60 protein-coding genes (1 of these 60 only partly in view) are annotated in these 54150 nt (G+C 74.5%); 34 read left to right on the top strand and 26 right to left on the bottom strand.

The window, feature by feature from the left end:
* Positions 1-88: 88 nt before the first annotated feature.
* The 6 genes from ACFPBZ_RS08055 to glpX form a co-directional block, all read right to left on the bottom strand.
* A complete protein-coding gene (locus ACFPBZ_RS08055; RefSeq protein WP_378035502.1) occupies positions 89-1258 on the bottom strand; it encodes a sigma factor-like helix-turn-helix DNA-binding protein in 1170 nt (389 codons plus the stop codon).
* A complete protein-coding gene (locus ACFPBZ_RS08050) occupies positions 1251-1616 on the bottom strand; it encodes a hypothetical protein (RefSeq protein ID WP_378035501.1) in 366 nt (121 codons plus the stop codon). The genes ACFPBZ_RS08055 and ACFPBZ_RS08050 overlap by 8 nt, the downstream gene beginning before the upstream one ends.
* Before the next feature lie 14 nt (positions 1617-1630).
* Entirely contained in the window at positions 1631-1897 is a 267-nt protein-coding gene (locus ACFPBZ_RS08045; RefSeq protein ID WP_378035500.1) for a hypothetical protein, read from the bottom strand.
* A 632-nt stretch (positions 1898-2529) separates the two neighbouring features.
* On the bottom strand, positions 2530-4029 hold the full coding sequence (locus ACFPBZ_RS08040) for an ATP-dependent DNA ligase (RefSeq protein ID WP_378035499.1): 1500 nt from the start codon (positions 4027-4029) through the stop codon (positions 2530-2532).
* Between the two features lie 33 nt (positions 4030-4062).
* Positions 4063-5472, bottom strand: a complete 1410-nt coding sequence (locus ACFPBZ_RS08035; protein ID WP_378035498.1) for a class II fumarate hydratase — start codon at positions 5470-5472, stop codon at positions 4063-4065.
* Between the two features lie 47 nt (positions 5473-5519).
* Positions 5520-6605: a class II fructose-bisphosphatase gene (gene glpX, locus ACFPBZ_RS08030; RefSeq protein WP_378035497.1), complete on the bottom strand. Its 1086-nt coding sequence runs from the start codon at positions 6603-6605 to the stop codon at positions 5520-5522.
* Positions 6606-6695: 90 nt separating this feature from the next.
* On the opposite strand from glpX, the gene ACFPBZ_RS08025 reads away from it, so the two are divergent.
* Complete coding sequence (locus tag ACFPBZ_RS08025) at positions 6696-7259, top strand: DUF4245 domain-containing protein (RefSeq protein WP_378035496.1); 564 nt, start codon at positions 6696-6698, stop codon at positions 7257-7259.
* Between the two features lie 3 nt (positions 7260-7262).
* Here ACFPBZ_RS08025 and ACFPBZ_RS08020 read toward each other — a convergent pair whose 3' ends face one another.
* The 4 genes from ACFPBZ_RS08020 to ACFPBZ_RS08005 form a co-directional block, all read right to left on the bottom strand.
* A complete protein-coding gene (locus ACFPBZ_RS08020; RefSeq protein ID WP_378035495.1) occupies positions 7263-8186 on the bottom strand; it encodes a hypothetical protein in 924 nt (307 codons plus the stop codon).
* A gap of 4 nt (positions 8187-8190) precedes the next feature.
* Positions 8191-8418: an exodeoxyribonuclease VII small subunit gene (locus ACFPBZ_RS08015; protein ID WP_378035494.1), complete on the bottom strand. Its 228-nt coding sequence runs from the start codon at positions 8416-8418 to the stop codon at positions 8191-8193.
* Between the two features lie 66 nt (positions 8419-8484).
* Positions 8485-9702 (bottom strand): exodeoxyribonuclease VII large subunit, encoded by a 1218-nt coding sequence (gene xseA / locus ACFPBZ_RS08010; protein WP_378035493.1) that lies wholly within the window; start codon positions 9700-9702, stop codon positions 8485-8487.
* Positions 9703-9736: 34 nt separating this feature from the next.
* Entirely contained in the window at positions 9737-10246 is a 510-nt protein-coding gene (locus ACFPBZ_RS08005; RefSeq protein ID WP_378035492.1) for a lipid droplet-associated protein, read from the bottom strand.
* A 111-nt stretch (positions 10247-10357) separates the two neighbouring features.
* Here ACFPBZ_RS08005 and ACFPBZ_RS08000 point away from each other — a divergent pair, with 111 nt between their 5' ends.
* A complete protein-coding gene (locus ACFPBZ_RS08000) occupies positions 10358-11341 on the top strand; it encodes a 4-hydroxy-3-methylbut-2-enyl diphosphate reductase (protein ID WP_378035491.1) in 984 nt (327 codons plus the stop codon).
* Between the two features lie 6 nt (positions 11342-11347).
* Here ACFPBZ_RS08000 and ACFPBZ_RS07995 read toward each other — a convergent pair whose 3' ends face one another.
* The 3 genes from ACFPBZ_RS07995 to ACFPBZ_RS07985 form a co-directional block, all read right to left on the bottom strand.
* Positions 11348-12565, bottom strand: coding sequence for a DUF6542 domain-containing protein (locus ACFPBZ_RS07995; protein ID WP_378035490.1), 1218 nt, complete (start codon positions 12563-12565; stop codon positions 11348-11350).
* Between the two features lie 97 nt (positions 12566-12662).
* Complete coding sequence (locus tag ACFPBZ_RS07990; RefSeq protein ID WP_378035489.1) at positions 12663-14072, bottom strand: DNA recombination protein RmuC; 1410 nt, start codon at positions 14070-14072, stop codon at positions 12663-12665.
* A gap of 30 nt (positions 14073-14102) precedes the next feature.
* Positions 14103-14657 carry a methylated-DNA--[protein]-cysteine S-methyltransferase gene (locus ACFPBZ_RS07985; RefSeq protein ID WP_378035488.1) on the bottom strand — a complete coding sequence of 185 codons (555 nt, stop codon included), beginning with the start codon at positions 14655-14657 and terminating at the stop codon, positions 14103-14105.
* A 126-nt stretch (positions 14658-14783) separates the two neighbouring features.
* Here ACFPBZ_RS07985 and ychF point away from each other — a divergent pair, with 126 nt between their 5' ends.
* Genes ychF through ACFPBZ_RS07970 form a run of 3 tightly spaced genes read left to right on the top strand, consistent with a single transcriptional unit; the run spans position 14784 to position 16567 of the window.
* Positions 14784-15857, top strand: coding sequence for a redox-regulated ATPase YchF (gene ychF, locus ACFPBZ_RS07980; RefSeq protein ID WP_378035487.1), 1074 nt, complete (start codon positions 14784-14786; stop codon positions 15855-15857).
* 27 nt (positions 15858-15884) lie between these two features.
* Positions 15885-16238: a cupin domain-containing protein gene (locus ACFPBZ_RS07975; RefSeq protein ID WP_378035486.1), complete on the top strand. Its 354-nt coding sequence runs from the start codon at positions 15885-15887 to the stop codon at positions 16236-16238.
* Positions 16239-16297: 59 nt separating this feature from the next.
* On the top strand, positions 16298-16567 hold the full coding sequence (locus tag ACFPBZ_RS07970) for a hypothetical protein (protein WP_378035485.1): 270 nt from the start codon (positions 16298-16300) through the stop codon (positions 16565-16567).
* A 9-nt stretch (positions 16568-16576) separates the two neighbouring features.
* Here the strand turns inward: ACFPBZ_RS07970 and ACFPBZ_RS07965 are convergent, their stop codons facing one another.
* The gene (locus ACFPBZ_RS07965) at positions 16577-19057 is read right to left on the bottom strand and encodes an excinuclease ABC subunit UvrA (protein WP_378035484.1); all 2481 of its coding nucleotides are present in this window, start codon (positions 19055-19057) and stop codon (positions 16577-16579) included.
* Positions 19058-19112: 55 nt separating this feature from the next.
* The gene (locus ACFPBZ_RS07960) at positions 19113-20132 is read right to left on the bottom strand and encodes an LLM class flavin-dependent oxidoreductase (protein WP_378035483.1); all 1020 of its coding nucleotides are present in this window, start codon (positions 20130-20132) and stop codon (positions 19113-19115) included.
* Between the two features lie 81 nt (positions 20133-20213).
* On the opposite strand from ACFPBZ_RS07960, the gene ACFPBZ_RS07955 reads away from it, so the two are divergent.
* The gene (locus ACFPBZ_RS07955; protein ID WP_378035482.1) at positions 20214-20846 is read left to right on the top strand and encodes a maleylpyruvate isomerase family mycothiol-dependent enzyme; all 633 of its coding nucleotides are present in this window, start codon (positions 20214-20216) and stop codon (positions 20844-20846) included.
* A 62-nt stretch (positions 20847-20908) separates the two neighbouring features.
* On the opposite strand, the gene ACFPBZ_RS07950 is transcribed toward ACFPBZ_RS07955, so the two are convergent.
* From ACFPBZ_RS07950 to ACFPBZ_RS07940, 3 genes are all read right to left on the bottom strand, one after another.
* Positions 20909-22204, bottom strand: a complete 1296-nt coding sequence (locus tag ACFPBZ_RS07950; RefSeq protein ID WP_378035481.1) for a DUF222 domain-containing protein — start codon at positions 22202-22204, stop codon at positions 20909-20911.
* Positions 22205-22282: 78 nt separating this feature from the next.
* Positions 22283-22729 (bottom strand): DUF4440 domain-containing protein, encoded by a 447-nt coding sequence (locus ACFPBZ_RS07945; protein ID WP_378035480.1) that lies wholly within the window; start codon positions 22727-22729, stop codon positions 22283-22285.
* 119 nt (positions 22730-22848) lie between these two features.
* Positions 22849-23625, bottom strand: a complete 777-nt coding sequence (locus ACFPBZ_RS07940) for an isocitrate lyase/PEP mutase family protein (protein ID WP_378035479.1) — start codon at positions 23623-23625, stop codon at positions 22849-22851.
* Positions 23626-23707: 82 nt separating this feature from the next.
* On the opposite strand from ACFPBZ_RS07940, the gene bla reads away from it, so the two are divergent.
* From bla to ACFPBZ_RS07925, 3 genes are all read left to right on the top strand, one after another.
* Positions 23708-24589: a class A beta-lactamase gene (gene bla / locus ACFPBZ_RS07935; RefSeq protein ID WP_378035478.1), complete on the top strand. Its 882-nt coding sequence runs from the start codon at positions 23708-23710 to the stop codon at positions 24587-24589.
* Positions 24590-24754: 165 nt separating this feature from the next.
* Positions 24755-25462: a GOLPH3/VPS74 family protein gene (locus ACFPBZ_RS07930; RefSeq protein ID WP_378035477.1), complete on the top strand. Its 708-nt coding sequence runs from the start codon at positions 24755-24757 to the stop codon at positions 25460-25462.
* A gap of 90 nt (positions 25463-25552) precedes the next feature.
* Complete coding sequence (locus ACFPBZ_RS07925) at positions 25553-26161, top strand: hypothetical protein (protein ID WP_378035476.1); 609 nt, start codon at positions 25553-25555, stop codon at positions 26159-26161.
* On the opposite strand, the gene ACFPBZ_RS07920 is transcribed toward ACFPBZ_RS07925, so the two are convergent.
* Both ACFPBZ_RS07920 and ACFPBZ_RS07915 read right to left on the bottom strand, forming a co-directional pair.
* On the bottom strand, positions 26130-27266 hold the full coding sequence (locus tag ACFPBZ_RS07920; RefSeq protein ID WP_378035577.1) for an MFS transporter: 1137 nt from the start codon (positions 27264-27266) through the stop codon (positions 26130-26132). The genes ACFPBZ_RS07925 and ACFPBZ_RS07920 overlap by 32 nt on opposite strands.
* 4 nt (positions 27267-27270) lie before the next feature.
* Entirely contained in the window at positions 27271-27564 is a 294-nt protein-coding gene (locus ACFPBZ_RS07915; RefSeq protein WP_378035475.1) for a 4a-hydroxytetrahydrobiopterin dehydratase, read from the bottom strand.
* 50 nt (positions 27565-27614) lie between these two features.
* On the opposite strand from ACFPBZ_RS07915, the gene ACFPBZ_RS07910 reads away from it, so the two are divergent.
* Positions 27615-28019: a (deoxy)nucleoside triphosphate pyrophosphohydrolase gene (locus ACFPBZ_RS07910; protein ID WP_378035474.1), complete on the top strand. Its 405-nt coding sequence runs from the start codon at positions 27615-27617 to the stop codon at positions 28017-28019.
* Between the two features lie 21 nt (positions 28020-28040).
* On the opposite strand, the gene ACFPBZ_RS07905 is transcribed toward ACFPBZ_RS07910, so the two are convergent.
* Positions 28041-28358, bottom strand: coding sequence for a hypothetical protein (locus ACFPBZ_RS07905; protein ID WP_378035473.1), 318 nt, complete (start codon positions 28356-28358; stop codon positions 28041-28043).
* Positions 28359-28490: 132 nt separating this feature from the next.
* Here ACFPBZ_RS07905 and ACFPBZ_RS07900 point away from each other — a divergent pair, with 132 nt between their 5' ends.
* From ACFPBZ_RS07900 to ACFPBZ_RS07875, 6 genes are all read left to right on the top strand, one after another.
* On the top strand, positions 28491-30578 hold the full coding sequence (locus ACFPBZ_RS07900) for an ABC transporter substrate-binding protein (RefSeq protein WP_378035472.1): 2088 nt from the start codon (positions 28491-28493) through the stop codon (positions 30576-30578).
* A gap of 115 nt (positions 30579-30693) precedes the next feature.
* Positions 30694-32472, top strand: a complete 1779-nt coding sequence (locus tag ACFPBZ_RS07895; protein ID WP_378035471.1) for an ABC transporter family substrate-binding protein — start codon at positions 30694-30696, stop codon at positions 32470-32472.
* Positions 32473-32550: 78 nt separating this feature from the next.
* The gene (locus ACFPBZ_RS07890; protein ID WP_378035470.1) at positions 32551-33549 is read left to right on the top strand and encodes an ABC transporter permease; all 999 of its coding nucleotides are present in this window, start codon (positions 32551-32553) and stop codon (positions 33547-33549) included.
* Positions 33550-33637: 88 nt separating this feature from the next.
* Positions 33638-34477 (top strand): ABC transporter permease, encoded by an 840-nt coding sequence (locus tag ACFPBZ_RS07885; protein WP_378035576.1) that lies wholly within the window; start codon positions 33638-33640, stop codon positions 34475-34477.
* A gap of 10 nt (positions 34478-34487) precedes the next feature.
* A complete protein-coding gene (locus ACFPBZ_RS07880; RefSeq protein ID WP_378035469.1) occupies positions 34488-35498 on the top strand; it encodes an ABC transporter ATP-binding protein in 1011 nt (336 codons plus the stop codon).
* The gene (locus tag ACFPBZ_RS07875) at positions 35495-36544 is read left to right on the top strand and encodes an ABC transporter ATP-binding protein (RefSeq protein WP_378035468.1); all 1050 of its coding nucleotides are present in this window, start codon (positions 35495-35497) and stop codon (positions 36542-36544) included. Before ACFPBZ_RS07880 ends, ACFPBZ_RS07875 begins: the two co-directional genes overlap by 4 nt.
* A gap of 151 nt (positions 36545-36695) precedes the next feature.
* Here the strand turns inward: ACFPBZ_RS07875 and ACFPBZ_RS07870 are convergent, their stop codons facing one another.
* The gene (locus ACFPBZ_RS07870) at positions 36696-37547 is read right to left on the bottom strand and encodes an aminoglycoside phosphotransferase family protein (RefSeq protein ID WP_378035467.1); all 852 of its coding nucleotides are present in this window, start codon (positions 37545-37547) and stop codon (positions 36696-36698) included.
* A gap of 115 nt (positions 37548-37662) precedes the next feature.
* On the opposite strand from ACFPBZ_RS07870, the gene ACFPBZ_RS07865 reads away from it, so the two are divergent.
* The 3 genes from ACFPBZ_RS07865 to ACFPBZ_RS07855 are packed head-to-tail and all read left to right on the top strand — an operon-like array spanning position 37663 to position 39555.
* Positions 37663-38331 carry a maleylpyruvate isomerase family mycothiol-dependent enzyme gene (locus ACFPBZ_RS07865; RefSeq protein ID WP_378035466.1) on the top strand — a complete coding sequence of 223 codons (669 nt, stop codon included), beginning with the start codon at positions 37663-37665 and terminating at the stop codon, positions 38329-38331.
* Positions 38328-39179 carry an N-acetyl-1-D-myo-inositol-2-amino-2-deoxy-alpha-D-glucopyranoside deacetylase gene (gene mshB, locus ACFPBZ_RS07860; protein WP_378035465.1) on the top strand — a complete coding sequence of 284 codons (852 nt, stop codon included), beginning with the start codon at positions 38328-38330 and terminating at the stop codon, positions 39177-39179. Before ACFPBZ_RS07865 ends, mshB begins: the two co-directional genes overlap by 4 nt.
* Before the next feature lie 10 nt (positions 39180-39189).
* On the top strand, positions 39190-39555 hold the full coding sequence (locus ACFPBZ_RS07855; protein WP_378035464.1) for a hypothetical protein: 366 nt from the start codon (positions 39190-39192) through the stop codon (positions 39553-39555).
* A 38-nt stretch (positions 39556-39593) separates the two neighbouring features.
* On the opposite strand, the gene ACFPBZ_RS07850 is transcribed toward ACFPBZ_RS07855, so the two are convergent.
* Positions 39594-40208 (bottom strand): hypothetical protein, encoded by a 615-nt coding sequence (locus ACFPBZ_RS07850; protein ID WP_378035463.1) that lies wholly within the window; start codon positions 40206-40208, stop codon positions 39594-39596.
* A gap of 61 nt (positions 40209-40269) precedes the next feature.
* Between ACFPBZ_RS07850 and ACFPBZ_RS07845 the strand changes: the two genes are divergently transcribed.
* From ACFPBZ_RS07845 to ACFPBZ_RS07830, 4 genes are all read left to right on the top strand, one after another.
* Positions 40270-41085 carry a hypothetical protein gene (locus tag ACFPBZ_RS07845; RefSeq protein WP_378035462.1) on the top strand — a complete coding sequence of 272 codons (816 nt, stop codon included), beginning with the start codon at positions 40270-40272 and terminating at the stop codon, positions 41083-41085.
* Between the two features lie 146 nt (positions 41086-41231).
* Positions 41232-41552 carry a ferredoxin gene (gene fdxA, locus ACFPBZ_RS07840; RefSeq protein WP_378035461.1) on the top strand — a complete coding sequence of 107 codons (321 nt, stop codon included), beginning with the start codon at positions 41232-41234 and terminating at the stop codon, positions 41550-41552.
* Positions 41549-42667, top strand: a complete 1119-nt coding sequence (gene dapC, locus ACFPBZ_RS07835; RefSeq protein WP_378035460.1) for a succinyldiaminopimelate transaminase — start codon at positions 41549-41551, stop codon at positions 42665-42667. Before fdxA ends, dapC begins: the two co-directional genes overlap by 4 nt.
* Positions 42664-43881, top strand: coding sequence for an MFS transporter (locus tag ACFPBZ_RS07830; RefSeq protein WP_378035459.1), 1218 nt, complete (start codon positions 42664-42666; stop codon positions 43879-43881). The genes dapC and ACFPBZ_RS07830 overlap by 4 nt, the downstream gene beginning before the upstream one ends.
* Here ACFPBZ_RS07830 and dapD read toward each other — a convergent pair.
* Positions 43856-44833 (bottom strand): 2,3,4,5-tetrahydropyridine-2,6-dicarboxylate N-succinyltransferase, encoded by a 978-nt coding sequence (gene dapD, locus ACFPBZ_RS07825; protein WP_378035458.1) that lies wholly within the window; start codon positions 44831-44833, stop codon positions 43856-43858. The genes ACFPBZ_RS07830 and dapD overlap by 26 nt on opposite strands.
* A gap of 89 nt (positions 44834-44922) precedes the next feature.
* On the opposite strand from dapD, the gene dapE reads away from it, so the two are divergent.
* Positions 44923-45978 (top strand): succinyl-diaminopimelate desuccinylase, encoded by a 1056-nt coding sequence (dapE, locus tag ACFPBZ_RS07820; RefSeq protein ID WP_378035457.1) that lies wholly within the window; start codon positions 44923-44925, stop codon positions 45976-45978.
* 72 nt (positions 45979-46050) lie between these two features.
* On the opposite strand, the gene wrbA is transcribed toward dapE, so the two are convergent.
* Positions 46051-46677 carry an NAD(P)H:quinone oxidoreductase gene (gene wrbA, locus ACFPBZ_RS07815; protein WP_378035456.1) on the bottom strand — a complete coding sequence of 209 codons (627 nt, stop codon included), beginning with the start codon at positions 46675-46677 and terminating at the stop codon, positions 46051-46053.
* Between the two features lie 137 nt (positions 46678-46814).
* On the opposite strand from wrbA, the gene ACFPBZ_RS07810 reads away from it, so the two are divergent.
* From ACFPBZ_RS07810 to ACFPBZ_RS07780, 7 genes are all read left to right on the top strand, one after another.
* Complete coding sequence (locus ACFPBZ_RS07810) at positions 46815-47588, top strand: LOG family protein (protein WP_378035455.1); 774 nt, start codon at positions 46815-46817, stop codon at positions 47586-47588.
* Positions 47588-48121 (top strand): LOG family protein, encoded by a 534-nt coding sequence (locus ACFPBZ_RS07805; RefSeq protein ID WP_378035454.1) that lies wholly within the window; start codon positions 47588-47590, stop codon positions 48119-48121. Before ACFPBZ_RS07810 ends, ACFPBZ_RS07805 begins: the two co-directional genes overlap by 1 nt.
* A gap of 53 nt (positions 48122-48174) precedes the next feature.
* The gene (locus ACFPBZ_RS07800; RefSeq protein WP_378035453.1) at positions 48175-48588 is read left to right on the top strand and encodes a DivIVA domain-containing protein; all 414 of its coding nucleotides are present in this window, start codon (positions 48175-48177) and stop codon (positions 48586-48588) included.
* 2 nt (positions 48589-48590) lie between these two features.
* A complete protein-coding gene (locus ACFPBZ_RS07795) occupies positions 48591-49043 on the top strand; it encodes an SRPBCC family protein (RefSeq protein WP_378035452.1) in 453 nt (150 codons plus the stop codon).
* 25 nt (positions 49044-49068) lie between these two features.
* A complete protein-coding gene (locus tag ACFPBZ_RS07790) occupies positions 49069-49671 on the top strand; it encodes a DNA-3-methyladenine glycosylase I (protein WP_378035575.1) in 603 nt (200 codons plus the stop codon).
* 120 nt (positions 49672-49791) lie between these two features.
* The gene (locus tag ACFPBZ_RS07785; protein ID WP_018335229.1) at positions 49792-49959 is read left to right on the top strand and encodes a DUF3117 domain-containing protein; all 168 of its coding nucleotides are present in this window, start codon (positions 49792-49794) and stop codon (positions 49957-49959) included.
* Between the two features lie 2 nt (positions 49960-49961).
* Positions 49962-51446: a leucyl aminopeptidase family protein gene (locus ACFPBZ_RS07780; RefSeq protein ID WP_378035451.1), complete on the top strand. Its 1485-nt coding sequence runs from the start codon at positions 49962-49964 to the stop codon at positions 51444-51446.
* A 68-nt stretch (positions 51447-51514) separates the two neighbouring features.
* Here the strand turns inward: ACFPBZ_RS07780 and ACFPBZ_RS07775 are convergent, their stop codons facing one another.
* The gene (locus tag ACFPBZ_RS07775; protein WP_378035450.1) at positions 51515-52537 is read right to left on the bottom strand and encodes an O-methyltransferase; all 1023 of its coding nucleotides are present in this window, start codon (positions 52535-52537) and stop codon (positions 51515-51517) included.
* A gap of 198 nt (positions 52538-52735) precedes the next feature.
* On the opposite strand from ACFPBZ_RS07775, the gene sigE reads away from it, so the two are divergent.
* From sigE to ACFPBZ_RS07760, 3 genes are all read left to right on the top strand, one after another.
* Complete coding sequence (gene sigE / locus ACFPBZ_RS07770; RefSeq protein WP_378035449.1) at positions 52736-53320, top strand: RNA polymerase sigma factor SigE; 585 nt, start codon at positions 52736-52738, stop codon at positions 53318-53320.
* Entirely contained in the window at positions 53317-53967 is a 651-nt protein-coding gene (locus ACFPBZ_RS07765) for a hypothetical protein (RefSeq protein ID WP_378035448.1), read from the top strand. Before sigE ends, ACFPBZ_RS07765 begins: the two co-directional genes overlap by 4 nt.
* A 108-nt stretch (positions 53968-54075) precedes the next feature.
* On the top strand, positions 54076-54150 hold the start of the coding sequence (locus tag ACFPBZ_RS07760; RefSeq protein WP_378035447.1) for a S1C family serine protease. Its footprint extends 1500 nt past the window's final position; 75 of the gene's 1575 nt are visible here — the first part of the coding sequence; the start codon lies at positions 54076-54078; its stop codon lies off the right edge, out of view.

Below are 54150 nucleotides of genomic sequence, written 5' to 3'. Positions count from 1 at the left end.
AGCCCGCTCCAGCGGGGACCTCGCTCGGCGAGGGCCCCGCACAGAGCGTCACTCAAGGTGACTGTCTCGCAAGGACGAGATCATGCAGCTAAGAGGACACGCCGCGGCGAGACACCCTTGAGTCGCTAACGATCTTCAGCGACTGGTACAGCTCCCGCATGGCGGCGCTGCTTCCTTTTCCGCTTCCTGGTCGACTCACTGAGGGGACGACTTCCTGAACTCTTTTCAGCACCTCGCGACAAACCCTAGCGGAGTCGGCAGTCCACTTCTTCTGGTTATCGATATGCACGTCTGAGCGCATGCCGTCCAAGACTATGTCCAATTGATTTCGGTCGTCGCCGGGGATAGGGCGATACAGCGCGAAGCGCTCCGGATTCTCATATACTTTACGCTGCGCGTCGATTAGTTCTTTCACGCGAACTGCCTCGGCAGCATCGTTGATGCCCCAAGTCGATAGACGTCTCCATAACACAGAAGAGGCGGCTGGGTTCGCGGCTTCAGATACAGATCGATCAGCCCGCTCCCCCTCGCGCCTGAGGCTAAGCCTGTCCCGAAGCCTTTCCAAAGTCGAACGCACCTTACGATTCGAGATGCCGAGTTCGCGACTAACCTCCTGCCGCGACCAGCCCTGGCCCACCAAAAGCACTATCTCCCGCTCGAGAGGGTACATCTGGTCGAGGATGTGCTCGAGCTCCATTCGGTCCAGAACCGTGAGTGCCGGGTCCTCGGCGGCGACTGCGCGCGACCACCCGCGAGCACCGCCATCTTTCTCGAGGAGATCCAGATTATCTCCGATGAGCTCGTCCCTGGTGCGCCTCTGCGCCCTAAAGCGCCGGTACTCGTTGGCGAATTGATCAAGGCAGGCGCCTACGAACCAGGTCTGGACAGATGCGCCCTTGGTCGGGCTCCAGCCACACCCGTAGATCTCCTGGTTCATGAACCTCTGCACCGCGACTCCGACGCTCATGAAGATCAAGCTCTGTTCCTCGTCGAAGTACTCGCTCGGAGGTCGCTCCAAACCACGGCCACGCTGGCTGAGGACCCCGAAGAGACGCCCGTTGCGCGCCATCGACGACAGCGCACCCACACCGAGCTCGCCGAGCGCCTGAGCGAGGTCACGCGCGGCTCGACCGTTCGGGTCCCCTTCCTTCCGGAGCATCGCGACGAGCTCGGCGTCCGCCTCTAGGCGCCGATCGGCTTCCGCGCCTCGCGCACCTGCGCCGTCGCCTGCTCCCGTGTTCCTGTCTTGATCACTCATCGCGTCGGGCCTCGTCGTCCGCGGCCGACCACAACGACTCCCAGTCAAGATCGAGGAGACGAGAAGCGTAGATCTTGACATCGAATGGACGGCCCTCGCGGAGTTCTCCCTGCGGCCCGACGGGGGCGTCCTGCGCGAGTCGACGACGGATCTCCCGTCGACAGGTCGCCACGAAGGCTTTCGTCACACTTCGCGTCGGCACACGACGGCCACGGGCTGCATGCCACAGAACCGTGTGATCGAAATGCGCCGACACTCCCAGCTTGCGCCAGGTCAGACCCGCGCAGCGACGCAGCTCGCCGAGATGATCGGCGAGCTGCGCCAGCGCGTGACCCTGACCCGCGTTCACCGCGGTCACGGTCAGACCCCAGATCAGGCGGGCTGGTGGCCCGGCCCGAAGAGCCGGGAGAGGATCTCGACCGCCACGAGGCCGGCCGAGAGCACGGCGGCCCCGGCGACCTCGGGGGTGATGCCGGCGATCACCAGCTTCACCACCGCCCACAGCACCACGACGAAGATCGTGATGCGGATGAACGGCTGGACCCACGGGACGCAGCAGCTCCGCCGCGGCACCACGACCTCGGGCAGCTGGACGATCATCTGAAGACAGGCGCGCAACGGCGCCGGGACGTGCTCCATGGACTACTCCAGGACGTTGATCTTGCGATGCTCGGATAGGGACCTCGAGAGCGGAGACCATCGACCGTCGCCCCGGGAGTACCCGCGGCGCTGGCATCGGCCGAACTGCAGGTCGTGCCGCCCTCATCAGGCAGCTTGACAGACAAGAGGCACTCCTGTCGCGGCCTCGCTGTTGTTTTCGGCGCCGCCGCTCGGAGGCACGATGGACGGGTTGAACGCTGCGCCGACCGGTCCTCAGGCGGCCCAGGCCAGAGATCCCGTCCCCGTGGGACACGGCTCCCCGACGATCTTCCGGGCTCGTGATGTCCGTGGTTGCCAGCATCGTCGGGATCGGGCGGCCCGACGCTCCCCGCGGTGGCGGCGGCGAGGGCCGGACCCACCGACGCGGCCGCCGTCGCCATGGTCGGCATGACGGTCTCCACGCGCAGCCCGCTGCCGGTGAACACCCCCGCGACCTCGGGCGAGCAGGCGAGGAGGACATCGTGGCCCCCGACAACGAGCGCCCGGGCGAACGGGAGCATCGCGCGGGCGTGGGAGGGGGAACCGGTCACGGTCGTGAGCACGCGCACACATCCGGAGTGCCCGCGCCGCCCGCCCGGGACCGGGCCCGACGAGCCGTGTGGGTCACCCGCTCAGCGGCGCAGCGCCTGCAGCGTCTCGAGGGTGTCGGCCTCGGACACCGGCTTGTCGTCGCGGTAGCGCACCACCCGCGCGAACCGCAGCGCCACGCCGCCCGGGTAGCGGGTGGAGGTCTGCACCCCGTCGAGCTCGATCTCCACGACGATCTCCGGGCGCAGGTACACGGCCCAGTCGTCACGGTGCGTCTCGTACCGCGGGAACGTCTCGGTCTGCCAGCGCAGCGTCTCGTCGGTCATGCCCTTGAAGGTCTTCCCGACCATGACGAAGCCGTCCGCCGTGCGCGCCCCGAGGTGGATGTTCGACAGCCACCCGCGCCGGCGCCCCGAGCCCCACTCGCAGGCCAGCACCACCAGGTCGAACGTGTGCGCCGGCTTGATCTTCTGCCAGGCCTTCCCGCGGCGCCCCGCGGTGTAGGTCGAGTCGAGGGCCTTGACCATCGAGCCCTCCTGGCCCGCGGCCAGCGCCTCGTCGATCGCCGCGGCCGCCCGCTCGGGGTTGGGTCGCACCACCGAGGGGATCACCCGGTCCCCGACCACCTCCGCGAGCTCCCGACGACGGACCTCCAGCGGCTCGTCGACCAGGTCGCGGCCGTCGCGGTGCAGACAGTCGAAGAACCACGGCTGCATCGCGCCGGAGCCGAGACCCTTCATCGAGTCCTGGAACGGCCGGGGCCGACCGTCCTCGGCGACGGCCAGGGTCTCGCCGTCGAGCACCACCGAGTCGGCCGGCAGGGCGCGGGTGAGCGCGACGATCTCCGGGACGGCGTCGGTGATGTCGTGCAGGGTGCGCGACCACACCCGCACCTCGTCGCCGCGGCGGTGGACCTGGATGCGGGCGCCGTCGAGCTTGTGCTCCACGACAATCTCCGTGCCCAGGTCGGCGAGCGTCGCCTCCAGCGAGTCGCCGGGGGAGGCGAGCATCGGGCGCACGGGGCGCATCACCTCGAGGCCCACCGCGGTCAGGGCGGCCACCGGGTCGTCGGACGTCAGCGCCGTGCGGGCCGTCTCCGGCAGCTGCCCGGAGAACATGAAGGCCCGCCGCAGGACGTCGGTGGGCACCTCGGCAGCCGTCGCCACGGCCTCGACCATGAGGCCCTCGAGCGCGCCCTGGCGCAGCTCCCCGCCGAGCAGGCGGACCAGGAACCGGGCCTCGTCCGCGGTGGCCGCCCCGAGCAGGGCGCCGAGCTCCTCCGAGCGGCGCGCCCCCACCCCGGTGCCCGAGCCGGCCATCGCCGCCAGCCGCTCCAGGGACGCCTCGACGTCGACGACGGCCAGCGACGGCTCCGTCGCGGGCTCGGCCTCCAGCCCGGAGAGGGTGCGCCACCCGATGCCGGTCCGCCCCTGGAGCATGAACCCGGCCAGCCACGCCGTGACCGGCGCGACCTCGTCGGGGCCCGCGTCGGCCAGGACCGCGGCGAGCGCCGCGGTCTTGGCCTTGCGCGAGCGGGTCGCCCCGACCTCCGCAGAGGTCTCGACGACCCGCGAGAACAACATCGTCCGGCTCCTGCCCCCGTCGGTCCGCTCGCCCTAGGAGTCCACCCGCGTCATGGCGAGCACGTCGAGCGCGGAGTCGAGCTGCTCCTGGGTGAGCTTGCCGTCGGCGACGTAGCCGTCGGCCTCGATCACCTCGCGGATCGTCTTCCGCTCCTTCATCGCCTTCTTGGCGATCTTCGCCGCCTCCTCGTAGCCGATGAGGCGGTTGAGCGGGGTGACGATCGCCGACGACGACTCCGCGTACCGGCGGCAGGCCTCCTCGTTCGCCTCCGTGCCCTCGAGCACGCGGTCGGCGAGCAGGCGGGCGGCGTTGGCGAGCAGGCGGGCCGACTCGAGGACGTTGCGCGCCATCACCGGCATCATGACGTTGAGCTCGAGGTTGCCCTGGGTGCCGGAGAAGGCGACCGTCGCGTCGTTGCCGATGACCTGGGCGCAGACCATCATCGTGGCCTCGCAGATCACCGGGTTGACCTTGCCCGGCATGATCGAGCTGCCCGGCTGCAGGTCGGGGATGTGGATCTCGGCGAGGCCGGCCGCCGGGCCCGACGACATCCAGCGGACGTCGTTGGCGATCTTGTAGAGGCTGACGGCGACCGTGCGCAGCGCGCCGGAGATCTCGACGAGCCCGTCGCGGGCGCCCTGGGCCTCGATGTGGTCGCGGGCCTCGGTGAGCTCGGGGATGCCGGTGGACTGGCGCAGCTGCTCGACGACCTGGCCGCCGAAGCCCTCCGGGGTGTTGATTCCGGTGCCTACCGCGGTGCCGCCGATCGGCAGCTCGCCGAGGCGGGGGAGCGTGGAGCGCAGCCGCTCGGTGGCGTGGCTGCACTGGGTGGCCCAGCCGCCCGCCTCCTGGCCGAGGGTGATCGGCACCGCGTCCATGAGGTGGGTACGGCCGGCCTTCACGACGTGCTTCCAGTCCTGGGCCCGGCGGTTGAGCACCGAGGCGAGGTGGTCGATCCCGGGGATCGTGTCGCGGACGACGGCCTCGGTGGCGGCCAGGTGGATCGTCGTCGGGAAGACGTCGTTGCTCGACTGCGAGGCGTTGACGTGGTCGTTCGGGTGGATCTTCTGGCCGCTGGCGCGGCTCGCGAGGGTGGCGATGACCTCGTTGGCGTTCATGTTCGAGCTGGTGCCCGAGCCGGTCTGGAAGACGTCGATGGGGAACTCGCCGTCGTGCGCGCCCGAGGCCACCTCGTCGGCGGCGGCCGCGACCGCGTCGGCGATGTCGGCGTCGAGCACCCCGAGGGACTTGTTGACCCGGGCGCACGCGCCCTTGACCAGGCCGAGCGCACGGATCTGGGCGGGCTCGATCGGCCGGCCCGAGATCGGGAAGTTCTCCACCGCACGCTGCGTCTGCGCCGCGTAGAGCGCCTGCGCCGGCACCTGGACCTCGCCCATGGTGTCGTGCTCGGTCCGGTACTCCTGTGCGCCGTTGCTGCTCATGGTCGTCATTGTGCCCAAGGCCCCCGACACCGTCGTGGGCAGCGCACCTAGACCCAGGGGGTCTCGGAGAGCCCCTCGTCGTCGGAGCCGAAGTCGACCGACGAGTACTCCCGCAGCTTCGAGAGGCTGTGGTAGCCGTCGATGAGGCGCACGGTGCCCGACTTCGAGCGCATCACCAGCGACTGCGTGGTGGCCCCGCCGTGGCGGTAGTGCACGCCGCGCAGCAGGTCGCCGTCGGTGACGCCGGTGGCGCAGAAGAAGATGTTCTCGCCGCGGACCAGGTCGCCGGTGTGCAGCACGCGCTCGAGGTCGTGCCCCGCGGCGATCGCCTTCTCGCGCTCCTGGTCGTCCTTCGGCCAGAGCCGGCCCTGGAACGAGCCGCCGAGGCACGAGATGGCGGACGCCGCGATGATCCCCTCCGGGGTGCCGCCGATGCCCACGAGCAGGTCGACGCCGCTCTCCTGGCGGGCCGCGGCGATGGCGCCCGCGACGTCGCCGTCGGAGATGAAGCGGATGCGCGCGCCCGCGTCGCGGATGTCCTTCACCAGCTGGTCGTGCCGGGGCCGGTCGAGCACGCAGACCGTCACCTCCGGGATGCCGGTCCCCTTGCGCTTGGCGATGGCGCGGAGGTTCTCCTTGACCGGCGCGGTGATGTCGACGACGTCGGCGTAGTCGGCGCCCACGGCGAGCTTCTCCATGTAGAAGACCGCGGACGGGTCGAACATCGCGCCGCGCTCGGCGACGGCGAGGACCGCGAGGGCGTTGGGCATGCCCTTGGCCATGAGGGTGGTGCCGTCGACGGGGTCGACCGCGACGTCGCACTCCGGCCCCTCGCCGTTGCCCACCTCCTCGCCGTTGTAGAGCATCGGCGCCTCGTCCTTCTCGCCCTCGCCGATGACCACCGTGCCGCGCATCGTCACCGAGCCGATGAGCTTGCGCATCGCGTCGACGGCCGCGCCGTCCCCGCCGTTCTTGTCGCCGCGGCCGACGAAGCGTCCGGCGGCCATCGCGGCCGCCTCGGTGACCCGTACGAGCTCGAGGGCGAGGTTGCGGTCCGGGGCCTCGGTGCTACGGCTGACGGAGGTCACCAGGGATCTCCTCCTGCGGCTCGGGAGTGGGTCGTGGGCCGTCATCCTCGCAGACCAGCGTGGTCCGCGGGGGCGGGCGAGCGGCCGGGGGACGTGATCTGCGTACCCCGCCCACGGCCCTGGGACGATGAGGTCATGACCGCCCCGCGCAGTGACCGCACCGGAGGAATCGGCCCGTTCGCCGTCGGGACGCTCGTGCTCGCGGTCGTCGTCCTCGCCCTCACCGGGCTGACCCGCGCCTGCTCGGTCTCGGCGCCCGGCACCATCGACCGGGGCTCGGTCCAGCGGGTCGACGTGGCGAGCGCCGGGTCCGACGCCGCCCGGACCCTGTCCTTCCCGGTGCGCGCCCCGGCGATGCCGGCCGACTGGATCCCGCAGTCGACGGACACCCGCAGCGTGTCGGGCGGGCGGGCCTTCCGGCTCGGGTGGATCACCCCCGACGACGGCTTCGCCCGGCTCGTGCAGTCCGACGCCTCGGCCGAGGGCCTCGTGGCCTCCGAGGACGCCGCCCCCGCGGCGGGACCGCCGGTCAGCGCCGGCGGGCTGACGTGGGCGACCTACCGCGGCGTGCGCGGGGAGGCGGTCTGGGTGACCGACGTGGGCGGGGTGCGCTGGCTCGTGACCGGGAACGCGACCCCGGCCCGCTTCGTCCAGCTCGCCTCGACCGCGCTGCAGTCCCCGGTGGTGCCGCGCACCTGACCGTCAGGTCCGGGGCGGCGGGCCCCAGCCGCCCTCGTCGCGGGTGACGTACTCCCGCTCGGCCCGCTCGTCGGCCCAGGCGGCGGTCGGGTCGGCAGCGGGCGCGGAGCGGGGGAGCGCCCCGGTGCCGTCGCGGGTGACCGCACCCGGGCGGTCGTCGCGGGCCGGGGCGCGCGGCGCCTCGTCGTCGGGAACGTCCTGCCTCCGCGACCGCAGCTCGTCGACGTGCGCGGCCGCCGCGACGCCCTCCCGGGCGAGGGAGTGCACGCTCTCGCGCATCGCGCGGGTGGACGCGGCGCGCAGCTCCGAGGAGAAGACCGGCAACGGGGTGAAGCGGCCGAAGGTGTCGCGCAGGAAGTGGGCGAGCAGCGTCGCCGTGGAGCGCGACCGCCACATCGTCCAGCCGACGTAGAGGTCGGCGCCGTAGGGCTGCACGAGCAGCAGGGCGCGCTCGCTGCGCTGGCGGAACAGCAGCACCGGGACCCCGCCCACCGAGCTCGGCGCGACCTCGGCCGGGGTGCGGCGGGCGCGGGCCGCACGGGTCACCCAGTCGTAGGCGCCCTTCGCGGCCCCGGCGCGGCCCTCGAGCAGGCGGGAGTACTCCGCGATGGGCTCCTTCGCCGGCGCGAAGAACGACGCGACCCCCGCCAGGTAGAGCACGACGACCACGGCGAGCAGCACGTTCATCACCAGCCGCCCGGTGATCGACGGGCTGGAGCTCGCCGCGAGGTAGTCGAGCAGCAGCCAGACCAGCAGCAGGATGCTCGGCGCGACCAGGAACAGCAGCGCGCGGATCAGGTGCGGCGAGACCATCCGCCAGGTGACGACGTCGTCGACGAGGACGTCGGGATCGCGGGAGAGGCGGGTCTCGGCGTGGTAGCCGTCGTGGGCGTCGCGGATCGCGCGTTCCCAGTCGGGGCTGCTCATGGGGTCACAGTGTTCCCGACGAGGCCGTCCCGTCGCCCTCCGCCGTGCGCAGCACCGTCTCAACCCGTTCGCGGGCGCCGGCCAGGTGCCGCTCGCACGTACGGGCCAGGGACTCGCCGCGTTCCCACAGCGCGAGCGAGTCCTCGAGGGACAGGCCCCCGGCCTCGAGCTTCGCGACCACGCGGGCCAGCTCGTCGCGGGCCTGCTCGTAGCCGGGCTCGTCGTCGGTCACGGAGTCTGCCTCCTCGGCGTGGTGGCGGCGTTTGTGACGTCGAGTGTCAGCATGGCCGCAGTGCTGTCACTCCGGGGCCTCCACGCGGGCGGTGACCGCACCGTCGGCGAGCCGCACGCGCAGGACGTCGCCCGGGGCCGCGCCGTCGACCGAGCGCAGGACCGGGGAGCCGACGTCGGGCCCGGCCTGCACGATCGCGTAGCCCCGGGCCAGCGTCGCGGCGGGCCCGAGGGCGGTGAGCGAGGCCCGCAGGTGCCGGACGTCGGACTCGCGCTGCTCCAGGCCCCGGGCGACGGTGCGGCGGCCGCGCTCGGCGAGCACCGCGACCTCCTCGGCGCGGACCTCGACGGTGCGCAGCGGGTCGGCGAGCACGGGCCGCGCCCGCAGCCGGGCGATCAGCGCGTCCTCGCGCTCCACCCAGGCGTGCAGGGCCCGGCGGGCGCGGGTGCGCAGCTGCGCGAGGTGCGCGGTCTCCTCGGCGACGTCGGGGACGAGGCGCTTCGCCGCGTCGGTGGGGGTGGCCGCGCGGACGTCGGCGACGTGGTCGACCAGAGGGGTGTCGGGCTCGTGCCCGATGGCCGAGACGACGGGGGTGCGGCACCGCGCGACGCCGCGGCACAGGGCCTCGTCGGAGAACGGCAGCAGGTCCTCCACGCTGCCCCCGCCGCGGGCGATGACGATGACGTCGACGGCCGGGTCGCGGTCGAGCGCGTCCAGGGCGTCGAGAATCTGCGGGACGGCCTGCACGCCCTGGGTGGCGGTGTTCTCCACCCGGAACCGCACCGCCGGCCACCGGGTGGCCGCGACCGTGACGACGTCGTGCTCCGCGGCGCTCGCCCGGCCCGTGATGAGGCCGACGCAGCGCGGCAGGCGGGGCGGACGGCGCTTGCGGGCCGGGTCGAACAGGCCCTCGGCGGCGAGCAGGGCGCGCAGCCGCTCGATCCGGGCGAGCAGCTCGCCGACGCCGACCGCGCGCACCTCGTCGACCCGCAGCGAGAGCGTGCCGCGGCCGAAGAAGAACGAGAACTTGCCGTGCACGACGACGCGCTGGCCCTCGGTCAGCGCGGCGGAGCGCACGAGCTGGGCCGGCGCGGTCAGCGAGAGCGAGACGTCGGCGGCCGGGTCGCGCAGCGTCAGGAACGCGGTGCCGGTGCGGGCCGTGACCTGGGTCAGCTGCCCCTCGACCCACACCGGGCCCAGCCGGTCGATCCACTTGGAGACCTTCAGCGCGACCGTGCGGACCGGCCAGGGGGCCTCGGCGCTGGTGGACGGGTCGGAGGTCATCCTCGAGCTCCTCGGCGCCGCGTCTCCGTGCGGGTCACGTCTCCGCGGTGAGCGTGGCGATGCGGTTGGTCAGCATCGTCACGAAGGCGGGCCGGTCGGCGTGCGACGACTCCCACGCGAGCAGCTCGGTGAGCTGGTCGACCGAGAGGGTGCGCAGCCGGGCGCGCAGCTGCGCGGTGGTCATCGACGCGTACCCGGGCAGGGCCTCGGGCGCCTCGGGGATCTCGTCGGCCGGCGCGGGCACGGCGACGGGCCGGGCGTGCCCGTTGGTGGCCGGGCGCGGGAGGGCCGGGGTGTCGGAGGAGTCGTCGTCGAAGCGGGCCCAGGACGGCGCGTCCTCGACCGGGCGACCACCCTCGAGCGCGGTGTCGCCCTTGATGGCGAGCTCGGTGACGACCTGCTGGGCGCGCATCGACAGCTGCAGGACCTGGCTGACGGCGGTGATCGGCAGACCCACGATCGTGCGGGGGAGGGCCTGCACCTCCTCGACCGCGGTGACGACCAGGCCGGCGGCGACGCGCACCGGGAACGGGAGGGAACTCATGTCCCCACCCTGCCAGGGCCCGGGCGCCCACGCCGAATCGCCACCGCGAGTGTGCCCAGGGCCGCTCCGCCACCGGCTCGCGCCAGGGCCTGCGGCCCGTACCGTGGAGGTATGTCCGTCTCCCCGGGACCCGTCTCCGACCGCCGCAAGGTCCTCCTCGCGAAGCCGCGTGGGTACTGCGCCGGGGTCGACCGCGCCGTCGTCGCCGTCGAGAAGGCCCTCGAGACCTACGGGCCTCCCGTGTACGTGCGGAAGGAGATCGTCCACAACCGCCACGTCGTGACCACGCTCGCCTCGCGCGGCGCCGTCTTCGTCGACGAGACCGACGAGGTGCCCGAGGGCGCCACCGTCGTGTTCTCCGCCCACGGCGTCTCGCCGGCCGTGCACGCCGAGGCCGCCGTCCGCCAGCTCAAGACGATCGACGCGACCTGCCCGCTCGTGACCAAGGTCCACCAGGAGGCGAAGCGCTTCGCCCGCGAGGACTACGACATCCTGCTGATCGGGCACGAGGGCCACGAGGAGGTCGAGGGCACCTCCGGCGAGGCGCCCGAGAACATCCAGGTGGTCGACGGGCCCGAGTCGGTCGCCGACGTCGAGGTGCGCGACCCCGAGAAGGTCATCTGGCTCTCGCAGACCACGCTGTCGGTCGACGAGACCATGCAGACGGTGTCCGCGCTGCGCGAGCGCTTCCCCTCGCTGGCCGACCCGCCCTCCGACGACATCTGCTACGCCACCCAGAACCGCCAGGTCGCGGTGAAGGCCATGGCCCCGCAGTGCGACCTGGTCGTGGTGGTGGGCTCGCAGAACTCGTCGAACTCGGTCCGGCTGGTCGAGGTCGCGCTGCAGGCCGGCGCCCGGGACTCGCACCTGGTCGACCACGCGGGCGAGATCGACGAGGCCTGGCTCGAGGGCGTCGAGACCGTCGGCGTCACCAGCGGCGCCTCGGTGCCGGAGATCCTCGTCGGGGACGTCCTGCACTGGCTGGCCGACCGCGGCTACGCCGAGGTCGAGGAGATCACCACTGCCAACGAGAAGCTGACCTTCTCGCTGCCGCGGGAGCTCAAGCGCGACATGGCGCCCGGCGCGGTGCGCTAGCCACCGTCACCGGCGCGGGCCCTCGGGCGGGTGGTCCCGCACCGGGTGGACCCCCGGTGGCGGCCGGCCCGGGCCGCGGCGCTCCTCCCGGAGCCGCTCCTCGCGCATGCGGTCCTCGCGACTGCGCTGGTCGCGGTCGGGCGGCGGCACGGGCCGGGGCGGGAGGTCGTCGCGCGGCGGGCGTGGCGGCAGGTCGTCACGCCCGGCGCCCTTGAGCGGGGACCGGCGGGCCGGGGGCTGCGCCGGGTCGGGCGCGGCGCGACCGATGCGGTCGCGGTCGTCCTCGGCGCGGGCGCGCTTCTCGCGGGCCCGCTCCTCCTTCTCGCGCGCCCGGGCCTCCTTCTCACGGGCGCGGGCCTCCCTCGCCCGGACCCGGTCGCCCTTGGTGCTCGGCCGGTCGGGATCCCGCCCGGGCCGGTTGGGCCGGTCGCGGTCGGGCCGCTCGGGTCGGTCGGGGCGCTCTGGCCGGTCAGATCGGTCGGCCCGGATGCGCTCGGTCTTGCGGCGGTCGGGCGGGGGCTCGTCGCGGTCGGACCGCTCCCGCCGCGCACGCTCGCGCTCGGTCAGCTCCCGCTCGCGGCGCTCCCGTTCGATGCGGTCGCGCTCCGCCCGCTCGCGGTCCCGCTCGGCGCGCGCCCGCTCCTGCACGCGGCGCCGCTCGCGCTCCGCCTGCTCGCCCTCGCGGGCCGGGTCGGGCGTCGCCGGCTCGCGGCGGGCCGAGCTGGGCGACGGGCCGGAGCGCACCGGCTCGCGGCGGGTCTCGGCGCGCGCGGAGCGGTAGGGCTGGGCCCGCATCCGCACGACGCCGATCAGCACGCAGACGGCCGTGGTGATCGCCATGGCGGGGAAGCCGTTGATCAGGGGAGCGCCCACCGCGAGCGCCGTGGACACCAGGCCGCCCGACGTGGGCAGGCTCCCCGTCGCCGCGACCGCCACCGGGACCGACACGGCGAGCAGCAGCGGCGGCTGCACCATCGGGACGAAGAGGTCGCGACGCTGGGCCAGCAGGGCCGCGAGGATGCAGCCGGCCGGGTAGGCCGCGAGGAAGACGAACCCGAGGCTGCCCGCGCGCACCACGTCGGCCGCGACCCCGCCTGCGGTGAGCAGGAGGGCGAGAACCAGGACCGCCCACCAGCGCAACCCCCGCACGCCCGGGAACGCGGACGCCTCCCCGACCTCGGCGGGACCCGACGCCGCCGCCGCGTCGTCCCGCGTGGTGGTCACACGATCACGGTAGCGGGCGTGGCCGGGTGACCTCGGCCCCCTCGCGTGCCCGGGCCCGCGGGCAGGGGTGACGTCGCCCGGTCGACGTATCCCGGGGTCAGCCCGTCAGCCGCCGCACCTCCCCGTCGTCGTCGGCCCAGCGGTCGCCGTCGAACCCGTCGCGGTCGTCGGACGGGGCGTCGCCGCCCGACCCGTCCCCGACCAGTTCCGGGGCCCCGGGCACCCGCGCCCGCCGGTCGACCTGCTCCACCTCGTCGATCGACGACCGCGTGACCGACAGCTCGGAGAACCGCCGCGCCGTGACCAGGACCCGCGACTCGAGCGACCCGACCGTCTCGTTGTAGGCCCGCACCCCCGCGTCGAGCGAACGCCCGAGCTTGCCGAGGTGCCCGCCGAGCGTGGCCAGCCGGGCGTGCAGCTCCCGCCCGAGCGCGTGGATCTCCGCGGCATCACGAGCGAGCGACTCCTGCCGCCATGCGTACGCGACCGTGCGCAGCAGGGCGATCAGCGTGGTGGGGGTGGCGACCACGACGTCGGCGCCGAAGGCGTGCTCGAGCAGCCCCGGGTCGGCCTCGAGCGCGGCGGAGAGGAACACCTCGCCGGGCACGAACATCACCGTGAACTCCGGCGTCGTCTCGAAGCTGCGCCAGTAGGCCTTGCCCGAGAGCTGGTCGACGTGGGCGCGCAGCTGCCGGGCGTGCGCGCCCGCCCGCTCGCGCCGCACGGTGTCGTCGGGGGCCTCCAGCGACTGCAGGTAGGCCTCGCACGGCACCTTCGCGTCGACCACCACCTGCTTGCCGCCCGCGAGGTGCACCACGAGGTCGGGCCGCTGGCCGCTGCCCTCCGCCCCGGCCGTGGACTGCCGGGTGAAGTCGCAGTGCTCCACCATCCCCGCGAGGTGCACGACCCGCTCGAGCTGCATCTCGCCCCACCGGCCCCGCACGTGCGGCGTGCGCAGCGCCGTGGTGAGCGCCCGGGTCTCCCCGGCCACGCCGCGCGCGGACTCCGCGACCGCCCCGACCTGCTCGCGCAGCCCCGCGAACGCGGCCTCCCGCTCGGTCTCCGCGCTGCGCAGCTGGCCCTCGAGGCGGGCGAGCGTGGACGCGACCGGGTCGAGCAGCGAGGACACGGCCCGGGCACGGACCGCCGCGTCCTCCCGGGCCGACGCCGTCATCGTCCCCGCGACCTCCCGCATCCGGGACTCAGCCAGCCGCGTGAACGCCTCCGAGTTCGCCGCCAGGGCGTCGGCCGACAGCGCCGCGAACGACTCCCGGACCGCCGCGTCGCGCCGGGCCTCGTGCGTCTCCCGGGCCGCGGCGGCCCGGAGCTCGGCGACCAGCTCGGCGCGGGCCGCCGACGCGGCCGCCCCGGCCCGCCGCGTCGCCTCGGCGACCGCCGCCTCCTGACGCGCCGCGGCGAACCGGCTCGCCACCAGCGCGCCGCCGAGCCCGCCCAGGAGCGCCCCGAGCATCAGCCCCAGCAGCACGCCCTCGCCGGTGATCGTCATGCCCGGGACGCTGGCACAGGGGTCCGACAGTCACGCCTCGACGCGCGCGGGGGCCGCCTCCTCCGGCTCGACCAGCGGGGTGGCCCACGCGGCCTCGGCGTCGCGCAGCCGGTCCTTGAGCTCGAGCCCCCAGCGGTACCCGCCGCCCGAGCCGTCGCCGCGGCGCACGCGGTGGTCGGGCACGAAGAGGCCGATCGCGTTGCGCCGGCACGCGTCCCCGGCCGTCCGCGGGGCCTGCGGACGTCCCGCCCGGGCCGCGAGCTCCGCGTAGCTGATCCAGGTACCCGCGGGGATCTCCCGCATCCGCGCCCACAGCTCCTGGATGCCGGCGCCGCCGTACTGGCGGACCGGCACCGTCGCGGCCGGCCCCGGGTCGCCCTCGAGCCAGGCGAGCACGGCGGCCGTCGCCGGCCCGAGGTCGTCGCGCTCGACGATCTCGTCGGGCACCAGCGTGGGGTGGACGAGGGGCAGCACCTCGCCGTCGGGGTCGGCCGTCCAACCGGCGGCGAGGACCACGCCCTCGGCGTCAGCGACGGTGGTGAACGGGCCGAAGGGGGTGTCCAGGGTGGACCGTGAGCCGGTCATGCGAGCCTCCGCGGGCATCGTCGGGAAGAAGCCTTCACCCCCTTCGACGCACGCCCGCCCGCTCCGGATCCATGGAATTCGCCCGTCGCTCCGCTCACCCGGGTCCGGTCCCTAGACTGGACCGTCGTGAGCTTGACCCTCGGCATCGTCGGACTGCCCAACGTCGGTAAATCGACGATGTTCAACGCCCTGACCAACAACGACGTCCTCGCCGCGAACTACCCGTTCGCCACGATCGAGCCGAACGTCGGTGTCGTCCCGCTGCGCGATCCACGTCTGGACCGGCTCGCGGAGATGTTCTCCTCGGAGAAGGTCGTGCCGGCCACGGTGTCCTTCGTCGACATCGCCGGCATCGTCGCGGGCGCCTCGGAGGGCGCCGGCCTCGGCAACAAGTTCCTCGCGAACATCCGCGAGGCCGACGCGATCTGCCAGGTCGTGCGCGTGTTCACCGACGACGACGTGGTGCACGTCGACGGCCGGGTCGACGCGGCCGCCGACATCGAGACGATCGCGACCGAGCTCGTCCTCGCCGACCTGCAGACCGTCGACCGGGCGGTGCCGCGCCTCGAGAAGGAGTCGCGGATGCAGAAGGACCGCCGGGCGGTGCTCGAGGAGGTCCAGAAGGCCGCGGAGGTGCTCAACGAGGGCCGCACCCTGTTCTCCGCCGGCATGAACTCGCCCGCCCTGCGCGAGCTCAACCTGCTGACGGTCAAGCCGTTCCTCTACGTCTTCAACGCCGACGAGGGCATCCTCACCGACGACGCGAGGCGCAAGGAGCTCGCCGAGCTCGTCGCCCCCGCCGAGGCGGTGTTCCTCGACGCGAAGGTCGAGCAGGAGCTGCTGGAGATCGACGACGAATCGGCCGCCGAGCTGCTCGAGTCGATCGGCCAGACCGAGCCGGGCCTCGACGCCCTCGCCCGCGCCGGGTTCCGCACGCTGGGCCTGCAGACCTACCTGACGGCGGGCCCCAAGGAGTCGCGGGCCTGGACGATCCCGGCGGGCGCCACGGCCCCCGAGGCGGCCGGCGTCATCCACACCGACTTCCAGCGCGGGTTCATCAAGGCCGAGATCGTCTCCTACGACGACCTCGTCGCGGCCGGGTCGATGAATGCGGCGAAGAACGCCGGCAAGGTCCGCATGGAGGGCAAGGACTACGTCATGCACGACGGCGACGTGGTCGAGTTCCGCTTCAACGTCTAGCCGGGGTGCGTCGGTAGATTCCGGCGGGTGACCTTCCAGATCGTCGACCAGGCCGCCCTCCCCACGGGGCGGGGGCCGCACCCGGCCGCGAGCCCGTTCGAGAAGCGGGTGGGGGAGGAGCTCGGGCTCACGGCCTTCGGGCTGTACCAGATCGAGCTGCCCGCCGGCGAGGAGACCGTCCCGCACGACCACCGGGACGACGGCGCCGAGGACGCCTACGCCATCGTGAGCGGCCACGGGTGGCTGGTCGTCGACGGCGGGGAGACGCCCGTGGAGCCGGGGCAGTACATGGCCGTGACGGTCGAGTCGTCCCGGTACCTGCGCGCCGGGGCCGACGGACTGGTCTTCATCGCGGTCTGCGCGACGCCGCCGGCGGCCTGACGTCCCGCGCAGCGCGCCGGGCCCGGCGTGGCGCGCGCGGCGGGGCAGACTCCCGCGGCATGACGAAGTTCCGGGTCCACCTGATGACCGACCTGACGCGCCTCGACGAGGACGGGCTCGCCGATCTCCTCGAGCGTCTCGTCGAGGTGGGCGGGGTGCCCACCGTCCCGTTCGGCGTCCTCGAGGTCACCGGCAGCACGAAGGCCGAGGACGCGCGCGCGGCGGTCGCCGAGGTGGGCCGGGTGCTCGAGCGCGCCCTGCAGGCGATGAACCGCCCGTGCCGCGTGATCGGGGTGCAGGCGGGCGAGGTCGGCCCGTACGGCTCGTAGCCGGTCGGGTCACCGGCCGGTGAGGTGCGCGGCCAGGTACGGGCCGGTGACGCTCGCCGGGTCCCGCGCGACCTCGTCGGGCCTGCCCTGCGCGACGATCCGGCCGCCGTCGGGACCGCCGACCGGACCCATGTCGACGACGAGGTCCGCGGCGGACAGGATGTCCAGGTCATGGTCGATGACGACGACCGTCGCCCCCGCCGCGAGCAGGCGGTCGAGGACCTCGACGAGGGTGCGGACGTTCAGCGGGTGCAGCCCCGTCGACGGCTCGTCGAAGACGTACAGGACCCCCTTCTGGCTGCTGCGCAGCCGCGACGCGATCCGCAGGCGCTGGGCCTCGCCGCCCGAGAGCGGCGGCGTGGCCTCGCCGAGCCGGAGGTAGCCGAGCCCCACGTCGTCGACGGGCTGCAGCGGGCGCGCGACTCCCGGCCACCCGGCCAGTGCCGTGAGCGCGTCGTGCACCGTGAGGGTCAGGACGTCGGCGATCGTCATGCCGTCGACGGTGACCTCGAGGATCTCGGGGGCGTACCGCGAGCCTTGGCAGCGCGGGCAGGTCTCCCGGATGTCGGGCAGGTACTGCACGTCCAGGTCGAGGTACCCGAGCCCGAGGCACACGGGGCACTGCCCCGCGACGGTGTTGTAGGAGAAGTGCCCCGCCCGGTACCCCCGTTCCCGGGCCTCCGGCGTGTCCGCGAACCGCCGGCGGAGGGCGTCCATGGCGCCGGAGTAGGTCGCGGGGGTCGACCGGGCGTTGGACCCGATGGGCGTCGCGTCGATCTCGGCGAGCGAGCGGATGCCGGGGGCGTCCAGCCGCCGGACGTGGGCGGGCAGGTCCCCGCCGGCCAGCTGCGCGGTCAGGGCCGGGACGAGGCTGTCGAACACGAGCGCGCTCTTCCCGGCCCCGGACGGCCCGGCGAACGCGGTGAGCGCCCCGACCGGCACCTCCACCCGGAGATCGCGCAGGTTGAACAGCCCGTCGACCTCGAGGGCGATGGCGGGGCCGTCGACCCGGCGCGCCGCACGGTCGACGGTGCGCTCGCCGTCGAGGAAGGGGCCGATGATCGACGTGGGGTGGCGACGCAGCTCGTCGGGCGTGCCCTGGGCGACCACCTGTCCGCCACCCGCCCCGGCGCCCGGTCCCAGTTCGACGACCCAGTCGGCCTCGGCGATCACGTCGACGTCGTGCTCGACCATGACCACCGAGTTCCCGCCGTCGACGAGGGCGTGGATCGTCTCCACGAGCCCGCCGACGTTGCTCGGGTGCAGGCCGACGGACGGCTCGTCCAGGACGTACAGCATCCCGGTGGTGTTGCTCCGGACCGTCGACGTCAGCTCGAGTCGTTGACGCTCGCCCGTCGACAACGTGTCGCCGGCGCGATCGAGCCCCAGGTAGCCGAGACCGAGCCGGACGAGCGGTTCGAGCAGGCGCCCCACCTCACGCGAGAGCGTCTCGGCCGGGCGGCGCAGGTCGTCGGGGGCGTTCCCGACGAAGCCGTCGGCGAAGTCCTGCAGCGCGCTCAGCGAGAGCGCGGAGATCTCGGCGAGGTCCAGCCCGTCGAGCCGGCTCGTCAGCGCCTCCGGCCGCAGCCGGGACCCGTGACACACGCTGCACGTCTCCCACCGCAGGAAGCGCTTCTGCCGCTCCCGGGTGGTCGCGTTGTCCGACCGGGCGGCGCGCCCGACGGCGGCGATCGCGTTCTCGTAGTTGACGTCGAGCGTGACGGGGCGGGGCCCGTCCTCGCCGAGCGTGACCCGGCGCTTGACCGGCTCGCCGTGGAGCACCACGTCGCGCTCGTCGGCCGTGAGGTCGCGCCACGGGACGTCCAGGCGGACGCCGAGCTGACCGGCGGCGTAGCGCGACAGGCGCATCCCGCCGCTGTTCCACGGCAGGACGGCGCCGCCCTCGATGGTGCGGTCGTGGTCGGGGACCAGGCTCTCGACGTCGATCTCGAACCGCTGCCCCACCCCGTCGCACGCGGGGCACGCGCCGCCGGAGTTGAAGGCGAACGACTCGGCGCCCGGCGTCGCGAACACGGCCCCGCAGGTGGGGCAGGTCGTCGTCATGGAGAACGAGTGCGTGCCCGGCGGCACCATGTGCCCGTTCGGGCAGCGGTGCTCGCCCAGGCGGGACACGGCCAGGCGCAGCGCGTTCAGGACCGAGCTCATCGTCCCCACCGTGCTGCGGGGGCCGGGCACCGGAGGCCGTTGCCGCAGCGCCAGTGCCGCCGGCAGGTGGGCGATGCCGTCGACGTCGGGTCGCTGCGCCTGGCTGAGCCGCCGGCGGCTGAACGTCGACAGGCCCTCGAGGAAGCGCTGCATGCCCTCGGCGAAGAGCGTGCCCATCGCGAGCGAGCTCTTGCCCGACCCGGACAGGCCCGTCACGACGACGAGGCGGTTCAGCGGGATGTCGACGTCCAGGCCCCGCAGGTTGTTGTGGCGGACGCCGCGGACCTCGATCGCGGTGGGGGGTGCGGAGCGGGGGCGCGGCACGGCGTCTCCTCGGGTTCGGCGCGTCGGTCGAGGTGCGGGGAGACGCCGTGGCGGCTCAGCGCCAGCCCAGCTCCGGGGCGAGGTGGGTCAGCACGCTCTCGATCACGTGGGCGTTGTACTCGACGCCCAGCTGGTTCGGGACCGTGAGCAGCAGCGTGTCGGCCGCGGCGATCGCCTCGTCCTCGGCGAGCTCGGCGATCAGCTTGTCGGGCTCGCCCGCGTAGGTCTTCCCGAAGCGGGCGTCGCCGCCGTCGAGGTGGCCCACCTGGTCGGTCGAGTGCCGCTCGCGCCAGAACAGCTGCTTGTCGAGGTCGGACACGATCGGGAAGACGCTGCGGCTGACGGACACGCGCGGCTCGCCCTCGTGGCCCGCGGCGTCCCAGGCCGTGCGGAACCGCTGGATCTGCTCGGCCTGCAGGCGGTGGAACGGCACGCCGGTGTCCTCGGTGAGCAGCGTCGAGCTCATGAGGTTCATCCCCTGCTCGCCCGCCCACTCGGCGGTCGCCCGGCTGCCGGCGCCCCACCAGATGCGCTCGCGCAGACCCTCCGAGTACGGCTCGATGCGCAGCAGCCCGGGCGGGTTGGCGAACATCGGGCGCGGGTTCGGCTGCGCGAACCCCTCGCCGCGCAGCGCCTCGAGGAAGATCCGGGTGTGCTCGCGCGCCATGTCGGCGTCCGTCTGGCCCTCGGCCGGGGCGTACCCGAAGTAGCGGTAGCCGTCGATGACCTGCTCGGGGGAGCCACGGCTGATGCCCAGCTGCAGTCGGCCGCCGGAGATGAGGTCGGCCGCGCCGGCGTCCTCGGCCATGTAGAGCGGGTTCTCGTAGCGCATGTCGATGATGCCGGTGCCCAGCTCGATCCTGCTGGTGCGCGCCCCGGCCGCCGCGAGCAGCGGGAACGGGGACGCGAGCTGCTGGGCGAAGTGGTGCACCCGGAAGTAGGCGCCGTCGGCGCCCAGCTCCTCGGCCGCCACGGCGAGGTCGATGGACTGCAGCAGGGAGTCCTGGGCCGAGCGCACCATCGAGTGCGACGACGGCGACCAGTGCCCGAAGGAGAGGAACCCGATCTTCTTCACGGTTGAAGCAACAACTCCCGTTCGGAGGTATTCCCGACGACGAGGCCGATGAGTTCCGGCCCCGGCGGCGGTCCCAGTGGCATGACGCAGGTGGCGATGCTCGACGACGTGGCGGCGGAGCGGTACTCGCTGGCCGACCAGCTGGAGGACCTGACCGACGAGGAGTGGGCGGCCCCGTCGCTCTGCGCGGGGTGGACGGTCCACGACGTCGTCGCGCACCTGACGACGTCGACGCGGACCTCCGTGCCGCGCTTCGTGCGGGCGGTGCTCCGTGCCCGCGGCGACGTCGACCGCGCCTTCGCCGACGAGGCCCGTGAACGGGCTGCGCGCTTCGGCCCCGACGAGCTCGTGGGGCAGCTGCGGGAGATGGCCCGCGTCGACCGGCGGTTGCGGCTCGCGGGCCCGCTCGACCCGCTGAACGACCTGCTGGTGCACGGCCAGGACGCGATGGTCCCGCTCGGACGCGAGCGCCCGGTGCCGGTGGCGCGGGCCGAGCCCTGCCTGAGCCACACTTGGGCGGCGCCGTTCGTGGGCGCCGCGAAGCGGTTCGCGGGTCTGCGGCTCGTGGCCACGGACTGCGCGTGGTCGGAGGGGGAGGGGCCCGAGGTGCGCGGGCCGTCGTCGGGACTGCTCCTCGCGCTCAACGGCCGGGCCGCCGGGCTCGACCGCCTGGAGGGGGAGGGTCTCGACGAGGCCCGGCGTCGCTTCGGATGATGGTCGGGTGTTCGTCGGCATCCATCACGTGCAGCCGGAGTGACCGTGCAGCTCGCGCCACGTCAGGGTCCGGCGCGGCTGGTGTAGGTGTGCCCGGTGGGGGTGGTGGTCTCGACGGTGTGCGGGTGGTCGCCGAGCCCGTCGTGGATCACTCGGTGGCGCCAGCCGGGCATCTCCTTGCTCTGGTTGTGGCGCACGCAGTTCCCGCGGCCGCCGCCGAGGCTGGTCGGTCCGCCGGCGCGGCGGGGTCGGATGTGGTCGCGGTGCCGGATGGGGGCGCCGCAGTAGGGCTCCCGACATCGCCCGTGGTCCCGGATGTCGATCAGTGTGGCGAGGAGTCCGTCGAAGAACCGCTGCTTGGACTCGCCGCCGACGATGCACCCGGTCTTGGGGTGGGCGAACAGCCGCCGCCACCACGTCGTGCCCTGTGTGGTGGCCAGGATGTCGGCGATGATGTCGCCCGGCAGCGGCCCGTGCCCCACCAGCTCGCCCGGGGTGTCGCTCTCGGGGTCGAGCAGGGCGTCGATCGGCAGCACGATCTCGAGCTCGACGGTCACGTCGGTCGCGGTCTTCTGGCCGGTGATCCGTTCGACGAGGGTGTCGGCGACGATCTGGTCCCGGGTCCGGTCCCCGGCCTCACCGGTGGCGATCAGACCGTCGGCGTGCTGGCGCAGCGCGGCGATGCACGCGACGCCCTGCTCCACCGGGAGCAGCCCCGACAGGACGCTCATGGTGTCCGGCGCCGGCTGCAGCGTCACGCGGCGGTCCTTGCGGGCGGTCCGCCCACGGTTCACATATCCGACGCGGTCGACCTCGTAGGCGGTCTTCTTGACCGTGGCCTCGGCCTCCCGGCGCCCCTGGTCCTCGAGCCCAGCGTCGGCGAGCTTCTTGTCGACCAGGCGACGCTGCTCGGGCTCGAGGTGGCTGGTCTGGGCGACGACGTGTTCGGCGAGGTGTTCGCTGATCCGCCCCGCCACCAACAACCCCCGAACCACAGGCAGGTCCTCGGCCAGCACCCGCGCGACCCCCAACCGGCGGGACCCGACGTGCGGGGAGACGTGCGCGGCCAATCCGATCTGGTCACCGATACCTCGCCCCACCGCGCGCGGGTCCAGTTGTCCGGCGGCGACCTGGGCGGCCTGGAGTTCGACCTGGGAGCGGGCGAAGGTGACCATCGCGGTGTGCTGGGCGGCGGCGACGGCCCCGCGGAGGCGTTCCAGCGTGGCGATCTGGTCGACGAGGGCGACGCCGCCGTCAGCAATCGGGTCGGTGGGGAGGTCGGCGAGGTCGCCGAGGCGTGTGAGCAGCGCGGTCAGCTCGTCGCTGACCGCCTCACCCACCGCACCGTTCGAACGCATGTTCGAAGAATAGCGGGACCCCCCGACAGTCACGGCCGGAACGAACAGGCCCGGGCCGTCGTCGGGACGGGACAGCGGTCAGCTCGGCGGCGGGCCGGACCGGGTCGGTGTCCACCCGCGAGCGCGGGCGAGTGCCTGCAACCTCGGCTCGGCGTCGATGTTCACCGCGACGTAGGCGCGCCAGCCGACGTCGTCGTGGCGCATCACGTACTCGAAGTCCCCGCTCGCGAGGTGCCGGCCGTTCGCGTCGCCGAACCGGTAGCGGACCCGGACCCGGCACATCGCCGGGGTGAGCGGGACCTGTTCGATCACCGAGGCCTCGACCCGGGTGACGTCGAGGTACTCGTAGAACGGCCAGTCGCCGGCGAGCCCGGCGGCGAACTCGGCGTGGTCGGTCGTCACGACCGCGTACAGGTCGGCCACGACGGTGGCGGTCTGCCCGAAGCACTCGGCGAACGCCGCCTCGTCCCGGCGCTGCAGCGCGTCGGCGAGCCGTTTCACCAGTATCTCGATGCCCTCGTCCACGTCTCCCCCGTGCACCGGCCGACGCCTCGGCGTGGCGTCGCCGTCGGGGGCATCGTGGCAGGTGGGCGGGGCCGTGGAGTACCCACCCGTGCCCGGCACGGGTGGGTGCCCACCGGGGCTCAGTTCAGCTTGCGCACGTCGGAGGCGAGGCCGCCGCCGGAGTACACGTCCTCGGCGAGCTTCGCGAGCGCGGTGAGGGCGGTGTTCTGCGACCAGGGGCCGTAGGAGACACGGGCCAGGCCGACGCGCTGCGCGGCCTCCAGCGAGATCGACCCGGGGATGCCGATCATGTTGACCTTGCGCTCGCCGAGGGCGCTCACGAGCTCCGCCCACTGCGACTCGTCGAGCTTTGCGGGGACGAAGAAGTTCGACGCGCCGGCGTCGAGGTAGGCGCGACCGCGCTCGATCGCGTCCTTCATGACCTCGGCGGGGTCGCGGTCGCCGGCCTTGAGGAACGCGTCGGTGCGGGCGTTGAGCACGAAGGGCACGCCGGCCTTCTCCGCCGCCGCGACCGCGGCCTCGACGGCCTTCACCGACTCGGCGAGGGGCTTCATCTGGTCCTCGAGGTTGGCCCCGACGATCCCGACCTCGATCGCGCGGGCGACCGTGCCGCCCGGGTCGCCGTAGCCGGCCTCGAGGTCGGCGCTCACCGGCAGCGAGGTCTGGCGGGCGATCAGACCCACCTCGGCGATCATCTCGTCGCGCGGGATGACCTCGCCGTCGGGGTAGCCGCGGGAGGCGGCGATGCCGTGGCTCGCGGTGGCGAGGGCCTGGGTGCCGGGGACGTCGGCGATCGTGCGGGCCGTGATCGCGTCCCAGACGTTCACCACCCGGAGCAGCTCCGGGGCGGCGTGCAGGTCCTGCAGGGTCTGGGCCTTCTCAGCAACGGTGCTCATGCCGACAGTGAACCCCGATTGCGCACAACTCATTTCGTCGGGTGGGGCCGGTCACCCGACGGTGTCTGATGGGCTCCCAGGCATGACGACCTCCCGCCGCTCCGTCCTCGTCGCGGGCGCCGCCCTCCTCGCCGCCGCCGGGTGCGCCGCCGAACCGGCCCCACCGGCCGTCGTCGGGAACGCCCCACCCGACCCGGGCCCGCGCCTCGCGGCGATCGAGGCGGGCTTCGGCGGCCGGCTCGGCGTGTTCGCCCTCGACACCGCCACGGGGGTGAGCGTCGGGCACCGGGCCGACGAACGCTTCCTGCTGTGCTCGACGTCGAAGCTGCCGACGGCGGCGGCGATCCTGGCGGCCGGCGTGCCGCTGGACGAGGTCGTCCGCTACGCGCCCACCGACCTCGTCCGGAACTCCCCGACGACGTCCCGCGCGACCGCCCTGAGCGTGCGCGACCTCTGCGTCGCGGCGATCACGGTCAGCGACAACACCGCGGAGAACCTCCTGCTGCGCCGGCTCGGCGGGCCGGAGGCGGTGGAGGCGTACGTCCGGTCGATCGGTGACGGGGTGTCGAGCTTCGACCGCACCGAGCCGGCCCTCAACGTCCGCCACGGCACCCTGGACACCTCGACCCCGCGGCAGATGGCGGCGACGCTGCAGGCCTGCACGCTGGGGGCGGGGCTCGACGAGGCCGGGCGCGCGCAGCTGACCGCGTGGCTCGTCGCCAACACGACGGGCGACCGGCGAATCCGCGCCGGGCTGCCGCCGGGTTGGCGCACCGGGGACAAGACGGGCAGCGGCGACGGCGGCGAGGTCAACGACGTCGCGATCACGTGGCCGCCCACGGGAGCCCCGCCCGTGCTGATCGCGGTCTACACCGAGCCCGCCGATCCGACCGTCACGACGACCGGGTCGGCCCTGCCCGCGGCGGCGACCGTCGTGATCGAGGCGCTGGGCGGCCGCCGGTGAGCATGCGGAGCAACGGCGTGTCGTCCGGTGTGCCGCAGACGGGTGGGCCGATCAGAGCGGCGATCGGTCGGCGTGCGGGGTGATCGACCGGGCGTCACGACGAGCGGTCGTTCCGGGCGCCCGACCGGGTGAGGATCGCCCGGATCGTGTGCCTACCCTGTGTCCGTGCGCTCCGAGAGGTGGTCGGCCCCGACCCGGGAACTGACCCTGCCCGAGCGCGTCGCCTGGGTCCTCGGCAACGAGGACGGCCGCCCCGTCTCGAGCCTCACCGAGCCCGCGGGCCTCCTCGTCGCGGCCGCGATGGTGGAGCTGCTGCTCGACGCCTCCATGCTCGACGCGGGGTCGGTCTACCGCCGTGGCCCGGTCGACCCCACCGACCCGCTGCTCACCTGGGTCGCCGACGGCCTGCTCCGCACGGGCGGTCACAAGAGCGACCTCGGGCACGCCGTCACCGGGCCCCGCGGGGCGCAGATGATCCGGCGGACGATGGACCGGCTCGTCGAGCGCGGGCTCGCCCACCGCGAGCCCCGGCGGGTGTTCGGCTACCTCGCGATGCCGGTGTTCGGCTCGGCGCTGCGGGTGCACGAGACCCACGCCCTGCACCACGACCGCGCCGTGGTGCGCCAGGTCCTCGACGGCGCCGATCCCGACGAGGACACCGCGATGATCGTCGTGCTCCTCCACCACGGGCGCCGGGTGCGGGCGCTGCACCCGCACGACCCCACCGCCGCGAGCGGCCGGGCCCGGGCCATCGCCGAGGGCCGCCACGTGCCCGCCGGCATCGACCAGGACATCGTCCGGCTCGTGAGCCCCACGGTGCAGGCGGTGCTCGCGGCCCTCACCGCCACCGAGGTCCTGAGCTCCGGAGGCTGACGGCCGGGCACTCGGAGGACTCCCGAACGGCCGCCCGTCGGTCTACGCTCCCACGCAGAGTCGCGCGTCACGGTCATCTCAGGGGGCATCATGCCGAGGACCCAGCCGTCGTCCGTCCCGCCCGAGGGCCTCCCGGTCCTCGAGGCCGGCGCCCACCGGGACGCGCGTTCCGGGAGCTGCGTCATGGAGTACGTCTCGGTGCTCGCGGGGGAGCGGTTCACCGACCGCCCCCGGTGCACGCACCCGGCCGTCGCCGCACTCGCCTGGCAGGTCAACGACGCCGTCTCCCACGAGGTCCGCCAGCAGCTCGGGCTGCGCGCGGTCGACCTGGTGGGCGCCGGGCGCGACGGGGCCGACGGGCCGGTGCGCCCGGTCGTGCTCGCCGCCATCGCCCGGGCCGGCCTGCGGCTCGACCCGGGGAACCGCTTCTTCACCCGGCTCTCCCAGCGGGTCGTCGTCGCGCAGGAGCGGGCCGAGGCCCGGCGCGCGGCCGGCCGCGACGCCGGGGACGGTGCCGGCGGACGGATCGCGACGCTGCTGCACGTGGGCCCGGTCAACCACGCCTGCGCCCACCTGCTGGTGGCCGCCCGCGCCGCGGGGCTCGACGCCGACGCCCGCGACGCGATGATGGTGGGCCTGCTCGACGACTGCCTCGCCGCGGTGCGCGCTACCCCCGAGCGGGTCCGCGTTCCGGTCTGACCACGAGGCCCGCCGCCACGCAGGCCAGCGCGGCCACCCCGAACGACCACGGGGCACCGGCCGCGCCCAGCACCGCCGCCAGCGCGGTGGCACCGAGACCGGTGCCGCTGTCGTACGCGGTGTTCCAGACGCTGCTCGCCGCCCCGGAGCGCGCCGCCCCGGCACGGGCGAACAGCGTGACCAGCGTGTCGTTCTGCACCGCGCCGAAGCCCACCCCGACGAGGCCCGCGCCCACCAGGACGGCGGCGGTGCCGGGGCCGGTGAGGCCCCACGCGGCGACGCCCGCCCCGAGCGCGGTGAGCCCGAGCGCCGGGCCGGTGAGGCGCCCGGTGAGGCCGAGGCGGTCGCCGAGCTCGCCCGCGGCCGACCGGCCGACGAGCTGGGCCGCGGTGAGCACGAACAGCGCCGCGGCCACGCCCCCGACCCCCGCGAGCGGCAGCACCGTGATCATCCCGCCCGCGCTCGCGGCGCACACCACCATGACGAGCCACGGCCCGACGGCCGCCCGCGCGAAGCCCGGCGCGGGGGTGTCGGCGGCGGGCGCCCCGGGGCGGGCCGGCAGCCGGCGGGGGAGCAGGAGCGCCGTGGGCACCGCGAGCAGGGGCAGGACCGCGCCCGCGACGAGCACGGGCGTGGGGCCGAGCGCCGACCACGCCCAGATCCCCCCGGTGAGCAGGGCGAGCTGGGGCAGGCCGATCGCCAGTCCGTAGACCCCGCTCGCGCGCCCGTGCATCCGCGCGGGGACCAGGTCGGAGACGAGGGCGGCCCCGGTGACGGTGAGGACGCCGAAGCCGATCCCGCGGACCACGGCGACCCCGAGGGAGAGCACCGGCGACGCGCTCAGGGGGAGCAGCGCGGCGGGGGCGCCGAGCGCGACGGCCCCGAGGATCAGGGCGGTGCGGTGCCCGGTGGCCCGCAGCAGCGCCGGGACCCCGAGCTGGGCGGCGACCGTCGCGGCCATGAAGACCCCGGTGGTGGCGCCGGCGAGGGCGGGCCCGGCGCCCCCGACGGTCGCCCACAGCGGCAGGACCGGCAGCAGGACCGCGTAGCCGCCGAAGGCCGCGAGGGTGGCGCCGAGGACGGCGAGGAAGCTCCGGGTGAGCAGGACGTCAGGACCGGGCGTCGATCGCGGCCGAGATCTTCCCGGCGAGGTCGGGGTCCTTCGCGGTGAGGCCGCCCTCGGAGTGCGTCGAGAGCCGGAACGTCAGTGTGTTGTAGCGGATGTCGATGTCGGGGTGGTGGTCGGCGGCCTCGGCCTCCACGGCCACCGCGTCGACCACCGCGATCGCGTCGGTGAACCCCGGGAGCTTCGCGGTGCGGACGATCGAGTCGCCGTCCCGCTCCCAGCCGGGCAGCCCGCGCAGGGCCTCGGTGACGGCGTCGTCGCTGAGGAGATCGGCCATGTCGACCATGATGCCCCGTCAAGGGTGGGTGGAGCGACGGGGAGAGGCCGATGCGGGTCGTGGTGGGGGCGGCGGTGGTGTCGGACGGGCGGCTGCTGGTGGCGCAGCGGGCGGAGCCGCCCGACATGCGCGGGTTCTGGGAGTTGCCGGGCGGCTCGGTGGAGGACGGCGAGACCGAGGCCGCCGCGCTCGTCCGCGAGCTGCGCGAGGAATTGGCCTACGCGGTCGTCGTCGAGGGACGGCTCGGACCCGACGTGCCGGTGAGCGGACGCGACGGCCGGGGGCTCCTGCTGCGCTTCTACCGGTGCTCGCCGGCCGCGGGGGAGGAGCCGACCGCGCTGGAGCACCTGGCGCTGCGCTGGGTGGGTGTCGACGAGCTCGACACCGTGGCGTGGCTGCCGGCCGACGAGGTCCTGCTGCCCGCGCTGCGGGCGGCGCTGACCGAGTCGTCGTGACGGGCGGTCCCGACGATGCCGTCAGGCCGCGCGGGCCCGCTTGACGGCCTTCGCGAGGTCCTTGCCCGTGAGGCCCGACTCGGCCGCCCGGGCCGCGCGCATGAGGACGACGGGACAGCCCTTGCAGCGGGGCGTGGAGCGGCAGCACTTCTTCTTCGCGCGCTTGGCGCCCGTGATCGCGCAGGCACGCTGTGGGTCGACCACCAGGCGCACCGGCACCGCGCCCGGGGGCAGGGACGGCGGCGGCGCGAGCACCGGGCTGGGGTCCGGAACGGCGCGGTCGCGCGGCCGCAGGCGCGCCAACGCGTCCACCCACGTCGTCGAACTCCGCGCTTTCATGAGGTGAGGCTAACCTGGGCGGTGCGGGTCACGGAAGGGGCGGGAAGGGTCGCCGACGGCCCGGATCCGTCCGCGTGTCACGATGGCTCGCCCGAGGTCCCCCGCGTGGAAGGCGCCTGCTCCCGCCCCGTCATGAGAGCCTTCCTGGTCGCCCTCCTCGCGGGTCTGCTCCTGGTCGCCGCCGGCTGCTCGTCGTCACCGCCCCCGGTGGTCGGACAGGCGCCCACCACCGCGACCCGGCCGCAGCCCCAGCTCGAGCCCGACCCGACGCAGCTGCGCATCGGCGTCGACGACCTGGGCATCGGGTTCAACGTGCACCGCGTGGCCGACCTGACCCCGGCGAGCCGCACGGCGGCGTCGCTGGTGCTGCCCTCGGCCTTCCGGACCGGCCCCGACGGCGTCCGCCGGCCCGACACGACGGTGGTCACGTCGGCGCGGGTCACCGCCCTGGCGCCCTACACGGTCTCCTACGAGATCGCGCCGGCCGCGGCGTGGAGCGACAACGCCCCGATCGCGGCCGAGGACTTCGTCTACCTCTGGCAGCAGATGCGCTCGCAGCCCGGCGTGGTCGACGCCGCGGGCTACCGGGCGATCTCCGACGTGCGCTCGCGGGCGGGCGGCAAGGCCGTCGACGTCGTCTTCGACCGGCCCTACCCGTCGTGGCCCACGCTGTTCGACTCCCTGCTGCCCGCGCACCTGCTCAAGGACGCGCCGGGCTCGTGGGGCGGGGCCCTGCAGGACAGCATCCCGGTGTCGGGCGGGCCCTACGCCGTGCGGCTCGTCGACCGCATCCGAGGTCAGGTGACCCTGGCCCGCAACAGCGTCTACTGGGGCACCCCCGGGGTCCCCGACCAGATCGTGCTGCAGGCCGCCGACCACGCCTCGCTGATCGACCGGGTGCGCACCGGCGACGTGCAGGCCACCCAGTTCCGCGCCGACGGCTCGGACCTGGAGGCCCTGGCCGCGTTGTCGGCCGCCGCCCCCGGACCGGCCGGCCCGCTCGCCGTGCGCACCGTGCCCGAGGCGCAGATCGTGCAGCTGGCGCTGCGCTCGGACGACGGCCCGCTCGCCGACCCGGCCGTCCGCCGGGGCGTGGTCGCGTCGCTCGACCGGGACGCCCTCATCACGGCCGGCGCCGACGGCGGGCCCGGCGCGACCCTGCGCGCCGACTCCTTCGCCCGGGCCCCGTCCCAGCCCGGCTACGTCCCGACGATCACCGCCGACTCGCCCGCCCGCGCGCCCGACCCCGCGCTCGCGACGTCCTCGCTCGCCGAGGCGGGGTACGTGCGGGGCGCCGACGGCCGCTGGTCGCGCGGCGGCTCCCCGCTGCGCCTGCGGCTGTCCGCCCCGCCGCAGGTCTCGCCCTACGGCCGGCTCGTCGAGACCCTCGCCGCGCAGCTCAACGCCGCGGGCATCGGGACCACCGTCGTCGCCGACGGCGGCTCGAACCCGTTCCCGGCCGGGCGCGGCCCCATCCCGTCGGACACGCCGTCGGTGATCGCGACCCCCTCGACGCCCGGGCCGCTGACCTCCTCGGCGGTCCCGGGGACCACCACCACGTCCCCGCCGGCCCCGTCCACCGCGCCGACCACCACGACCACCCCGGCGGAGACCACCACCTCGGTGCCCCCGATCCCCAAGTCGCCCTCGGACATGGCGGTCGCCGACGTCACGGTGCTGGCGCTGCCCGTGAGCGCCGACCCGGTCTCCGGGCTCGACTCGGTGGTCGGCTGCCCCGGCCGGCAGGCCCCGACGTCGTCGGGCAGCTCGGCGCTCGACGCGCGGAGCACCACGGCCACCCCGCCCACCACCTCCTCCGCCGGGGTGGTCCCGGCGCCGGCCACCACGACGAACGCCGCGCCCACCTCCACGAGCCCCGCCGCGACCACCACCTCCGACGCGCCCCTGGCCCAGGACGGCACCCCGGAGGCCTCCGAGGCGCTCTCGGTGACCGGGTTCTGCGACCCGACGATCCAGTCGATCCTCGACGGCGCCTCGTCGGGGGCGGTCAGCTCCGACACCGCGCTCGCCCTGGTGGAGCCGCAGCTCTGGCGCTCCACCCCGGTGGTCCCGCTCTTCCAGGCGGCGACGACGTTGGTGGCTCCCGTGGGCCGCGCGGACGTCGTCGTACCGCCCTTCGGCGTCAGCCCGTTCGCGGCCGCCGACCGCTGGGCCCCGCCGGCCCGGCAGGGGCAGGCGAACGGCGACGCGGGCAACTGACACTCCGAAACGGACAGTTCACGCGGAGGTGAACCCCGGGGTGGCGCGAGAGGTCTGGACCACTTACGTTGCCCCCGGCGGCGACCCCGCCTGTCAAACGGATTCGGGAGGTTAGGTGACCAGGATCACCGGGCGCGGTCGGTCGCGCTGGGTTCTCGCCGCGGCCGTGACGGCGCTGCTCGCACTCGTGGCGGCCTGCGGCGGAGGCGGGGGTGAGGGCAACTTCGGCTCCACCAGCGCGCCCCAGGCCAAGGGCCGGCAGGGCGACGTCTACCGCGCCCCGCAGGTGCCGTCGGGCCCGGGCGTCACGCTGGCCGCCGACACCGCCTACACGGCGTACAACAACGCCGCGGCGGACGCGAACTCGCTCTACAACGCCTACGTCCTCACCCAGGTCCTGGCCACCGCCACCTGGGTCGACGCCGACGGCACGGTGCTGGTCAACGGCGACGTCATGGACGGCATCGACCTCGTGTCCTCGGCCCCGGAGACGGTCCGGTGGCGCATCAAGCCCGGCATCACGTGGTCGGACGGGCAGCCCTGGAACTGCAAGGACTTCTACCTGGCCTACCTGGCCGGCAGCGGGAAGATCCCCGGGTTCACGACGGCCTCGAACAACGGCTACCAGGACATCGGCACCGCCCAGTGCACGAACGACCTCACCTTCGAGGCGACGTTCGCGAAGCCGTACGCCGACTACCGCGGCCTGTTCGGCCAGGGCCAGTTCGACCTGCTGCCCGCGCACGTGCTCGAGGCCAGGACCGGCGTCCCGGACATCCGGCAGATCAACCCGCAGTCGCCGCCCGACGTCCTCGGGCGCATCACCCAGTTCTGGAACACCGGCTGGAACGGCTTCGACAAGGCGACCCAGCCGGCCTCCGGGCCCTACCAGCTCGACAGCTGGGTGCAGGACCAGCAGGTGAAGCTCACCCGCAACCCGGCCTGGAAGGCCAACCCGGGCGGCCCGGAGAGCATCACCTACCGCAACATCGCCGACGCGACCGCCGAGGCGCAGGCGCTGCAGAACGGTGAGGTCCAGGCCGCGGCCCCGCAGGTCGACGTCAACGCCGCCAACCTGCTGCGCGGGCTCGCCGCTCAGGGTGTCAAGTTCCAGGCGACGACGGGTGTCACCTACGAGCACCTGGACATGAACTTCAAGAACCCGATCTTCGCCGACAAGGCGGTGCGCCAGGCGTTCGCGCAGTGCGTGAACCGCCAGGAGCTCGTCGACAAGCTGATCAAGGGCGTCCAGCCCGAGGCCACGCCGCTGCAGAGCCTGATCTACCTGCCCAACCAGCAGGGCTACCAGGACTCGTACTCGCAGATCGCCACCGGCAACGCCCAGCAGGCGAACCAGACGCTCACCCAGGCCGGGTGGGTCAAGGGGCCCGACGGCGTCTTCGCGAAGAACGGGCAGCGCCTGCAGTTCCGGATCAGCCACACCAACGTGCCGCGGCGCGTCCAGACGGTGCAGCTGATCCAGGCGCAGTGCCAGCAGGCCGGGATGCAGGTCGTCGACGACAACGACCCGAACTTCCTCGACCAGCGGGTCAGCCAGGGCGACTACGACGTCGCGCTGTTCGGGTGGGCCAACGACCCGTTCATCTCCTCGCACCAGTCGATCTACACGACCGGCGGCGGCCAGAACTGGCAGGGCTACTCGAACCCGCAGGTCGACGCGCTGATGAACCAGGCGGTGTCGAACCTCGACGCCAACGGGTTCCGCCAGCAGTGGCAGGAGGTCGACCGCCTGATCGCGGCGGACCTCCCGTCGATCCCGCTGTTCGTCCAGCCGAACATGCTGGGCTACACCGACCGGATCGACAACGCGTACTACCAGCCGAACTACGGTCCGCTGTACAACGCCAACGAGTGGGTCGTCCAGGGCGGCTGACCCGCACCACCGTGAGCACTCCCCGGGGGCCGGCGATCCCGGCCCCCGGGGTGCTCCCCGTCCCAGGAGAGGGGACACGTGGCCGCGTACATCCTGCGGCGCGTCCTGATCTCGATCGGCGTCCTCGTCGTGGCGTCGTTCCTGCTCTACGTCGCCGTCGCGAACTCGGGTGACCCGCTCGCCGCCCTCAAGGCCCGCCCCGGCATCACCCAGGCCACCATCGACGCCACCGCGCGCTCGCTGGGCCTCGACCAGCCGGTGATCGTCCGCTACTGGAACTGGATCACCGGGGTCCTGACCGGCGACTGGGGGACCAGCGTCGCGCTCGGCGCGGCCCGCGCCGAGGTGCTCCCGGCCGTCGGCAGCGCGCTCTGGGTGACCATCCGGCTCGTCGTGATCGCCGAGCTGATCGCGCTGCTCGTCGGCTGCGCGGTGGGCGCGATCGCCGCGCTGCGCCAGTACACGGTCACCGACTACGTCGCGACCACGCTCGCGTTCGTGCTGTTCGCGATGCCGGTGTTCTGCATCGGCATCATCCTCAAGGTCTACGGCATCGAGCTGAACCTGCTGCTGATCGACCTCGGTCTCGATCGCTGGCTCACCACCGCCGGGCCGCCCGCCGGCGGGTTCACCGGCAGCCCCGGCGAGGTGTTCTTCAAGTTCACCGGGGCCTACGTCCTCCCGACGATCGCCCTGGCCGCGATCAGCTTCGCGGCCTACAGCCGGTTCCAGCGGGCCTCGATGCTCGAGACGATGCGCTCGGACTACGTGCGCACCGCCCGCGCGAAGGGCCTCTCGGAGCGGCAGGTCGTCCTGCGGCACGCCCTGCGCAACGCGCTGCTGCCCGTGACCACCTACTTCGCCTACAACTTCGCCGCGGTCTTCGGCGGGGCGATCGTCACCGAGCAGGTGTTCGGCTGGAACGGCATGGGGTCGCTGCTGGTGCGCTCGATCCAGCAGTACGACCCGAACATGCTCATGGGCTGGCTGATCGTCACCGCGGTGATCGTCGTGCTGTTCAACCTGCTCGCCGACATCGCCTACAGCTACCTCGACCCGAGGATCCGTCTTGGCTGAGACCACCGACACCGGTCCCCGGACCACCCACCCGGGCAAGGTGCCACCACCCCCGCGGGCCGACGGCGGCGAGCCCGAGAGCGTCTTCATGACCCAGGGCCAGCTGGTCCGGCGGCGCTTCCTGCGGCACAAGGCCGCGATGACGAGCCTGACGATCCTGGTCGTCTTCATCGTCTTCGTGTACGTCGCGCCGTTCTTCCTCGGGTACTCGCTGACGAACCTCTCGGCCGGGTCGTACGAGGACCCGAGCGCCGCGCACATCTTCGGCACCGACCAGGTCGGCGCCGACGTGTTCTCGCTGGTGATGAAGGGGTCGCAGTACTCCATGCAGATCGGCCTGCTGGCGGCCGTCATCGCGACGGTCCTCGGCGTGCTGCTCGGCACCGTCGCCGGCTACCTGCGCCGCGGCACCGACACCGCGGTCTCCCGGGTGACCGACCTCTTCCTCGTCGTCCCGCTGCAGGCCGTCGCGGCCATCCTCATCGCCGGCTTCGGCGGCTCGTGGTGGCTCGTCGGCCTGGTGCTCGGGTTCTTTCTCTGGATGCCGATCGCCCGGGTCACGCGCGCCGAGTCGCTCTCGCTGTCCCAGCGCGAGTTCGTCGAGGCCGCCCGGGCGAGCGGGGCGACGACCTGGCGCATCGTCACGAAGCACCTCGTCCCGAACATGATCGGGACGATCGTCGTGAACGCGACCCTGACCCTCGCCCTGGCGGTGCTCGTCGAGGCCGCGCTCTCGTTCATCGGGCTCGGCGTGCAGATCCCCGACACGTCGCTCGGGTTGGTGCTCAACCAGAACTACACGCAGCTCGCGACGAGGCCGTGGCTGTTCTGGGCGCCGTTCGTGGCGATCGTGCTGATCTCCCTGACCATCAACTTCATCGGCGACGGGCTGCGCGACGCGTTCGACCCGCGCCAGACGCGGCGTTAGGGGTAGGACCGTGGCACTGCTCGAGGTCGAGGACCTGTCGGTCACGTTCCCGTCCGAGGAGGGCGAGGTGCACGCCGTGCGCGGCGTCAGCTTCGCCGTCGAGCCCGGGGAGGTGCTCGGCGTCGTCGGGGAGTCGGGGTCGGGCAAGTCGGTGTCGCTGATGGCGGTGCCGCGGCTGCTGCCCGCCTCCGCCCGCGTCACCGGCTCGATCCGCTTCGACGGGGCGGAGCTGGTGGGGGCCAGGGCGGAGACGCTGCGGAGCCTGCGCGGCTCCGAGATCGCGATGATCTTCCAGGACCCGATGAGCTCGATGAACCCCGTGCACACGGTGGGGCGGCAGATCGCCGAGGCCCGCCGCGCGCACGGGTCGGTGTCGAAGGACGAGGCCTGGCGCGACGCCGTGGCCGCGCTCGCCCTCGTCGACATCCCGCAGCCGGAGGCGCGCGCGAAGCAGTACCCGCACGAGTTCTCCGGCGGCATGCGCCAGCGCGCGATGATTGCGATGGCCATGGTCAACCGGCCGCGCCTGATCATCGCCGACGAGCCGACCACCGCCCTCGACGTCACCGTCCAGGCCCAGGTGCTCGAGGTCCTCGACCAGGTCCGCGTGGAGACCGGGGCGTCGATGGTGCTGGTCAGCCACGACCTCGGCGTCGTCGCCGGCACGGCCGACCGGGTGCAGGTGATGTACGGCGGCACCGTCGTCGAGACCGGCCCCACCGAGGAGGTCTTCGAGCGCCCGCGGATGCCCTACACGGTCGGTCTGCTCTCCTCGCTCCCGGCGATCGACCAGGTCGGCGGCCGGCTCCACCCGATCCCGGGCGCCCCGCCGTCGCTGGTGTCCCTGCCGCCCGGCTGCTCGTTCGCCCCGCGCTGCCCGATCGTCGAGGACGCCTGCCTCGACGCCGAGCCGGCCCTGGAGACCGTCGCCGAGGGACACGGCAGCCGCTGCCGGCGCTGGCGCCACCTCGCCGAGAACTCCACGACCGACCTCTTCGCCCGTTCCGAGGTGTCCGCATGAGTGCCCCCATCGCCGAGTCGGTGTCCCGGGAGACCGGGCAGGGCCCGCTCCTGCAGGTCCGGGACCTCACGACGACGTTCCCGGTGCGCGGCAACGGCGTGCTGCGCCGCGTCGTCGGGAAGGTCCAGGCCGTCACCGGGGTCTCCTTCGACGTCGACGAGGGCGAGACCCTCGGCATCGTCGGGGAGTCGGGCTGCGGGAAGTCCACGACGGGCCGCTCGATCCTGCAGCTGATCCGTCCCGACTCCGGCTCGGTGCGCTACGACGGCCGCGAGCTCGTCGGGCTCTCCGCGGCCGAGATGCGCCCGCTGCGCCGCGAGCTCGCGATGGTGTTCCAGGACCCGTTCGGCTCGCTCGACCCGCGCCTGCCCGTCTCCGAGCTCATCGCCGAGCCGCTGCGCATCCACTCCGTGTACGACTCGGAGGCCGACCTGCGGGCCCGCGTGGAGGAGCTGCTCGGGCTCGTCGGGCTCAAGGCCGAGCACCGCAACCGCTACTCCCACGAGTTCTCCGGCGGACAGCGGCAGCGGATCGGCATCGCCCGGGCCCTGGCCGCGAACCCCCGGCTGATCGTGCTCGACGAGCCGGTGTCGGCGCTCGACGTCTCGGTGCAGGCCGGCGTGGTCAACCTGCTCGAGGACCTCCAGGAGCGACTCGGGCTCTCCTACCTGTTCATCGCCCACGACCTCTCGGTGGTCCGCCACATCTCCGACCGGGTCGCGGTGATGTACCTCGGCAAGGTCGTCGAGATCGGGGACGCGGCGTCGGTCTACGACAACCCGCGCCACCCCTACACCCGGGCCCTGCTCTCCGCGGTGCCGCTCGCCGACCCGGCCGCGGAGCGCCGTCGCCGGAAGTCGCGGGTGGTGCTGACCGGCGAGATCCCCAGCCCGGCGAACCCGCCGTCGGGGTGCCGCTTCCGCACCCGGTGCCCCAAGGCGCAGCAGCGGTGCGCCGACGAGGTCCCGCTGCTGTCCCCGAGCGACGCGGCGGGGGAGCACCGGTTCGCCTGCCACTTCCCCGACGGCGATCCCGAGTCGGTCTAGGGCCCTGCGTCTGGTGTCAGCGATGGCACTTCGCTGACACCGGACGTCAGGGATCCGCCACGCTCGGCGCGCCGACCCGGGGAGATCCCGTTGCGCGGCGCGCAGTGGGGTCGGGACCGATCGGTCCACGCCGTCGGACGGGATCTCCCCGTCAGTCCCGGAGCGCGAGCGCCACGAGGGCGGCGGTGCGGGCCGAGCCGGGGTCGGTGCGCAGGGCCGCGATCGCGTTCGCCGGGGCGAGGGCGCGGCACCAGGCGTGCAGCAGGTCGGGGTCGAGTCCGTCGAGCCGGCGGGCCAGCTCCGGGACCACCCGCTCGGGCCGACCCTCGACGAGGACCGGGTCGACGAGGTCGAAGGTCCGGTCGCCGCGGCACGGACGGGGGTCGACGACGACCGCACCGGCGGGGCCGGTGAGCAGGTTCCCGGCGTGCAGGTCGCCGTGGACGAGGCCCTCGTGCCCCGGCCGGGCCGCCAGGACCTCCGCCTCGCCCGCCCCCCGATCGAGGACCTCGGGCGGGATCACCCCGCGGACCCGCTCGTCGTCGAGGTGCTCGCGCACCTTCTCGTGCCAGAACGCGACCCGGTCGACGAGGGGCGGCACGTCGGGCGCCCCGGGGGTGGTCCACAGGTCGACGAGCGCGGGGAGCACGGCCGGGTCGGTCCCGAGGGCGGTGGGCACCGCGGTGCCGGGCCGGACCCGCGCCAGCAGGAGGGCTCCCTCGTCGTGCTCGAGCAGGTCGACGACCGTGCTGGCCGCGGACCAGTGGGCGAGCGCCGCGGCCTCGTCGGCGGCGATCCCCCCGTCGGGGTGGAGCTTCAGCACGCCCCGGTCGGCGGGCAGCACGATCGCGGAGTTGCCGGAGAGCACCGGGCCGTCGATCTGCAGCCCCCACCGGCGCGCCAGGGTCCCGACGAGGGCCGGGAGCTCGTCGAGCCAGTCCGTCGCCCCGGGGCCGAAGCGGACGACCAACCGGCGCCGGGCCTCGTCGGGAACCTCGATCATCGCCCCAGGGTGACCCCGCGACCGTCCGGCGGCGACGGGTTTCCGGTGGGCCTGCCGCCCCGGTGACCATGGTCCGGGCCGAGCACCTCCCGACCCGCCGCGACAGAATGCCCCCGTGGACGCGATCGAGGAGTGGAGCAGGGCCCAGGAGCGGGTGATCGCGCTGATGGAGGGCGCGAGCGCCGAGCAGGTGGAGACCCGGGTGCCCGCCTGCCCCGACTGGACGGTGCGCGACCTGTTCAGCCACATGGTGGGGCTCGGCAGCGACGTCGTCGCCGGCGACGAGCCCGACGACCACAACGCGGACTGGACCGCCAAGCAGGTCGCCGAGCGCCGCGGGAACACGGTGGCTGACCTCGTGGCGGAGTGGCGCGAGACCGCCGAGCCGCTGCGGACCTGGATGCGGGCGAACGGGCCCCGGCCGCTCGGCGACGTGATCATCCACGAGCAGGACCTGCGCGGCGCCCTCGGCGTGCCGGGCGGGAAGGACAGCGAGGGGGTGGCCGCGATCCGCGACCGCTTCGCGCCGCGGGTCGGGCAGCGCCTGCCCGAGGGGACGACGCTCGGCCTCGTCGGGACGCACTGGTCCTGGGCGAGCGACGGCGGCGACCCCGAGCAGGCCGACGTGGTGCTGCACGCCGACGAGTTCGAGCTCCACCGCGCCGCGCTGGCCCGCCGGTCGGCAGCCCAGCTCCGGTCCTGGACGACGAAGGGCGACGTGGAGCCGGTCCTCGACGCCTTCGCGACCCTCGGGGACCTGCCGACCGGGGACCGGTCCGAGTGACGCGCCTGGTGCTGGTCCACGCCCACCCCGACGACGAGACGATCACCTGCGGGGGCCTCATGGCCCGGGCGGTCGGGGCGGGCTGGGACGTCACGCTCGTCACCTGCACCCTCGGCGAGCTCGGCGAGGTCATCCCGCCGGAGCTGAAGCACCTCGAGGGGTCCGACGAGCTCGCGCCGCACCGCGCCGAGGAGCTGGGGAAGGCCTGCGCGGCCCTCGGCGTCACCGACCACCGGCTGCTGGGCGGCCGGGGCCGGTGGCGCGACTCGGGGATGGTCGCCACCGGGGAGGGCATCCGGGCCGCCGAGCCCGACGACCTCGCCGAGGGCGCGTTCGCGAACCGCGCCGACGTCGACCTCCAGGTGCACCAGCTGACCGAGCTGCTGGAGGAACTGGAGCCCGACGTCGTCGTCAGCTACGACGCCGGCGGCGGCTACGGCCACCCCGACCACGTCCGCGCCCACGAGATCGCGGGCGGCGCCGTGGAGCGGATCGACCCGCTGGGCGAGCGCGTCGCGCTCTATGCCACCGCCGCGGCGCACGACGAGGTGGACGCCGGCCTGGCACGGCTGCGGCGCCGGGCGTGGCTGCCCCTGCCGGTGCCCCCGGTCGAGGACCTCCCGACGGTGCCCGACGCGGAGATCACGACGAGGGTCGTGCTCGGCCCCGCGCGCGTGCGCAAGCTCGCCGCGCTGCGGGCGCACGCGACGCAGATCAGCGTGCTCGACGACGGGTCGGACCCCCCGGCGTTCGCGCTGTCGAACGGGCTGGCGCAGCCGGTGACGGGCTCGGAGGGGTTCGTGCTGCTGCGGGGACCCGACGGCGGGCTGGGGGCGCTCTCCGCGTGAGGGTGGCGTCGTGAGGTACGCGGTCCTGGCGGTCGTCCTGCTCGACCTCGTCCTGTTGGCGTTGACCGAGGTGGCGTGGCTGACGCTGCGGGTGGGGTCGGTGCCGCTCCCGGTGTCGGTGCTCGTGGCCGCGGTGACGACGCCGCTGGCGGTGCGGATCGTCGACCGGTGCTTCCCCGCGACGTGGCTGGTGTTCGTGCCGCTGGCGACGTGGCTGGTCGTCGTCGTGGGGTTCGGCTTCTGGAGCCCGGCGGGGACCGGCACCTTCCCGCCCGACTGGCGCTCGCTGCTGCTGGTGGCGGCGGGCCTGTTCCCGGGGGTGTGGGTGGCGAGCCGCCCGGTGCGGCCGCGGGAGTCAGCGGTGGCACATCGCTGACGCTCGACGTCAGCGACGTGCCATCGCTGACACCCGGGTCAGCGCCGCTCGGCCCCCGTCACCCCGATGAGCGTCCACACCGCCGACACCCCGAACAGCGGCACGGCGACCGCGGCGAGGTTCGGGGCGAGGTCGATGTCGATCCGGCACGCCGCGAACAGGGCGGCCGCGACGACCATCCCGAGCACCCCGTCGGCCACCCGCAGCCCGCGTGGCGGCGGGGGCGGGCGGTGCGCGGACGCGGCGGCCGCCGCCGGGCGGGGCCCGGGGGAGGGGCCGTCGACCACGGGCCGGCGCGTGGGGTCGTCGTGCAGTTCCCGCACGGCGCCGCGGCGGGTGAGGCCCCGCCCGACGAGGTCGGCGACGGCCCCGGCGAGGCCCTCGCGCGTGGTGCGGACGGTGCGGGAGTCGTGCAGCCAGGTGCGCCTCCCGTCGGCCGAGTGCTCCGCGTACTCGACCTCCCACTCGTCGGTCCGCCCGGCCGGCGCGCGGAACACGAGCCGCCGCTGGCGTCGTCGGGACGCCTCGAACCACCACGAGACCGCCCGCGTGCCGTCGGGGAGCGTGCGGCACGCGCCGTAGTGCGCGCCCAGCGCCGCGAGCTGCGGGCCCACCTCGGCGCGCGCCGTGGCGCCCCAGATTCCCCCGGTCATCGCTCCACTGTGACCCGCGTCTCCCAGTGTGGCCAGCCGGAGGAACGGGGAAGTGGCGGACATGGCCGCCGTCTCCGACCAGTACATGATCAGCGTTCTGCGCCCCTTCGTCGCCGCCACCGGGCCGGTGCTGTCGGGGCTGCGCGACGCGGACCCCTTCCGGCTCGGCAAGCTCGCGCAGCGCCGGGCCCTGGCGCTCGAGGGCCCGGTCACCGACGAGCCGCCGGCCACGACGCGGCCCCAGAAGGCCCGCCGGCTCCTGCGGCGGACCCGGACGGCGGTCGTCGACCGGCTCGCCACCTCGAAGCTGCCCGGCACCCCGCGCTGGGCGGTGATGGGCACCGAGGAGCGCGACGCCTGGTGGGTGGGCCGCGTCGGGCGCTTCACCTCGGCGGTCGCGGCCTTCCCCGGCGTCGGCGGCGCCCTGGCGCGGCGGCTGCCGGTCTCGGACATCCTCGGGGTGGCCGCGCAGGGCCTCGTCGTGTGCGCGATCGCGGGCGAGCACGGGGTGACCGACCGCGACGAGCAGGTCCGCCTGCTCGCGTCCGTGCTCTTCGACCGCGAGCTGCGCCCCGCGGGCGACGCGTTCCACGCCGACGTCCAGCGCGACGCCGGGGCCCTCACCGGCGACCTGTCCTCCGACGAGCACTCCGGCGACGGCCGGCTCACCGCGCTCGCCCGGGCCGTCTGGCGGATGGGCCGCTCGCTGTTCGCCCTGCACGACGAGCTGGGCCGGCGGCCGCAGGGGCGCCGCTCCTGGCGGCTGCTCGCGAACCTGCCGGTGGTCGGCGCGGTCGGGGCCTACAAGGCCGAGCGGTCGGGGCTGCGGCGTGCGGCGCGCCGGGCGGCGACGTGGGTGGCGCGCGAGCACGGATAGGTGTGTCGGTCGACACGTGGATCGGGGGGCGACCCGCCCGGGCGTGACGCGCCGTCGGACGGAATACTGCAGGGCGGCTCACCGGCCCGGCCGTCCACCACCGGCCGCACGGTGACGACAGCGATGAGTAGGGAGCAGGAGTCGACGTGACGTACGTGATCGCCGAACCGTGTGTGGACGTGCTCGACAAGGGCTGTATCGAGGAGTGCCCCGTCGACTGCATCTACGAAGGGGGCCGGATGATGTACATCCACCCCGACGAGTGCGTCGACTGCGGTGCCTGCGAGCCGGTGTGTCCGGTCGAGGCCATCTACTACGAGGACGACGTCCCCGACCAGTGGTCGGCCTACACCCAGGCCAACGTGGACTTCTTCGACGCGCTGGGCTCGCCGGGCGGGGCGTCCAAGGTCGGCAAGACCGACCGTGACGTGGGCCCGGTGCCGGCGCTGCCGCCGCAGGGCGAGTGAACCCGGCCGGGGCGAGCGAAGCGACGGGGGGACTTCCGGCACTCCCGGACTTCCCCTGGGACAGTCTGGCCGCGGAGACGGCGACGGCGCGGGCGCATCCCGACGGCGTCGTCGACCTCTCCGTCGGCACGCCGGTCGACCCGGTGCCCGGCGTCGTCGCGGCGGCCCTGAAGGACGCCTGGAACTCGCCCGGCTACCCCCAGACGCACGGCACGCCGCCGCTGCGGCGGGCCGTCGTCGAGGCGCTCTCCCGCCGCTTCGGCGCCGCCGGGCTCGAGAGCGACGCGGTGCTGCCCACCATCGGCTCCAAGGAGCTGGTGGCGTGGCTGCCGACGTTGCTCGGCCTGGGCGGCAGCACGGTCGCGATCCCGGCGCTGGCGTACCCGACCTACGAGGTCGGGGCGCTGCTCGCCGGGTGCGAGGCGGTCCGGGTTCCCGACGACGAGCCGCTGCCGCCCGGTGTGCGCCTCGTCTGGCTGAACTCCCCGTCGAACCCGACGGGCCGGGTGCTCCCGGTCGGGGCGCTGGCCGACCGGGTGGCCGAGGCCCGCTCGCTCGGCGCGGTCGTCGCGTCCGACGAGTGCTACCTCGGGCTCCCCGGGCCGGGCTCGGAGCCGGTGTCGGTCCTCGACCCGCGGGTGCACGGCGGGTCGCTCGAAGGGCTGCTCGCGGTGCACTCGCTGTCGAAGACCTCCCAGCTCGCGGGCTACCGCGCGGCGTTCTGCGCCGGTGACCCCGCGCTCGTTGCGGGCCTGCTCGCGGTCCGCAAGCACGCCGGGATGATCGTGCCGCGGCCGATCCAGGAGGCCATGGTCGCGGCGCTGTCCGACGACCTGCACGTCGCGGAGACCCGGCAGCGCTACGACGAGCGCCGGGCGGTCCTGCGTCCCGCGCTGGAGAAGGCCGGGCTGCGGATCGACCACTCCGAGGCGGGCCTCTACCTCTGGGCCACCGACGACCGGCCGTGCCGCGAGACCGTCGCCCGGCTCGCCGGGCTCGGCATCCTCGTCGCGCCGGGCGAGTTCTACGGGCCCGCGGGCGCGCGGCACGTCCGGATCGCGCTGACGGCGTCCGACGAGCGGATCGGGGCGGCGGCGACCAGACTCGCCGCGTGAGCCCGACGACCGCGGCCCGCGCCGGGGTCCGTCCGGTGTTCGTCCTGCTCGCGATCCTCGCGCTCGGGCTGAACCTCCGCGCGGCCCTCTCGGGCTACCCGCCGCTGCTGGTCCAGGTGCGCACCGACCTGGGTATCTCGGCAGCGGTCGCGGGCCTGGTGCAGGGCGGCGCGGTGGTCCTCATGGGCGTGGGGTCGTTCGCCGCGCCCGGGCTCACCCGGCTGATGGGCCGCGAGTGGGCGGCGGCCGCCGCGATGGGCGCCCTGGCGCTGGGCAACCTGGTGCGCGGGATCCCCGCGACCCTCGCCCTCGTCGTCGGGAGCCTGCTCATCGGCGCCGGGATCGGGGTGACCGGCGTGGCCATCACGGGCGTCGTCCGGGACCACCTGCCCGAGCGCGCCGGCGCGGCGACCGGGCTCTACACGGTGGCGATGATGGCGGGCGCGACCGTCGCGTCGTTGACCGCGCTGCCGTTCGCCTCGCTGCTGGGCGGCTGGTCGGGCTCGCTCGCGGTGTGGTCGCTGCCGGCGGCCCTCGCGCTCGTCGTATGGGTACCGGTGACGCGCCGGCTGGCGAGGTCGGACTCGCCGGTGGCGGCCGCGGTGCCGCTGCCGTGGCGCAACCGGTTCGCGCGCCTCGCGGTGGCGTTCCAGGCGACGTCGTCGCTGCAGTTCTACGCCTGGCTCACCTGGCTGGCGCCGTTCTACGAGGCGCAGGGGCTCTCGGTGGAGCGGGCGGCGGTGATCCTCTCGGTGTGGAACGTCGTGCAGATCCCGGCGGCCCTGGTGATCCCCGCGGTCGCCGAGCGGCACCGGACGTGGGCGCGGTGGGCGGCGTTCTGCGCGGTGTGCGGCGGGCTCGGCGTCGCGGGCCTGCTGGTGGCACCGCTCGCGCCGGTGGTGGGGCCGTGGCCGTGGGTGGTGCTCACGTCGGTGGCGGTCGGCGCCGGGTTCCCGCTGGGGCTGGCCGTGATCGCGTGGCGGACCCCGGACGGGGCGACGTCGGCCTCGGTGTCGGCGCTCGCCCTCGGGGTCGCCTACGTGCTCGCCGGGATCGCGCCGCTGCTGATGGGCGCGCTCATCGACGCGGCCGGGTTCTCCGCCGCGCTCTGGGTGGTGGTCGCCGCGGTGGCGGCGCAGGCCCTCGTCGTCGTGCGGCTGGGCCCGCGCCGCGTCACCTACGAGGCGCTCAGTTCGCGTGCAGGGCGGAGTTGAGCTCCACCTTCGCGCCCTCGGTGCGCGGCAGCGCCTCGACGGCGCCGCTGACCGAGTTGCGGCGCAGCAGGATCCCGTTGCGTCCGGAGAGCTCCACGGCCTTGACGACGGACCCGTCGTCCAGGGTCACGCGCGTGCCGGCGGTGACGTAGAGGCCGGCCTCGACCACGCAGTCGTCGCCGAGGGAGATCCCGATGCCGGCGTTGGCGCCCAGCAGGCAGCGCTCCCCGATCGAGACGACCTCCTTGCCGCCCCCGGAGAGCGTCCCCATGATCGAGGCGCCGCCGCCGACGTCGGAGCCGTCGCCGACCACCACGCCGCCCGAGATGCGGCCCTCGACCATCGACTTCCCGAGCGTGCCGGCGTTGAAGTTGACGAAGCCCTCATGCATCACGGTGGTGCCCTCGGCGAGGTGGGCGCCGAGGCGGACCCGGTCGGCGTCGCCGATGCGGACGCCGGTCGGGATCACGTAGTCGACCATGCGCGGGAACTTGTCGACGTGCGTGACGGTGACCTGACCGCGGGCGCGCAGCCGGGCGCGGGTCCGCTCGAACTCCGGGACCGGGCAGGGCCCGAAGTTGGTCCAGACGACGTTGGCGAGGAGCCCGAACATGCCGGTCAGGTCGACGCCGTGGGGGCGGACCAGCCGGTGGGAGAGCAGGTGCAGGCGCAGGTAGATGTCGTAGGCGCTCACGGGCGGGCCGGTGAGGTCGCTGACGGTGCGGATCGCGACGACCTCGACCCCGCGCTGCTCGTCGGTGCCCAGGGCGTCGACGAGGGAGGGCTCGAGCTCGCCGGCGGGCACGACGACCGTGCCGGCCTCGGCGGCCATCTCGTCGGAGGCGTCCACGAGCTCGGGCAGCGGGTACCAGGTATCCAGGACGGTCCCGTCGAGGGCGAGGGTCGCGAGACCCAGTCCGACGGCGCGCTGGGGGGTGTCCGGGGTGCTCATCACCTCCATTGTGGCCTGCGGCCTCGTGAGCACTTCGCGGGGTTATAGGCCCTCCGAGTGCTCACGGGCGCGCAGCGCACACTGGCGGCGTGACCCTCGATCTCCACGCCGACCCGGTCGAGCTGACCGCCGCCCTCGTCGACGTGCCCTCGGTCTCGGGCGACGAGCGGGCGCTCGCGGACGCGATGGAGACGGCGCTGCGGCGGGAGGCCCACCTCGAGGTGGTGCGCTCCGGCGAGGCCGTGCTCGCACGCACCTCGCTGGGTCGCCCCACCCGGGTGCTGCTGGCCGGGCACCTCGACACCGTGCCGATCGCCGACAACGTCCCCTCGCGTCGCGACGGCGACCGGCTCTACGGCTGCGGGACCTCGGACATGAAGGCGGGCGTCGCGGTGATGGCCCACCTCACGGCGGCGCTGTCGGCCCCGGCCCACGACGTGACGCTCGTGCTCTACGACTGCGAGGAGATCGAGGAGGCGCGCAACGGGCTCGGGCGCATCGAGCGCGACCTGCGCCCGTGGCTCGACGCCGACCTCGCGATCCTCGGTGAGCCGACCTCGGGCCTGGTCGAGGGCGGCTGCCAGGGGACGCTGCGGGTGGTGGTCACGCTGGCGGGCCGCCGGGCGCACTCGGCCCGATCGTGGCTGGGGGAGAACGCGATCCACGCGGCGGCGCCGGTGCTCGCCCGGCTCGCCGCGTACGAGCCGCGGTCGGTCGACATCGACGGCTGCGTCTACCGCGAGGGGCTGCAGGCGGTGCGCGTCGAGGGCGGGGTGGCGGGCAACGTCGTCCCCGACCTCTGCGAGGTCACCGTCAACTTCCGCTTCGCGCCCGACCGGTCGCTCGCGGCGGCCGAGGCGCACGTCCGGGAGGTGCTCGACGGTTTCGACCTGCGGGTGACCGACGCCGCCCCCGGGGCCCTGCCGGGGCTCTCCGCGCCCGCCGCGGCCGCGTTCGTCGCGGCGGCGGGCGGGGAGCCGGTGGCCAAGTACGGCTGGACCGACGTCTCGCGGTTCTCCGCGCTCGGCATCCCGGCGGTCAACTTCGGCCCGGGCGACCCGAACCTCGCCCACACCCGCGACGAGCACGTCGAGGTCGGCCGGATCACGGCGGGCGCCGAGACGTTGCGGCGCTATCTGGCGTAGCGGGGCCGGAGCGAACGGCACTTCCGCTCACATAGAAGCAGCGGAAGTGCCGTTCGCTCCAGCGAGGAGGGCCTAGCTGGCGGCGAGCGCCGCGTCCCGGCCGGCGAGCAGCTGGGAGGTCACGCCGGTGACGCGCTCGGCGGTGTACCGGGCGGCCTGGCGGGTCTCGTCGGAGACCGGGATGGTGCCCTGGCCGTCGACGTGCGAGACGCCGTAGGGGTTGCCGGTCTGGAACAGGATCCCGTCGGTGTAGCCGGGCGGGACGATGAAGCCACCGAAGTGGTAGATCGTGTTGTACAGCGCGAGCAGCGTCGACTCCTGGCCGCCGTGCAGCGTCGAGCTCGCGGTAAAGCCCGAGTAGACCTTGTCGGCGAGCTGACCCTGGGCCCACTGCGGGCCGAGCTGGTCGAGGAACTGCTTGAGCTGCGCGGAGACGTTGCCGTACCGGGTCGGCGTCCCGAAGATCACGGCGTCGGCCCAGAGGATGTCGTCCGCGGTGGCCTCGGGCTGGTCCGCGATCTGCTCGCGGTAGTTCTTCCACTTCTCGTTCGAGTCGATGGCGGACTGCGGCGCCAGCTCGGTCACCGAGCGCAGCCGTACCTCGGCCCCGGCCTTCTCGGCGCCCGCGGCGTACTCCTGCGCGAGCTCGTGGATCGTGCCGGTCTGCGAGTAGTAGATGACGGCGACCTTGGTGGCCATAGGTGGTGCGTCCCCTCGTCGTGCGGTGGTTGTCTCTTCAACCGGCTACCCGGCCCTGGGGGACGCACACCCGAATTCGCGGTGACGGACGCGCGACCGGCGCGAACCCGCCGCGACCCCGCTCCTACGCTGATGCCGTGACCGGCTCCCAGTTCGACGACCTCACGACGCCCCGGCCGACGACCATCGACAGGCGCCGCTCCGAGCACCGGGACCCGGCCCGCCTGTCCTCCACCACCGACCAGCGGCTGCTCGACCAGCGCGGCCCGGCCGACTGGGTGCACTCCGACGCCTGGCGCGTGCAGCGGATCCAGGCCGAGTTCGTGGAGGGCTTCTCGGTGCTCGCCGAGATCCCGCGCGCCGTGACGGTGTTCGGCTCGGCCCGCACGCCCGCGGACCACCCCGACTACGCGGTCGGCGTGCGCCTCGGCGCGGCCCTGGCCGACGCGGGCTACGCCGTCATCACCGGCGGCGGCCCCGGGATCATGGAGGCCGCGAACCGCGGCGCCTCCGAGGCCGGGGGTCTCTCGGTGGGGCTGGGCATCGAGCTTCCGTTCGAGCAGGGCCTCAACCCGTGGGTCGACCTCGGGGTCGGGTTCCGCTACTTCTTCGCCCGCAAGACGATGTTCGTCAAGTACGCCCAGGCGTTCGTCTGCCTGCCCGGCGGCTTCGGCACCCTCGACGAGCTCTTCGAGGCCCTCGTCCTGGTCCAGACCGGCAAGGTCACCCGCTTCCCGGTGATCCTGCTCGGTTCGGCCTACTGGGGCGGGCTGGTCGACTGGCTGCGCACCACGGCCATCGACCACGCGGTGATCAGCCCCCGCGACGTCGACCTGATCCACGTCGTCGACGACGTCGAGGAGGTCGTCGCCATCGTCGAGCGGGGCTTCCAGGACCTGGTGGAGAAGTAGTGGGAGTGCACGTCTGCGTGTTCTGCGCGTCCGGCCCGGTCGGCGAGCGCCATCTCGCGCTGGCCCGCGAGGTGGGCACCCAGATCGCGGCCCGTGGTTGGACGCTCGTCTCCGGTGGCGGGCGGGTCGGGATGATGGGCGAGGTGGCGCGGGCGGCCCGCGCCGGTGGCGCCCGCACCGTCGGGGTGATCCCCACCGGCCTGCAGGACCGCGAGGTCGCCGACGACGAGGCCGACGAGCTCGTCGTCGTCGGGACGATGCGCGAGCGCAAGGCGGAGATGGACGCCCGCTCCGACGCGTGGATCGCGCTGCCCGGCGGGCTCGGCACGCTCGAGGAGCTCTTCGAGGCGTGGACCTCGCGCTACCTCGAGATGCACACCAAGCCGGTGGTGCTCTGCGACCCCGACGGCTTCTACGACGGGCTCCTCGCCTGGCTGGAGGGCCTGCGCGGCACCGGCTTCGTCGGGGACGTCTCGCTGCGCACGCTGATCCGGACGACGACGGTCGAGGCGGCCCTGGACGCCTGCGGCTGAGCCGGCCCGACTCCGAACGCTGACCGTCGGACCCCTCTGCCACGATCGTCGCCATGGGCAGTGCTCTGGTCTACGTCCTCGTCGTCGGGGCGGTCGCGGCGGTGATCTACCTGGCGACGGCGCTGCTGGCCGGCCGCGGGGAGGAACTGGCCCCGATGCCGCCCGGGGCCACGCCCACCCGGCTGCCCGCGCGCGACCTCGCGGGGGCCGATGTGCGCGAGCTGCGGTTCCAGCAGACGTTCCGCGGATACCGCATGAGCGAGGTGGACTGGGCGCTCGACCGGCTCGCGGCCGAGGTGGACGCGCTGCGCGGGCGGCTCGCGGTCTACGAGGGCCCCCGGGACGCGCGTGCCGACCCGGAGGCGCTCACCGACGTCGACGACCCGACGCCCACCGATCCCACCGCCGGCGTCGCCGGCGCCGCGAGAGGAGCCGGCCGTGAAGCACTGCAGCGAGAGGAACACTGACCGTGGCCACGCGTGACATCACCGTCGGCGTGGACGTCGACGCGCCCGCCGACGTCGTCTGGAAGGCCGTCACCGACTGGGAGGGCCAGAGCGACTGGATGCTCGGCACCGAGGTGAAGGTGACCGCGGGCGACGGCGTGGGGATCGGCTCCGAGCTCGCCGCCACCACCGGGGTCGGGCCGCTCGGGGTGACCGACACGATGCGCATCGTCGGGTGGGACCCGCCGCACCGCGCGACCGTGGTGCACACCGGCTCGTTCGTCCGCGGGTCGGGCACGTTCACCGTCGTCGAGCTCGGGCCCTCGCGCTCGCGCTTCGAGTGGGGCGAGCGGCTCGACCTCCCGCTCGGTCCCCTCGGGGCGCTGGGCTGGCCGTTCGTGTCGCCGGTGTTCCGGCTCGCGCTGGTCTACTCGCTGCGCAAGCTCGCGCGGCGCTGCGCGACCGAGACGAGGTGAGGTGGGCGAGCGGAGCGACGGGGAGATGAACGGGGCGGTCCCCGGCGAGGACGGGGTCGCGCGCTGCCCGTGGGGGGCGTCCGACCCGCTGCTGCGGGAGTACCACGACACCGAGTGGGGCCACGTCCTGCACGGCCGCGACGCGCTCTTCGAGCGGGTCAGCCTCGAGGCCTTCCAGTCCGGGCTCTCGTGGCTCGTGATCCTGCGCAAGCGGCCCGCCTTCCGCGCCGCGTTCGCCGGGTTCGACGCCGAGGTGGTCGCGGGGTTCGACGAGGCCGACGTGGCGCGGCTCCTGGCCGACGCCGGCATCGTCCGGAACCGGCAGAAGATCGACGCGACGATCGCCAACGCGGCCGCCGTGCTGCGTCTGGAGCAGGAGGGCCCGGGGCTCGACGCGCTGCTGTGGTCCTTCGCGCCCGAACCGCCGCCGGCGCCGCCGGAGACGCTCGACGGGGTCCGGGCGACCACGCCGGAGTCGACGGCGATGGCGAAGGAGCTGCGCCGGCGGGGGTTCCGGTTCGTCGGACCGACCACCGCCCACGCGTTGATGCAGGCCACCGGCATGGTCGACGAACACCTCGCCGGGTGCTTCCGGGCCGTCCCCTCGGCGACGCGCCACGCCCGATGATCGCTCCGGTGTCGTGCGCGGCGCCCGGATGGGGAAGAATCGACCTGCGGCGTCCGGGAGCTCCATCGCAGATGAGAGGCCCGGCCTCGCCGGCGACGACCATGTGGAGGGAGCACGACTATGGCGGCCATGAAGCCCCGGACCGGTGACGGTCCCCTCGAGGTCACCAAGGAGGGCCGCGGGATCGTGATGCGCGTGCCTCTCGAAGGTGGGGGCAGGCTCGTCGTCGAGATGACCGCCGACGAGGCGGGCGACCTGCGGGAGGCCCTCTCCTCGATCTCGTCGTAACCGTGACCGCCGTCTTCGCCGCGCCGTCGCTGCCCACCCCGCTCGCCACGATCTCGGCGGTCGACCCGGGCGCCGACGCCGGCGCGGCCGCGGTCGTGACCCTGTGCCGGGTCTCCGACGACGTCGAGCCGCCCGCCGGGACCCCGAGCGGGTGGGTCGCGTCGGCCGGGGCGGTCGCCGCCCTGGCGCCGGACGACGGTGCCGGGCGATGGCTGGTGGGCGCCGGGACGGGGTCGGGCAAGGACTGGCGGGCGGCCGGCGCCGCGGCGGTCCGCGTGGCGTCGGGCCGCACCGACCCCGGCGCGCTGTACGGCGCATCCGGGGACGGTCCGGCCCGCGTGCAGGTCGGCCTCGCCGACGGCCACCCCGGTCCCGACGACGGGGCGGGCTGGGCGGCGCTGGCCACCGGCCTGCTGCTCGGGTCGCACCGCTTCTCCGTGCGCTCCGCCACCCCGGCCCCGCCGCCGGAGGTCGCCCTCGAGGTGCCCGCCGCGTTCCGGGACGCGGTGGAGCGGGCGCTGGTCCTCGCCCGGGCCACCGCGACCGCGCGCGACCTCGCCGACACCCCCTCGGGGGCGAAGTCGCCGGCCTGGTTCGCGGAGCAGGCGCTCGAGTCGCTGGCCTCCGTGCCCGGGGTCGACGTCGAGATCCGCGACGAGCACTGGCTCGCCGAGCACGGGTTCGGCGGCGTGCTCGCGGTCGGCGGCGGGTCCTCGCGGCCCCCGCGCCTCCTCGAGCTCACCTGGGCCCCGGCCGGCGCGACGCGCCACGTGGTGCTCGTCGGGAAGGGCATCACCTTCGACACCGGCGGCATCTCGATCAAGCCGAACGCGGGCATGGCCGACATGCGGACCGACTGCTCGGGCGGGGCGGCCGTCGTCGGGGCGCTCGGCGCGATCGCCGCGCTCGAGGTCCCGGTGCGGGTCACCGGGCTCGTGCCGCTGGCGGAGAACCACGTGTCGGGCTCGGCGTACCGCCCGGGCGACGTCGTGCGCCACTACGACGGGCGCACCACCGAGGTCGCCAACACCGACGCCGAGGGGCGCATGGTGCTGGCCGACGCCCTCGGCTACGCCGTCGCCACCCTCGCGCCCGACGTCCTCGTCGACGTCGCCACGCTCACCGGCGCGATGAAGGTGGCCCTCGGGGTGCGCACCGGCGGCCTGTTCGCCACGAGCGACGAGCTCGCGGCGCGCATGACCGCGGCGGGCGACGCCACGGCCGAGCCGTGGTGGCGGGTGCCGCTGTCGGCCGGGCACGACGCGGACGTCGACTCCACCCTCGCCGACGTGCGGCAGGCCCCGCCCGGGCCCGGCGGCATCGTCGCCGCACTGTTCCTGCGCCGGTTCGTGGGTGACGTGCCCTGGGCGCACCTCGACATCGCCGGCCCCGCCCGCTGCGACTCCCCGCACGAGGAGGTCGCGAAGGGCGCCACCGGGTTCGCCGCGCGCACCCTCGTGGAGTTCTGCGCGGGGCACGCCTCCTGACGCAGCGAACGGCACTCTCGCGCACCTAGAAGCAGCGGGAGTGCCGCTCGCTCCGGCGGGGAGGTTTCTCAGGCCAGGAGCGAGGCGCAGAGCAGGCCGTCGGACACCGGCAGCAGCAGGGGCGCCAGGCGCTCGTCGGTCCGGACCGCCTTCACGGTCTCGCGCAGGGCCATAGCGACCGCGTCGCGCCGGGCCGCGTCGGCGATCCGGCCCGTCCAGAGCACGTTGTCGAGCACGACGACCCCGCCGGGACGCAACAGCCGCAGCGCCTCCTCCAGGTAGCGGGGGTACTCGACGGTCGCGGCGTCGACGAGCACGAGGTCGTACGCCGAGTCGGAGAGCCGCGGCAGCACGTCGAGCGCGCGCCCGGTGATCATGCGGACGCGCCCGGGTGCGAACCCCGCCTCGACGCAGGCCAGGCGGGCCAGGCGCTGGTGGGCGGGCTCGCAGTCGATGCTGGTCAGCAGGCCCTCGCGCGGCATGCCGCGCAGCAGGCTCACCGTGCCGACCCCCGCGCCGGTGCCGATCTCGACGACGGACCGCGCCCGGGTCGCCGACGCGAGGAAGGTCAGGGCGGCGCCCGCGCCGGGCCCCACCGCGACGATGCCGTGCTCGGCGGCCCGCTCGCGCGCGGCCGCGGTCACCTCGTCCTCGGGGGTGAAGCGCTCCGCGCGGGCCCGCAGCCGGGCCATCTCCGCGGCGTCCTCGTCGGCGACGGCCTCGAAGGTCTCGACGGGCGGGCCCTCGACCGGGCCCTCCTGGTCGGGGGCGAGGGCCGTGAGCCGCGGCCCCGCGCCGGGGACGGAGGCCGCGTCGCCGGTGGTGTCCTCCGAGCGGGTGGGGCGGGCCCCCGGGGTGGGGCGCCACGGGCCGGTGGGGACCCGCGGGTAGACGGGGATGCGTCCGGCACCGGCCCGGGCGCCGGAGCCGCGGCGTCGGCCGGCCAGACCGGGCGGCGTGCGTGCGTCATCCGCGGGCCGGTGGGGCGTCCCCTCGGTGGAACCCGTGCCGGTGGACGGGGGAGCCGTGCCGACGACACGCAGCGCACGCCGCGCGTCGTCGCGCCCTCGGCGCCCCCCGTCCTCCGTCACGGGCATGAGGCTAGATCGCCTCCGCGGCCCCACCGCCGCGCCGCGCCGCGCCGTCCCCCCAAGGGTCGAGCTCCGCTGCGCCGCGCCGCGCCGTCCCCCCAAGGGTCGAGCTCCGCTGCGCTGCGTCTCCCGCCGATCCTCAGCCCCCTCTCAGTCGACCCTCACCCGGGTGTCATGACGGACGGACACAGTGAAGCCATGACCGAGACGCTCGCTGCGCGCCCCGACCACCTCGAGGGGCACCCGGGCACCTTCGACGGCGAGGTGTGGACCCCGCCGTCCTGGGACGACGTGGTGCGCGAGCACGCCGACCGCGTGTACCGCCTCGCCTACCGGCTGACCGGCGACGCGCACGACGCCGAGGACCTGACGCAGGAGACCTTCATCCGCGTCTTCCGCTCGCTCGCCGCGTACAAGCCCGGCACCTTCGAGGGCTGGCTGCACCGGATCACCACGAACCTCTTCCTCGACATGGTGCGGCGGCGCGGCCGGCTGCGCATGGAGGGGCTGCCCGAGGACACCGACCGCATCCCCGGCGGCGGCCCCGACCCGGAGCAGATCTTCTCCGAGGCCCACCTCGACCCCGACCTGCAGGGCGCCCTCGACGAGCTCGCGCCCGAGTTCCGCGCCGCGGTCGTGCTCTGCGACGTCGAAGGTCTCTCGTACGAGGAGATCGCGGCCACGCTGGATGTCAAACTGGGGACCGTGCGCAGTCGAATCCACCGGGGACGTCAGGCGCTCCGCAGCGCGCTCGAGCGCCGGCGCGCGGAGGCCCTCGCGTGATCGGGCCGCAGGCGTCGGCCTGGGCCCGGTGGCGCGACGGCGGGCACCTCTCGCTCGACGCGGTCGTCGCGCACGTCGACGGTGAGCTCCCGCCGGGTGCCGCCGCCCGCGCCACCGCGCACGTCGACCACTGTCTGACCTGTGCCGGGGAGGTCGCCGCCCAGCGCCAGGCGCGCCGCCGGCTGCGCGCGGCCGACTGTCCCGGCGTGCCGTCATCGCTGCTGTCCTCCCTGCGCGCGATCCCCGACAGCGCCGAGCTGCCCGAGGCGCCGGCCGGGCTCGCGGTCGACGCGCAGGGCCGCTTCGTGGTCCCCGCCGGGTCGCCGACCCGCCGCTCCGGTCACGGAGGTCGGTGGTCCCGACGACGCGTCCTGCCGGCGGTCGTCGCGTCCGGGCTCGTCGTGGGCGCGGCCGCCGTCGTCGGCCCGGTCGTCGCGGCCGGGGCCGCCCCCGCCTCCGTCGTCCCGGTGCGGGCGCCGAGCGCCGGGGCCTCGTTGACCGCCGCGGTGCCCGTGCCCGTGGCGGGGGAGCGGGGCAACCCCGTGATCGGCGCGGTCGTCGAGCGGGCGGGGCGGGAGACCGCCGTGACCAGCACCACCCCGGTCCCGGGCCCGGACGGATCCACCCCGACGCGCCCCCCGGCCTGACCGACCTTTCACGGCCCACCCTCCAGGATCGGGTGGTGTCGCCCGTGAGTCGCCGTCGCTCTACCGTGGGGGCACGATGACCACCGCACCCATCGCGCGAGCGCGGACATGAGCAGCCCCTGGTCGCGCCCCGCGACGACGGAGCGGCCCGACGCGTCGCGCACGCAGCCCGGCACCAACGGG

Origin of the sequence: Actinomycetospora atypica (genome assembly GCF_042653685.1) — a bacterium.
Classification (GTDB): domain Bacteria; phylum Actinomycetota; class Actinomycetes; order Mycobacteriales; family Pseudonocardiaceae; genus Actinomycetospora; species Actinomycetospora atypica.
This window is presented reverse-complemented; position numbering and strand designations above follow the sequence as displayed.

What these genes read in the sequence shown, in the direction of transcription:
- glpX (WP_378035497.1), bottom strand. Translation starts at nt 6,605, where the DNA reads ATGACGGCCCACGACCCACTCCCGAGCCGCAGGAGGAGATCCCTGGTG.
- ACFPBZ_RS08020 (WP_378035495.1), bottom strand. Translation starts at nt 8,186, where the DNA reads ATGAGCAGCCCCGACTGGGAACGCGCGATCCGCGACGCCCACGACGGC.
- ACFPBZ_RS07845 (WP_378035462.1), top strand. Translation starts at nt 40,270, where the DNA reads ATGGCCGCCGTCTCCGACCAGTACATGATCAGCGTTCTGCGCCCCTTC.
- ACFPBZ_RS07905 (WP_378035473.1), bottom strand. Translation starts at nt 28,358, where the DNA reads ATGAAAGCGCGGAGTTCGACGACGTGGGTGGACGCGTTGGCGCGCCTG.
- ACFPBZ_RS07910 (WP_378035474.1), top strand. Translation starts at nt 27,615, where the DNA reads ATGCGGGTCGTGGTGGGGGCGGCGGTGGTGTCGGACGGGCGGCTGCTG.
- bla (WP_378035478.1), top strand. Translation starts at nt 23,708, where the DNA reads ATGACGACCTCCCGCCGCTCCGTCCTCGTCGCGGGCGCCGCCCTCCTC.
- ACFPBZ_RS08055 (WP_378035502.1), bottom strand. Translation starts at nt 1,258, where the DNA reads ATGAGTGATCAAGACAGGAACACGGGAGCAGGCGACGGCGCAGGTGCG.
- ACFPBZ_RS07900 (WP_378035472.1), top strand. Translation starts at nt 28,491, where the DNA reads ATGAGAGCCTTCCTGGTCGCCCTCCTCGCGGGTCTGCTCCTGGTCGCC.
- ACFPBZ_RS07950 (WP_378035481.1), bottom strand. Translation starts at nt 22,204, where the DNA reads ATGCGTTCGAACGGTGCGGTGGGTGAGGCGGTCAGCGACGAGCTGACC.
- ACFPBZ_RS08040 (WP_378035499.1), bottom strand. Translation starts at nt 4,029, where the DNA reads ATGTTGTTCTCGCGGGTCGTCGAGACCTCTGCGGAGGTCGGGGCGACC.
- ACFPBZ_RS07800 (WP_378035453.1), top strand. Translation starts at nt 48,175, where the DNA reads ATGGGCAGTGCTCTGGTCTACGTCCTCGTCGTCGGGGCGGTCGCGGCG.
- ACFPBZ_RS07850 (WP_378035463.1), bottom strand. Translation starts at nt 40,208, where the DNA reads ATGACCGGGGGAATCTGGGGCGCCACGGCGCGCGCCGAGGTGGGCCCG.
- ACFPBZ_RS08000 (WP_378035491.1), top strand. Translation starts at nt 10,358, where the DNA reads ATGTCCGTCTCCCCGGGACCCGTCTCCGACCGCCGCAAGGTCCTCCTC.
- wrbA (WP_378035456.1), bottom strand. Translation starts at nt 46,677, where the DNA reads ATGGCCACCAAGGTCGCCGTCATCTACTACTCGCAGACCGGCACGATC.
- ACFPBZ_RS07990 (WP_378035489.1), bottom strand. Translation starts at nt 14,072, where the DNA reads ATGACGATCACCGGCGAGGGCGTGCTGCTGGGGCTGATGCTCGGGGCG.
- ACFPBZ_RS07970 (WP_378035485.1), top strand. Translation starts at nt 16,298, where the DNA reads ATGACGAAGTTCCGGGTCCACCTGATGACCGACCTGACGCGCCTCGAC.
- ACFPBZ_RS07785 (WP_018335229.1), top strand. Translation starts at nt 49,792, where the DNA reads ATGGCGGCCATGAAGCCCCGGACCGGTGACGGTCCCCTCGAGGTCACC.
- sigE (WP_378035449.1), top strand. Translation starts at nt 52,736, where the DNA reads ATGACCGAGACGCTCGCTGCGCGCCCCGACCACCTCGAGGGGCACCCG.
- ACFPBZ_RS07885 (WP_378035576.1), top strand. Translation starts at nt 33,638, where the DNA reads ATGACCCAGGGCCAGCTGGTCCGGCGGCGCTTCCTGCGGCACAAGGCC.
- ACFPBZ_RS08005 (WP_378035492.1), bottom strand. Translation starts at nt 10,246, where the DNA reads ATGAGTTCCCTCCCGTTCCCGGTGCGCGTCGCCGCCGGCCTGGTCGTC.
- ACFPBZ_RS07940 (WP_378035479.1), bottom strand. Translation starts at nt 23,625, where the DNA reads ATGAGCACCGTTGCTGAGAAGGCCCAGACCCTGCAGGACCTGCACGCC.
- ACFPBZ_RS07925 (WP_378035476.1), top strand. Translation starts at nt 25,553, where the DNA reads ATGCCGAGGACCCAGCCGTCGTCCGTCCCGCCCGAGGGCCTCCCGGTC.
- xseA (WP_378035493.1), bottom strand. Translation starts at nt 9,702, where the DNA reads ATGACCTCCGACCCGTCCACCAGCGCCGAGGCCCCCTGGCCGGTCCGC.
- dapD (WP_378035458.1), bottom strand. Translation starts at nt 44,833, where the DNA reads ATGAGCACCCCGGACACCCCCCAGCGCGCCGTCGGACTGGGTCTCGCG.
- ACFPBZ_RS07915 (WP_378035475.1), bottom strand. Translation starts at nt 27,564, where the DNA reads ATGGCCGATCTCCTCAGCGACGACGCCGTCACCGAGGCCCTGCGCGGG.
- ACFPBZ_RS07870 (WP_378035467.1), bottom strand. Translation starts at nt 37,547, where the DNA reads ATGATCGAGGTTCCCGACGAGGCCCGGCGCCGGTTGGTCGTCCGCTTC.
- ACFPBZ_RS08035 (WP_378035498.1), bottom strand. Translation starts at nt 5,472, where the DNA reads ATGAGCAGCAACGGCGCACAGGAGTACCGGACCGAGCACGACACCATG.
- ACFPBZ_RS07985 (WP_378035488.1), bottom strand. Translation starts at nt 14,657, where the DNA reads ATGACCGGCTCACGGTCCACCCTGGACACCCCCTTCGGCCCGTTCACC.
- ACFPBZ_RS07875 (WP_378035468.1), top strand. Translation starts at nt 35,495, where the DNA reads ATGAGTGCCCCCATCGCCGAGTCGGTGTCCCGGGAGACCGGGCAGGGC.
- ACFPBZ_RS07955 (WP_378035482.1), top strand. Translation starts at nt 20,214, where the DNA reads ATGACGCAGGTGGCGATGCTCGACGACGTGGCGGCGGAGCGGTACTCG.
- ACFPBZ_RS08045 (WP_378035500.1), bottom strand. Translation starts at nt 1,897, where the DNA reads ATGGAGCACGTCCCGGCGCCGTTGCGCGCCTGTCTTCAGATGATCGTC.
- ACFPBZ_RS07790 (WP_378035575.1), top strand. Translation starts at nt 49,069, where the DNA reads ATGAACGGGGCGGTCCCCGGCGAGGACGGGGTCGCGCGCTGCCCGTGG.
- ACFPBZ_RS08025 (WP_378035496.1), top strand. Translation starts at nt 6,696, where the DNA reads ATGACCGCCCCGCGCAGTGACCGCACCGGAGGAATCGGCCCGTTCGCC.